The organism is Lampropedia aestuarii (genome assembly GCF_004803635.1).
In the GTDB taxonomy this organism is placed as follows: domain Bacteria; phylum Pseudomonadota; class Gammaproteobacteria; order Burkholderiales; family Burkholderiaceae_C; genus Lampropedia; species Lampropedia aestuarii.
In genome coordinates this window covers 115,343-171,629 of record NZ_SSWX01000004.1, presented here as the reverse complement: position 1 = coordinate 171,629, position 56,287 = coordinate 115,343, and the positions used below count along the sequence as shown (strand labels likewise).

The window sequence follows — 56,287 nt, the reverse complement described above, 5'->3', positions numbered from 1 at the left end:
CTCGCCAGCTTATTTCAAGCAGCATGGTGAGCCTGCACACCCCTCGGACTTGTCTGAACACCAAGTGATGCTGTATTCGCAAACGGGGGCGGCCGTGCCCTGGCGTTTTAGCCATGCGGACAAGGGCGAGGCCACGGTGTTTGTGCCAGGCATGATGCTGGTCAATAACGCCGAGGCCCTCAATCCCGCGTTGGAGGCGGGCCTGGGCGTGGCTTTGCAGCCTGAGTTCATGGTGTGGCAGGCCTTGCGCGATGGCCGCTTACGCACTGCGATGGACGATTGGCAAGTCAGCGCGATCGCGCTGCATCTGGTCACCCCGCCTAGCCGCAGCCGCCCCGCCCGCGTTACCGCCTTGATGGATTATCTGGCCCTGCGGCTCTCAGGCGCGCCTTGGTCTTACCAGGCTTAGCGTAGCTTTTGCAGCAGCTCGCGCAGCTGGGCTTTGTCGAGAATTTCGGTCATCACCACTGGCTCTTGTCCGGGCACATGCAAGGCATAGGTCGGCACGCCAGAGCGCCCCAGTGCGGTCAAGGCTTGCGTGATCTCGGGGTTTTGACGAGTCCAGTCGGCGCGCAGCAATTGCACATCGGCGGCTGCAAAATCGGCCAATACCTCGGCATCAGCCAAGGTGGTGGCTTTGTTGTATTGGCAGGTGATGCACCAGGACGCGGTGAAGTCCACAAACACGGGGCGTTTGGCGGCCAGACTTTGCGTTTGGGCCTGGGCACTCCAGGGCTGCCACAGGTCTTGCTGGCTGCTGGCTTGCTCCAGCGCCGCCGGTGGGTTGGTGATCGCCTCGACAAAAAAGCGCCCGCTCCAGAAGCCCACACTCAGCGGCAGAGCCAGTGCCAGCCACCAAACCGCATGCAAGGTCCAGGCACGCGTGCTGGCCGGGCGTTTGCCGAGCAGCCAGCAAATGAAGCTCAGCGCCCACAGCACCGCCAACCAGGCAAACACGCCATTGATGCCGACTTGGTGGGCCAACACCCATAGCAGCCAGACCACGGTGGCAAACATCGGGAAGGCCATGGCCAGGCGGAAGGTGTCCATCCAGGCACCAGGTCTGGGCAGGCGATTGATCAGCTGTGGGAACCACACCAAGGCCATCATCGGCAAGGCCATGCCCATACCCATGATGACAAAAATGCTGATGGCCGCGGCAAACGGAAAGCCCAAAGCTGCACCCAAGGCTGCGCCCATGAACGGACCGGTGCAGGGCGAGGCGACCAGTGCCGCCAGCACCCCGGAGCCAAAAGCTGCCGAGCTGCCCTCACCTTGGCCGCCATGGCGCAGGCGCTGGGGCAGCCACACGCCAAATTGCACCAGACCGGCCAGGGCCAAGCCCATCACGCTGAACAGCAAGGCCATGGCGGCGACAAACCATGGCGACTGCAGCTGAAACCCCCAGCCCAGCTGGGTACCCAGACCGCGCAGCACCAATACGGCTGCGCCCAGCGCTGCAAACGACAGCACGACGCCTGCGCCATAGGCCCAGGCACTGCGCTGGCGTTGCGCTGGCCGGTGGCTGTGCTGGGCGATCGACAAGGCTTTGATGGCCAAAATCGGGAACACGCAAGGCATCAGGTTCAGAATCAGTCCGCCCACAAAGGCAAACAGCAGCATCCAGCCCCATTCCCGCCAGCTCCAGTCGCTGGCCATGGGGGCGCTGGCTGCTCCCGCAGCGTCTGCGCTCTGAGCGGCATGGGCTTGGGCATTCTCAGTCAGCGCTTGCAGCAAAGCCGGGCTAGGCTGGGCTTGTGTTGCGCCAGTCCAGCCGGTGGTGATTGGCACCACCAGCTCCCAGCCGATGGCCTCGTCCACTGCGGGCACATTGTGCTCCGGCGTCAGGCCTGCGCTGCTGCGCTGGTGTGGCGCAGCAGGGTCCCAGGTGCCGCCTTCGCTTTGCGAGAGGCGTGTGACAAGCACATTCAAGCGCTGGTCGCTTGGACTGGCGCTGCGGTCGGCAGAGAGGGGCGCCTGGGCAATCCAGGCGCCATCTTCCCAGCGCTGCTGCCAATCCTGTTTGGCGCGTGCGCCGTGTTGCAGCACGGCTGGTGTGTCGACAAACAACTCCAGCTCTTGCCCGTGCAGTACATTGGGCAAGCCTTCAAGGCGCACAGTGAGCTGGTCGCCCTGGGCCGCGGCGTAGCTGCCTGTACCCGCTTGGGCAATCAGCACAGGGCGGTCCAACCAAGCATTTTGGAAGGCGGGTGTTTGCAAGGCCGTAGACAGTTCAACGGGCAGCGTCAGTAAAAAGTCGCCAAATTCTGGAATGCATTCGAGCTTGCAGACCAGCCAGTTGGCTTGCAATCCGATTGTCACTTCATTCGATTGTGCGAACGGATTGCCAGAAGGCGCAGGCGCCCAGTCGGCAGGAATCGTCACCGCCACTGGCAACAAGCGCAGGCCTTCGTAGCCATAATTGGCCAATTGGCCAATACGCAGCTTCAATGGGGTTGGCCATTGAATGTCACTGGCGAGCCAGCCGTCTGGCAGTTGCCATTGCAGCTCGGTGGGCAGGCCAGAGTCGCCCGGATTTTTCCAATAGGTATGCCAGCCATCGGCATGCTCTAGCAATAAGCCCAGATAGATGGTGTCACCGGCATGGATGCCATCAGGAGCCAGCGCCACCAATTCCGCACGCACTTGCGGCGTTTGCACGACGCTGCGCTCGCTATGGCCGATGCTGCTGGAGTTGCCGGCGTTGGAGAACAGGCCTTGTGCCCAAGCGGGCGAGGCTGCGATTGGCCCACACAGCACAACCAATAAGAGTAGCAGAGGGACCCAATGTGCGAAGATGGCTTGCCCGAGGCGCATGGCGCGCTGCGGCAGACTGGCGGTGTGTGGGCGATTCACTGCAGTGAACATAGTCAAACGGTCCAAAAAACAGTCACGTGCTTAGGCTGAACTTGAGCGTTTCGGACTGTGTCGCCTCTCGTGCTTGAGGGCGGTAGAAAAGGGGGAAGCAGGGCCTTGCTGCCGGCTTGCGTTGGGCACTGCGCATGCACAGGTCAATCGTGTGCAATCTGCGCATCTGCGCTCAAGCGGCGGCTGCCTGGGCAGCAGCGATTATGAGAGATTGATGTGCAATAGGTTCCTGCAACACTGCAGTGCCCTTGTGGCAGCGTGCGTTATTGCAAGTGATGGATTGATGGTTGTGCAGCACTGGCAGCAGGCCTGCATAATACAGGCATGACCGATCCCGTCTCTTCTATGACTGCTTGGCCCCATTGGCGTTGGGAGGCCTTGAGTACACGCGATTTTCAAGCGCGTGCTGGCTCAGATTTACTGCAACGTACAGTGGCGGTGTTGCCGCTGGGTGCCACCGAGCAGCACGGGCCGCATTTGCCGCTGTGCGTGGATACGGCGATCACCGACGGCATCATCGACGCCATGCATACGCAGTGGCAGGCACAAGCGGCTGCAGTGCGCCCGCCGCTATTGGTGCTGCCCACACAAAGCATTGGTTTTAGCCCTGAACATACCAGTTTTGCCGGCACCTTGAGTTTGTCGGCCAGCACCGTGCTGGCGCTGTGGAATGACATTGGTGCAGGCATTGCCGCCAGCGGCGTGCGCCGCGTATTGCTGTTCAACAGCCATGGCGGCAATGTCAGTGTGATGGACATGGTGGCGCGCCAATTGCGTCAGCAGCACGGCTTGTTGACCTATGGCAGCAGCTGGTTTAATTTGCCGCGCAGTGCCGAGATTGCGGCTTTGTCCAATGCCCACGAAGACCGGTTTGGCGTGCATGCAGGTGAAGATGAAACGGCCATCATGCGCTATCTGTCCCCTGAGTTGGTGGCCATGGAGTATGCGCAGGATTTTCGCTCGATGTCTGAGCAGCGCGCCGCCCAGTTTGCGCTGCTGGGCAACGGCAAGAGCGCCAAAATGGGCTGGATGATGCAGGACTATAACCCGCAAGGCGCAGCTGGCAATGCGAGGGCTGCAACGGCCGACAAAGGCCAGTTGCTGGTGGAGCATGCGGGCCAGCAATTGCTCCAACTCATTGACGAGATCAGCCAGCAGCCCTGGCCGCTGTGAGACGGCCGTCCCAAGCCCTGCTTATTGCGCAGCCAGCTTAGAAAAATCGGGCTTGCGCTTTTCCATAAAGGCCGCAAACGCTTCCTGGGCGGCTGGGCCTTGGAGCATCTCGCCAAAAATCAGGGCTTCTTCGCGGATGCGCGCAATCACCGCAGCCTGGCTGTCTTGCTTAAGCAAACGCTTGGTAGCGATCAGCGATGCCAAAGGTTTGGCAGCCAGCTTGGTGGCTTGGGCTTGCACATGGTCGTTGGCCTCAGTGGGGGGCACGATGCGGTTGACCAGGCCCATGTCCAGCGCGGCCTCGGCAAAAAACGGCTCGCCCAGCAGCAGTGCTTCGCTGGCGCGTTGGTGGCCCAGGAGTTTGGGCAGCAGCAGGGATGAGCCAGCTTCTGGGCACAGGCCCAGATTCACAAACGGCAGCGAGAATGCGGCGTTGTCGCCCGCATAGACCAGATCGCAGTGCAGCAACAAGGTTGTGCCAATACCTACAGCGGGGCCGCAGACGGCAGCCAGTACCGGTTTGGGGAAGCGGGCGATTTCCTCCATGAAGCGAAATACCGGCTTGTCCTGTGAGACCTTGCTGGGTGTTTGGAAGTCGGCAATGTCATTGCCTGCGCTGAACACGTTCGCATCGCCTTGAATCACGACCACACGCACAGCGCTATCCGTACTGGCTTGGGCCAGCGCATCGGCCATTGCGCCATACATGGTTTGGGTGAAGGCGTTTTTCTTTTCCACACGGTTCAAAGTGAGGGTCAGAATGCCTTTGTCTACATGGGCTAAAACGCCTTCCACTTCTGGGTAACTCGAGCGCATGGGGGTTCCTTGTTGAGCAAATAGGGGACGACTACTCTTTGAAGTAGGCCAGTTGGTGGGTGGTGGCCAAGACGCTGCCGTCCTGGCTCCAGATTTGGCCGCTTTGGTCGGCGTAGTTGTCGCGGAATTCCTGGCCTTTGGCCTGTGCCAGCAGGTAGCCTGTGCCTGTGCTGTCGAGCATGGCTTGATTGGCATGGAAGTAAATCGTCATGGACACCGTGCCCGCTGGCACTCGCAAGGCGCGTTTGAGCCAGATGCGTGGATAAAACACGTCACAGGCAGCGGTCAGGCTGCAGTAGTCCAATGCGCGCGGCGCCGCATGGCGCACCCACAGGCGAGAGGTGCTGTCACTGTGTTCCTGGCCATCCCATTGCGAAGGAATAGCGCCGGTGAGCGGAATCATGTCAAATTGCTCAAACCATGGCGGCACGCCGGCAAAGCGCAGCGGTGTGATGCCCGCGGCCGGCCCACCTGTTAGTGGGGCTGGAATGTCCGAGCCTGCCCAGGTGGCTTTGCGCGCCGTGGTCAGCACCGTGGCGGTGGTGGCAATGCACTCCTGGCCGTCTTCCAGCACCCATTGCTCGACGATCCAGTGTTGGCTGGAGCGGTTGGTGCGCACCGGCTTGGCGACGATGCGAAATGGCCCATCGGGCACAGCGCCGGCGTAGTTGACCGTCAGGGCCGTGGGCTCGCCCAAGCGCTCTGGGTGTTGCAGCACGGCATTGAGTAAGACGGCGGCAGTAATACCACCAAACGGCCCGATCATATTGCGGTAGGCGGGGGTGGTGCGGCCATGGAAGTTGCCGAGCTCGTCGCGGCTCAAGGCGATAGCGTCATCAAAAGAGTGCACGGAAGCAGTCATGCGTGTCGATTCCGATAAAAGGGTGGCGGGGGCAGCCAGTGGCGCAAAGCGGTGCTGGCCCAGTCAGCTGCGCAATAGCGGCGCGGTGCACCACCCAGCATAGGCCAGCACTGGGTGCTGGATTGGCACATCGGCGACTGCCGCTGGTGTTGCGTGCAGCCGCTTTAGCAAGGCTTAGGCCAGAGCGTGGCTGGTTTTCAGCACCGTATTGGCGTTGGCTTGCAGGCGTTTGAAGGCGGTTTCGACCTCGGGCATCAGGCGCGTGAAATAGAATTTCGCGGTCTCCAGTTTGGCCGGGTAGATCGGGTCGGTCTTGCCATCGGCGATTGCGGCAAGCGCCACTTGTGCAGCCTGCGCCCACAGCCAGCCAAACGTCAGGTGGCCAACGATGCGCAGGTAGTCGACGGCGGCAACGCCCACTTCGTCGGGGTTGCGCATGGCTTTGCCCCCCAGTGCCTGGGTCAGCTCGGTCAGGCGCTCGCCCAGGTTTTGCAGCGGCAGCAGGAACTCGATCAGCTTGGGCTCCTGGCTGTGCTCCTTGCCCCAGGCGCCAATTTGTTTGCCAAACGCGGTCAAGGCCTTGCCCTGGTCGCCCAGGACCTTGCGGCCCAGCAAATCCAGCGCTTGTACGGCGTTTGTGCCTTCGTAAATCAGGTTGATGCGGGCATCGCGCACCAGTTGCTCCATACCGGTTTCCTGGATATAGCCGTGGCCTCCAAAGACTTGTTGGCAGCCGATCGTGGCACTCAAGCCGTTATCGGTCAAAAAGGCTTTGACTACCGGGGTCAATAACGCCAGTTGTGACAGGGCTTGTTGGCGTTGTTCCGCATCGGCGCTGTGGTGCGCTTGGTCCAGCAGCAGACCGCAGTAGCTGCCCAGCATGCGACCGCCCTCGGCATAGGCTTTGGCGCTCATCAACTGGTGGCGCACATCGGGGTGGACAATGATCGGATCGGCTGGCAGCTCAGGCGCTTTGGGGCCTGACAGGCTGCGCATTTGCAGGCGCTCCTTGGCATAGGCCAAGGCGTTTTGGAAGGCTATCTCAGTCAAGCCCAGCGACTGGTTGCCAACGCCGAGGCGGGCCCCGTTCATCATCACAAACATGGCCATCAGGCCTTTGTGCGGCTCACCGACCAGGTGGCCGATTGCGCCGTCCAACGTCAGCTGGGCGGTGGCATTGCCGTGGATGCCCATTTTATGCTCCAGGCCGGTGCAGAATATCGGGTTGCGCTCGCCCAGCTCGCCATTCGCATCGAGCTTGAACTTGGAGACCACGAACAGGCTGATGCCTTTGCTGCCAGCTGGCGCATCGGGCAAGCGTGCCAGCACCAGATGGACGATGTTCTCAGCCATGTCGTGCTCGCCGGCGCTGATGAAAATTTTGTTGCCAGTGAGCGCGTAACTGCCATCGGCTTGCGGCTCGGCCTTGGTGCGCAGCAGGCCCAGGTCGGTGCCGCAATGCGGCTCGGTCAGGCACATCGTGCCAGTCCACTGGCCACTGGTGAGCTTGGGCAAGTACAAGGCTTTGAGGCTGTCGCTGCCATGGGCGTGCAAGGCCTCATACGCACCGTGCGACAGGCCGGGGTACATGGTCCAGGCCTGGTTGGCGCTGTTGAGCATCTCAAACACGCACTGGTTGATCACAAATGGCAGGCCTTGGCCGCCGTATTCCGGCTCGCAGGCCAGCGCAGGCCAGCCTGCTTCGACATACTGCGCATAGGCCTCCTTGAAGCCATCTGGAGTTGTGACACTGTGGTTGGTGCGGTCGAGTTGGCAGCCTTGCAGATCACCGACGCTATTGGTGGGCGCGAGCACCTCAGAGGCAAATTTGCCCGCCTCTTCGAGCACCGCATTGAAGGTGTCTTGGTCAAATTCGGCATAGCGTGGCAACTGCTGCAAGTGCTTGGTCACTCCCAGCCATTCGTGCAAAACAAACTGCATATCACGAATGGGCGGGCTGTATGTCAATGGCATGTGCGTCTCCTAGGTGGTTATATGGCTGCCAAGGCAGTTTGTTGGTCAGTTAGCGGTCAAAGGCGAAATTGGCTATCCCAGCGCCTAGGGCGCTTTGGTGGTGTAGGCGTCCAATAAGCGTTGCAATGCGGCTTCTGCGTACGCATGTGCTTTGGGACTTTGTAGAAAGCGTTTGTCGTAATGCAAGACCAGAATCAGGCCGTGGATTTCAAATACCATTTGTTGGGCCTCAATATCACGGCGCAACTGCCCTTCCGCTTGGCTTTGTGAGACTGCGCGTTGCACTGCGCTCATCCAGGTGCGCACGGATTGTTTGAGTGCATCGCGCACTGGGCCTGGGCGGTCGTCAAAGTCGACGGCGCCGCTGATGAAAATGCCCGAGTCGGCGGTTGAGGCGATGCGCTGCATCCACAGCCGCACCATGCGCTCCAGGCGTGGCAAGCCGCGTGGCTCTTTCAATGCAGGCCAAAACACTTCGTCTTGAAAGTTTTGGTGGTAGTGCGCCACTACCGCAATTTGCAATTCCTCGCGTGAACCAAAGTGCGCAAAAACGCCCGATTTGCTCATGCCGGCCTCGTCTGCCAAGCCACCAATTGAGAGGCCTTCCAAGCCTACTTGGGCAACCAAACGCATCGCGGCATTGAGGATGGCATGGCGGGTTTGCTGCCTTTTATTGGGCAGGCTGACTTTGTCTGGCACGACAGCAGATGACTCGGGGGCGTGGTCAAGCATGGGTTGTTTTAAATAGAACGATCGTGCTATTTTATGTCCTGGCATGGGTTTGGCAAGCCTTTCCGAAGCGGTTTTACATGGGGTTCGCCCTAGTGAGCTTGTGCAAAACGTTGGTTGCTAGGATGCGCGCGGTAATGGGATGGGCTAACCAGGCATTTTTTGAATGCCATAGACTGCTCTCAATGGGCGGAAAATGGCAGCGAAGCAGCCTGCCCAAGGCAATGCAGTGTGCTCAAACGAGCACAAATGGTTTGGACAGCGCCTACAAAGAAATGCATGGGCAATCAAGCGTTTGAGCAGATCCAGTCTGGATGAGCAGTTGCGCTAGATTGGCAAAGCCTTGTCTAGATCCACCGACTCAAGCCTGCAAAGAGCCCTTGTATTGACGCACTGAAGTAAGACCCTACACTTGTGTGATTTGCCGCCCATTACAGGAATTTGTATGCTATTTCCCAATGCCCATGTTCAAGCACCGCATCACCTCGCCCCTGCAGAATCCATTGCAACCATGCAACAGCAGCTCAGCCAACTTCGGCAGGGTCAGCTCAGTGCCAGCCATTTGAGTGAATGGGCGCGGGCGCAAACGGCGCTGCTTCAGAGTTTACCGCCACAGTTTGACCAGGTCTTGCAGGATTTGCTCAACCGTTTGGAGGCAGGCGCGCTGTTTACTGAGGAGAGCTGTTCTTTCAGTCAGCGCGACATTATCAATAGTTTGCAATTGTGGCTGGATAAAGCGAGCGATCGCCTAGAGAATTCGTGACAATTACGCTTGTGATTGGGGTGAACTTTTCAGGCAAAGGCCTCTCGGAACCATGGAATGCGCAATGCTCGCTCTTTTCTGCGCAGGTCGCTTGCATCTTGCCGATTGAGCGGGGCTGTTGAAAGGCTTCGTTTGACTGTTTTGATTCTGAGATCAACTCAAGTTGTTTTGATATTTGTCTATTTATTTGAGACCGTAAATTCTGGTTGTCGATCAACGATACCAACCACCACCACCAACTTAGGCACCGGATTATTGTGTGGTGGATGATGCTATATCGCGGTGCCATTAAAAGGTAATACTATGAAATCGTTTAATAAAATTTTGGCCGTGGTGGCAGTTTCTATGAGCACATTGGCCGGTGTCTCGGCCCAAGCAGCACAGCCTTGGACCGGTGATCAGCCAAGGTTTGGTGATTTTTCTGATGCCAACACTGGTGCAGTCAACCGCGCTGACGTCCAAGCCCAGGCGCGCCAAGCGATTGCCAACAATACGTTCAGCGACGCAAAAGATAACCGTGTGGTGGTCAATCCACAAGCCAGTGAGGCATCTCGTGCACAAGTGCATGCACAAGCGGTTGAGGCAATGCAAAACAACAGCATCGCCGTGGGTGAATGAGCCTTAACGACTGCATGCAAGGTGGCTTTGAGCGTCTCATTGGTTGAGCGCGCTTGAGCCCGCTTGTGGTGTGCATGTTGATTGTAAAAGTGCATTGAGTTATCGATTCTCGATAGCCAATAGCACCAACCCAGGCGCCGGCTTGGTGGATGGCGAGACATCACGGTGCCAATGAAAGGTAATACTATGAAATCATTTAATAAAGTTTTGGCAGTGGTGGCAGTTTCTATGACTGCACTGGTGGGCGTTTCTGCCCAGACTGCACAACCTTGGTCTGGTGAGCAGCCGAGGTTTGAAGATTTTTCTTACGCCAATACCGGCTCAGTGAACCGTGCTGATGTCCAAGCCCAGGCACGTCAAGCCATTGCGAACAATTCATTCAGCGACGCAAAAGACAACCGGGTGGTGATCAATCCTCAAGCGACTCAGACTACCCGCACGCAAGTGCATGCTGAGGCTGTTGATGCAATGCAAAACAACCGTATCAAAGTCGGAGATTAACCCCGAACTATTTGGTATGCGTTCTCTTTGATTGTTTCTATTTTCGAGACTATTTGGATTAATTTTAGGTATTTATCTATTGTTTTTGGAATAGTACATTGTAGTCATCGATCAAACGATACCAACCACCACCAGCTCAGGCACCGGAAATGTGTGTGGTGGACGATGCAACATTACGGTGCCATTGAAAGGTAATACTATGAAATCGTTTAATAAAGTTTTGGCAGTGGTCGCAGTTTCTATGACTGCATTGGTAGGTGTCTCGGCTCAAGCGGCACAACCATGGTCTGGAGAACAGCCAACGTTCGCTAATTTTTCTGATGCCAATACTGGTACAGTGAACCGTGCTGATGTGCAAGCCCAGGCACGTGAAGCCATTGCCAACAATACGTTCAGCGACGCTAAAAATAACCGTGTTGTGATCAATCCTCAAGCCAGTCAAACCACTCGTGCAGAAGTGCATGCCCAAGCGGTTGAAGCCATGCAAAACAACACTATTGCAGTGGGTGAGTGAGCCTTGGGCGATGGCGTGTAGCGGTGAGTTCGCTAGGGCTAAGCTATAGCTAGCGGTGGTGTTCACCGAATCAAGTGTCCTGTAGGTGCGTTTGAGGCAGTTGGCCTCAGTGCATGCTACAGGACACTTTTTTATGGTCTATGGCAGTGCGCATATCGGCAAAGGCCACGCTTGGCAAGCCGATCTGAACCAGTACGACGCGCTGCCCTCGGAGCCTGTCCATAAGCTCCGCGCAGTGAGAAATATGCAGCCTTGTAACAGCTGGTGCAGGCGTCTCGATCAAGATGGCCGTTAAGCTTGATCAACAGGTCCAAATAAATCAGCCAGCGCCAAGCCTGGCTCAGGCGCACGCATGAATGTTTCACCAACCAAAAATGCATGTACACCAGCATCACGCATCGTTTGCACATCCTGCTGCGTACCAATGCCTGATTCGGTGATCAGCAGGCGATCGGCTGGAATATTCTTTTTCAAGCTCAACGTGGTGTTCAGCGAAGTTTCAAACGTTCTCAGGTTGCGGTTGTTGATACCTAGCAGAGGGGATTTGAGGTGGCGCAGCGCACGGTCCAGTTCTGCCTGGTCGTGCACTTCAATCAAGACCGCCATGTCCAAAGATGTGGCAATGGCTTCCATCTCGGCCATCAAGCCATCGTCCAGTGCTGCAACAATCAGTAAAACGGCATCGGCGCCCATCGCGCGCGATTCATAGATATGGTAGGGCGCGACCATAAAGTCTTTGCGCAATACCGGCAGGTCGACACTGGCGCGAGCCTGCTTGAGATAATCGATACTGCCTTGGAAGAATTGCTTGTCAGTCAAAACGGACAGGCATGCTGCCGATGTCTTGCCATCACCTTCGGCATAGCTTTGGGCGATATCGGAGGGGAAAAATTCTTGGCGCAGTAAACCTTTGCTGGGGCTGGCTTTCTTGACTTCGGCAATCACCGCGGCCTGGCCTTTGGCGATTTTGTTGCGCAGCGCGCCAGCGAAATCGCGCGTCAGAATGCGGCTTTCTGCATCGGCGCGAATGGCAGTAAGCGGTATTTTTCTTTGCGCTGCGGCAATTTCCTCATGCTTGACGGCAATGATTTTTTCCAAAATATCGGACACGGCTGACCCTAACAACAGACAATTCAAAGGTAAGGATGGGAGTGCTTGCGCACGAAGTGGTTGAGTGCAAACGCTCCAAAGGCCCATGTGCATGCGTGCACACAGCGCCATCATAGGCCTGATTATCCTTGACGTCTGCTCGGTTGAATCCATCCTGGCACCGGAACGTGTTTACGATTGGCTTGTAAAGCCACACAATAGGGTGGGCGAGCGGTGTGCATGGTGGCAGCCAACACCGCGCCATTGTTAAAAATTATTTCTAGGCGGATCGCAGGCCTGCACTTTTGGCTGCACATAGTAATCTGATGGATCTGATCACCTGACCGGCCTACATTGAACAGGCCTACCAGAGGCACTCTCCGGTGATGTGCGTGTGAGCACCACCCAGTTGAACATGAATCAAGTAATAATGACGAAAGGAATGCTATGCGTTATGGATGGAAGACGATACTGACCGTGGCTTGTTGCAGTGCTTTGGCGGCCTGCGCCAGCAACAATGGCAATACGCCTGCCGACGGTCGGCAAGACCAATCGGTCAGCAACACAAGTACATCAGCAATCGCTATGAATGATGCAAGCACTTTGCAGGCCTACCACTGGCAGCTTGAAGCCGTCAGCGGCGCTGACCAAGCCTGGTATGACAGTGGCAAAGCGGCACTGAAGGCGCCTGTGCAATGGACGTTTCATGGCAAAGAGCAGACAGTGTCTGTGCGCGGCCTGTGCAATGCCGTGAACGCCGCCTACAGCACCACTGGCCAAAACATCAGCTTCAAGTCGGGCTTTCGCACGATGATGGCGTGTGAGGATAGCCGTTTGATGGGTTTGGAAGACCGTATGGCCTCCGAGCTGGAAAGCGTCAAGACCTGGCAGCTCAGTGGCAACGCGGCTGCGCCACGCTTGGTATTGACCTTTGCCAATGGCAGCCAATGGTCGTTCAAAGGCGTGCCAACCAATGAGACACGTTTTGGCAGCGCCGCCGAGCAGATTTTTCTGGAAGTGGCACCTAATACCCGCAGCTGCAATGACGGTGTGCGCACGCGCCAGTGTTTGGAGGTGCGGCGCGTCTCGTTCGATGAAAACGGTCTGCGCCAGGGTGCAGGCCCATGGGAATTGTTCTATGACGAGATAGAGGGCTTTAAACACGACCCTTCGCTGCGCACGGTCTTGCGCGTCAACCGTTATGAGCGCAAGAACCCGCCAGCAGATGCATCAGGCTATGTCTATGTGCTGGATATGCAGGTTAGCGCTGAGATTGCCCGTTAAAATAGCAACTTAGCTGGCCCGGTGGGTCAGATGCACTGCTTGCCAGAGGTTGATCCTCTGGCATATTTTTGTACGCATTGCGCGTTATGCGTTATGAATTGATCTTTGTGCCGCACCCCTGCATACATAGGCGATATCTGCACACAAAAAGCAGTTTGCGAACCTTCTTTTACCATTCGTTTTTTGTTTTATCTGCAAGGAGGCAGCACCATGTCCACGTCCGAACAACACCAACGCATTGCCAGCGGCCAAGGTTTTATTGCCGCTTTGGACCAAAGCGGTGGCAGCACCCCTAAAGCGTTGAAGCTGTATGGCATTGAAGAAAATGAGTACAGCGGCGATGCGCAAATGTTTGACCTGGTGCACCAGATGCGCACGCGCATCGTCAGCAGCCCTGCGTTTGATGGCAAGCGCGTGTTGGGTGCGATCCTGTTTGAGATGACTTTGGAGCGTGAATTCAACGGCAAAAGTGCAGCCCAGTATCTGTGGGACGACAAAGGCGTTGTGCCTTTCCTGAAAATCGACAAAGGCCTGCACGACGAGGCCAATGGCGTGCAGTTGATGAAGCCTATCCCAGGCCTGGCCGATTTGCTGGCCCGTGCCAAAGCCAAAGGTGTGTTTGGCACCAAAGAGCGCTCTGTCATCAAAGCCAATAATGCAGCCGGCATTGCTGCAGTGCTGGACCAGCAGTTTGAACTCGGTCAGCAGGTACTGGACGCCGGTCTGGTGCCTATCATTGAGCCAGAAGTGGACATCAAGGCCGCTGACAAAGAAGCCATCGAAGTTGAATTGAAAAAAGGTTTGCTGGCGCGCCTGGACAAAGTCAATCCAGCCACCCCCGTAATTCTGAAGTTGACTCTGCCAGAGGTCGATGGCTATTTTGACGAACTGGTCGCTCACCCCAGCGTGTTAAAAGTTGTGGCCTTGTCGGGTGGCTATAGCCGCGAGCAAGCCAACATCAAACTGGCCAAAAACAAAGGCGTGATCGCCAGTTTCAGCCGTGCTTTGACCGAAGGTTTATCGGCCAAGCAAAGCGATGCAGAGTTCAACCAAGCGCTGGACGCATCGATTGAGTCGATCTACCAAGCATCGATTGCCTAATACAGCCGCTGCGCGCTGACACAAACAAGCTGCCCTCTGGTTACAGTGGGCGGCTTTTTTTATGGGACAGGGCAACTTCAGGGTATTTACTGGGAACGCGGCATTCAGTTTGTACTCAAGCCATAGTTGGGATTCATAGAGTGGCGGCCTGCTCGATAAGGTGCTCGCAGCTATGAGTCCAAGCAACCAATCAATTGAATTGAGGAGAACAGCAATGACCCAGATCACCCGACGCGCAGCATTGCTGCTCAGCGCAGCCTGCATGGCTTTGAGCAGCACCGTGCTGATGGCACAAACCTACCCGTCTAAACCCATTGAATGGGTTGTGCCGTATCCCGCTGGCGGTGGCACGGACGTGGTTGCACGTACTTTGGCCGAAGCCATGAGCCAGAGTTTGGCGCAACCCATTATCGTGAGCAACAAACCCGGCGCAGCTACCAATATTGGCGCAGATTACACTGCCAGAGCCAAGCCGGATGGCTACACGCTGTTGTCGGCCGATACGGCGACCTTGGCCGCCAATCCTTTTCTCTACACCAAGCTGTCTTACGACGCCCAAAAGGATCTGGCTCCAGTCGGATTGAGCGCGCGTTTTCCTTTGATTCTGGTGGTCAATCCCAAGGTGCCGGCTGGTAACTGGGAGGAGTTTTTGGCTTGGGCCAAAACCCAGGATGGGGCCAACTTCGCCTCACCAGGCGCGGGCAGTCCGCACCATTTGGCCACGGAATTGCTGCGTTTGCAGGCGGGCCTGACATTGACCCATGTGCCTTACCGCGGCGCGGCGCCTGCAGTGCAAGACGTGGTGGGCGGTCAAGTGCCGTTCATGTTTGTGGACACAGCCATTGGCCAGCAGTTCATCAATACCGGCCGGCTCAAACCGATTGGCGTGGCCAGCGCGCAGCGCGTGAAGAATTTTGAGAGCATTGCTACTTTGCAAGAGCAAGGCCTGGATGGTTTTGAGGCGTATGCTTGGCAAGGCGTGGCTGTGCCAGCCAAAACACCGCAAGCGATTGTGGATCAACTCAACACCGCGCTGGTGGATACGCTCAACAGCCCAGAGGTTCAGGAAAAATTGATTTCAATGGGCTTGGAGCTCACCCCTAGTACCGCTGCGCAAATGCTCGAATACAGCCAAGCTGAGCGGGCCAAATGGGGCGAGGTCATCCAACGCGTGGGCATCAAGCTTGATTGAGTCAGTGGCCTGCTGTGCCAGGTGTGTCGCGCAGCGATAGTGCTATTGATGCGCGATGCCAGCCAAGTCCCAGTTCAACCATGATTAGCAGGCCATCGTCGCGCCATGCTGCCCAGCAAATTGCTCGTTGAGCGCATGTGTCAGTAGGCTGGGCACTTTGCCCGTGGAGGCTTGCGCTTCATCGAAGCGACAAGCCCATCAAAAATTTCTCGTTCTAGGCCCAGTGGCAAGGCCATTTTGTAACTATATGTGCTATCTTTGGGTGGGCGGATGCTTTTTTGATTTCGCCCAAACTCTTGCCGTGATGCGATAGTTACTGAATGGCTCGTGCGGTTGGCTACCGTTTATACGGTTCAATACTGCTGCGCATTACCTTTTAAGATTGGTGTTTTTTGCGCAATCTGATAAATCCGAATAACCCTACCCCTAGCGTTAATGAGATAACAGACCATTCTCCAAGTGTTGGAACAGGAGTTGTTGTTGGAGGTAAGGGCGGGGTGTTTTTTACATTGAATGCGACTAAGGACTGGTGCGGTTGATCAGTTGTCTTCAAGAAACTAATATCATATTTTTTCGAGCGATAGCTTGTAGGTAAACCAACAAGCGACTGATGCATAGCTGCATGAATTTCTTTAGTCGTATCGTGAAAAAGTTGGCCATAATAGGTGATTTCATCAGTGCCGCTAGCTTTTACATTTCCATTGTTTGCATCGATACTATTAATATCCCCATTGTAATCATTTCCCAGCTCCCAAACAGCGTATTGAAAAGCCCGCCTTTTTAGATAGTGGACATTTAAGTCATTGTAATTTTCATAATAATTATCGAAAAGCCAATGCATAGCGGCAATGCCAGCTTCTCCTGGGTTTGGTGACCCTAAAAAAACGTTAATGTCTGCTTTCCCCTCAAAGCTAAATGTGCCACCATTCCCGTAACCTGGCGATGTTTTGTCCATGCATACTAAATACTGAGGATTTTGACTGTATGAGGTTCCATCTGCATATTTTAGGTCATCGGATTTCCATGTAAGAATCTCTTTGTCATAAACAGTGAGTGTTCCCGTGACTGTGTCCGCCCAAGCTCCTGCAGTAATACACAAGGAGAGCGGCAGTAAGCATAAATATTTGTACATTTGCATCCAATAATTAGTGATTTATATTTCATTTAATCACGAATTTTACATTTGTGTCAACGATTTGCTGCATCCGCATAGCAATGGTGAATTCCCCAGCTTCAGATTCAGTGATCCCACTGCTGGCCGTATTCGGGCAGAAGGGATGTTCATTAAGGGCCGCTAACGCGGTCTGGATACGCCGTTGTAGAGCTTGGTTGTAGCAGCGTTGCATGGCTTCTTTGGCATGCAACCGCAAGCTGCGATTGCCGTGCCGCATAGCTTGCCAGGCCGTACCTGGGGCAAAGGCTGTGGTTCGTTCAAGTTGCTATGGCGCTCGTTGTCTATCCACCACCGTCGGTGCCTTGCGCGGCCTGCATAAATAGAGGAGTCGGCCCTTAAAGGCCTTGCAGCAACCAAGGGCCATGCGGGGGCAATTGTGCGCTGCTGGCATGGTGCATTGGCAGGTGGTAGCGAGCTGCGACGCGCTCGCCTGTGGTGGTGTTCGTGGCTCTAAGCGGCCGCTTGCAGCGCCGCTTGGACAATGGGCAGCAGAGCCAGATTCATCAGTCCTGCGAGGATCATCACCAAACCGGCGACCGTGCCTTCTTCCTGACCCAGCTCTTGGGCTCGGGCTACGCCAGCACCGTGTGCACCCATGCCAAATGAGGCACCTTTGGCAATGCCTGAGTTCAGGCGCAAATAGCGCAGCAAGCCATTGCCCAAGGCTGCGCCGCACAGACCGGTGATGATGACAAAAGCCGAGGTCAGATCAGGCAGGCCGCCGAGCTTGTCCGAGACGGTCACAGCAAACGGTGTTGTGACCGAGCGGGGCATCAGGCTCAGCTGCAAGGAGGGCGGCAAGTCCAGTTCGCGGGCCAGCAGCCATGCTGTCAGCAGCGAAACCACGCTGCCGACAAACGCGCCTAGGACCATCACGGCCCAGTATTTGCGCAGCAAGGCGCGGTGTTCGTAAATCGGCACGGCAAAAGCGACGGTGACCGGCCCCAGCATCAGCAGCAGCCAGTGCGTGGCTTGCAGGTAGTCGCGGTAGCTGACATGCAGACTCAGCATGATCACCATCAAGACCAGTGGCGACACCAGCAGTGGCGAGCAATACCAGCGCTTGGTTTTCAAATAGTAGTGGCGTGCGATGGCATAGACGGCCAGCGTCAGGCCCGACCACAAGAGGATGTGACTCAGCATATTCAGGCCTCTGTGCTGCTATGGCGCAATTGGCGGTGGCGCAGGCGTTGCATGGCTTTGCGATGGCGCACCAGGCGCAAATACCATTCAATGCTCAGGGCGGTGCAGGCCATCACGGTCAAAGTGCCCAACACAATGATGGCAAACAGCTTCACGCCAACCCAGCCTAGCAACTCCTGGTGGTCGAGCACGACCAGCACAGCGGGAATAAAAAACAGCAACATGTGCTTGATCAGCCAGTGAGCACCCGCTTGCACGCGTTTGAGATGAATGCGGTTGTTGACCAGCAGCAGCCACAGGCCGGCCATGCCGAACACATTGCCCAGCTGCGGCACACCTAAGCCAGCGGCCAATTGCGCGGCCAGCCACCAAATGCCAATCAACAGGCCGATTTGAAACCAGGTTGAGCGGCCAATGGCTTGCGCCATCTCGCAGGGGCGAAGCTGGCAAAATTCTTTGGCGTTGGAGATCCAGTGCTGCACGGTTTGGCGACTGGAGGCTAGGGAAATTTGTTGCATTGCACAACGATACGCCTTTGCTTGTAATTCTCAAAAGGAATATTATTCATAATATCTATTCAATTTTGGAATTCAAAAAAATCATGCGTACCCGTTTACTCGAGATGCTGGTGCAAGTCGTGCGCACTGGCAGCTTTACCGCAGCGGCCCAGCTCACGCATGCGACCCAGTCAACGGTCAGCAAGGCGGTCCAGCAACTCGAACAAGAGCTGGGCGTGGTGTTGTTAGAACGCCAAGTCACGCCGATCAAGCCAACGGCCGCGGGTGAGATTGTGCTGGCCCATGCGCACAGTGTGCTCGATGATTTGCAACGCATGCAAAACGAGTTGGACCAGTTACAGGGTTTGCAGCGTGGTGTGCTGCGGCTGGGTTTGCCGCCAATTGGCAGTGCCAATTTGTTTGCGCCGCTGTTTGTGACTTACCGCAAGCGTTTTCCGAACATTGAGATCCACCTGGAAGAGCATGGCAGCCGCCATTTGGAGCAATTGCTGCTTGCTGGCGAGATTGAGCTGGCCGCTACCCTGCTGCCGGTGTCTGAGGCTTTGCAGACGCAGTTCGTGTTCCAAAGCCGCTTGATGGCAGTCGTGGCCTTGGACCATCCGCTGGCCCATCGCAGCGAAATTGCATTGGCCGAATTGGCCGATACGCCGTTTATCTTTTTTGAAGCAGGTTTTGCCTTGAATGCGCAATTGCAGCATGCGTGCCGTTTGCAGGGCTTTGAGCCGCAAGAAGCCACCCACAGCGGCCAGATTGACTTTGTCGTGGCCTTGGTGGCAGCCGGTTATGGCGTGGCGTTTTTGCCTGAGGTCATGGTGCCCAACCGCCAGCAGGCCCAAATCCGCTTTGTGCCTTTGGTGCCGGCCGAAGGCACGGTGTGGCAGTTGACGCTGGCTTGGCCGCGCAACCGCCAGTTATCGCCAGCGGCGCAGCAATGGCTGCAGCTGGCGCAAGAGCAGCTGGCTTAATGCGCTGCTGGGCTACGGCTCTTCTTGGCTGGCTTTTTATGGCTTGGCGGCAGTGGCGCAGCCAAAGTCGCCATGGGTGCAGCATGTTCAATGATGCCGCCGCCCAAGCACACATCGCCGTCGTACAGCACAGCCGACTGACCGGGCGTGACGGCCCATTGTGGCTGCTCAAACGACAAGTCAAAACGTGCACTATCGCCCGCAGACGCTGTCAGCGTGCAGGCCGAATCGCTTTGGCGGTAGCGGGTTTTGGCACCGTATTGGCCAGCGGCTGGGGCGTGACCGGCAATCCAGCTCGCTTGGCCAGCATTGAGCGTGGGTGACAGCAAGGCAGGGTGGTCATGGCCTTGCACGACTTGCAAGGTGTTGCGCGGCAAGTCTTTAACCGCAACAAACCAGGGCTGGTGTTCGCCACCGCCGCGTGGCTCCCCCTTGGTTTTGACGCCGCCAATGCCCAGGCCTTGGCGTTGGCCCAAGGTATAGAACGACAGCCCAACGTGGTTGCCAATCTTTCGGCCTTGTTCGTCGACAATGGCGCCGGGTTGGTGGGCGATATAGCGATTGAGGAAATCTCTGAATGGCCGCTCGCCAATAAAGCAAATGCCCGTGGAGTCTTTTTTCTTGGCATTGGGCAGACCGATTTCTTCAGCAATGCGGCGCACTTCGGTTTTGTGGATCTCACCGACCGGGAACAGCGTTTTTGACAGCTGCGCCTGCGACAGGCGGTGCAGAAAATAGCTTTGGTCTTTGCTCGGGTCCAGGCCTTTGAGCAATTCATGCAGGCCGGTTGCTGTATTCAGGCGCGCGCGCGCATAGTGGCCAGTGGCGATGCGCTCGGCGCCCAAGCGCATTGCATGGTCCAAAAAGGCTTTGAACTTGATCTCGGCATTGCACAGCACATCGGGGTTGGGCGTGCGGCCAGCCTGGTATTCGCGCAGAAACTCGGCGAACACGCGGTCTTTGTATTCAGCGGCGAAATTGACGTGCTCAATCTCAATGCCGATCACATCGGCCACGGCTGCTGCATCCAGAAAGTCCTGGCGGCTGGAGCAAAACTCGCTGTCGTCGTCATCTTCCCAGTTCTTCATGAAGATGCCCACGACCTCGTGCCCGGCCTGTTTCAAAAGCCAAGCACTGACGGCGGAGTCGACGCCGCCACTCAAACCTACTACGATGCGCTGTTTCTGTGTCATAGGGCGAAATTATGCGCCTTGGCGCTGTTTTTTGCAGCCAAAGCGCGCAATTGTCCACCTGTCTGCACGCTTTGCATCGGTTCTTAAGACTCCGCTATTGCGTTCTCTAAGGCTACGTGCAGCATGCCCGGCATCAGGTCATGGGCCCAGGGCCAGGCTTTGATCCAGCTGAAATACCAGGCGGGCAAAGCGCGGTAATACGGGTAGGGCAGCCAGCGCACCTGCGTGGCTTGGCCTAGCCATTGTTTGAGCAAAAACGGCGCATGGTTGCCGCTGACGCCCCAGTGCATCGCTGGGATGCGGTAATGCCCGGTTTTCCAGAGGCCGGTCGGGCTTTGTGTGGCCGCCACCGTCCAGGCCGGCACCGTGTCAAACATGATGTGCGCTTGTGGGAAGCGGGCGGCAATGGTTTGCAGCAAGGCCCTCACCTCGGCTTCTGTGAAATACATCAGCATGCCTTGGGCGCTGACAAACAGCGGGGCGTTGAACGGAATTTCATCGAGCCAGGCGGTATCACGCGCATCGCCCCGCCAATGGCGCAGGCGCTCGGTCGGCTGGATGTATTGCTCGCGAAAGTCCATGGCTTGGGGCAGGTCGACACAGAGCCAGTTGACGCAACCATTGTCCAGGCGCAGGCATTGTGTCTCCAGCCCGCAGGCCAGCTCGACAACCCAAGCGTTCGGATGCTGGGCCAGCCATGCAGACATCACCTGGTCAAATACCAGCGCCCTGGCCGCATGCGAGGAGTCAGGTGGGCCAAAATGCCGCTGAAACGGGTAGTCAATCGCTTGGTAAATGCGCTCTGCATGCGGGTCATGGAAAAATGCATCCTCGCGTACCGATTCACAGGCACGGTTGTGCAGTGTCCACAACATGGTTTCAGAGACCGTGTTCAAGGGAATGCGTGCCATAGTGCCTCCGGCGCAGAAACGGGGCTCAGAACCTGTGGGCTACAGGCATCAGCGGGCTGAGCGGTGGTGCAGACTGATTATAGGGACAGCATTGGAGTGTCTTTTTTTACCGTTGTCTGATCGCTGGTGCGATCAACCGGTCCCATGAGGCACCAAGAGAGCGTGGCTCCGATGCTTGCTGGCGCACTCCTCAGTGCTGTATGCGGTTGGCATCAATGGGGTTTGTTCAAGAGTATGGATCTTTGAGATCACTCTATCGAGGCCAGCGCCCAGCGCAGAATTGGCTGTTGACCCCAGTGCGTGGAATGGATTCTGTTCTGGAAACGTGCTTGTGTTGGGGCTTGTGCGCAGGGAACGGCTGCGATCTAGAGCGAACGCGCGCGCTGGCTTGGCGTGGATGCCAGAAGGTTGGCTCAAACCAACGCCCACCAAGGCGGCCTCTGCGTGTACGTTGGACAATAAAACACCCTGCCAGCAAAGCATGCGGGCAGGGTGTTTGCGCATCGAGACGGGGGTGTTATTGGGGGTGTTATTGCGTGGCAGTGTGGTCCACGATCATGTTTGTTTGCCAGCAATCGGCATTGTCAGCAGGCGCACCGCATAAGCGATAGCCGGTGGCATACCAGGCTTTGCCCCCATTGCGGTAGCGGTTGTCGGATTCGCGTGCGTCGTCTTGCCAGACTTCTTCTTGAAGCAAGGTGTCCCAGTTGTTTTGCGTCATGGCGCTGGTGTTCTGGCCAAACTGGGTGCCGGTCAGGCCTGGAGCAATCTCTGCGCCTGGTGTGAGTTGGCGCATCAACAAGGCGGCATCGCGCACGGCGGCGACGTAGCTGGTGGTGCTGCCGGTGTCGGCGATTTCATGGTTTGGGCTGACCACCACCACGCCTGCTGGCGTGAGGTCGCGCAAGTCGTAGTCGTTCACGTCCAGGCCTTGACCGCGCAGCCACATGCCCCAGTAAAACTCGGCAAACTCGGGCACGCCGGAGTTTTTATAGCCCATGTCACGGGTTAAGTAGACCAAGGAGCGGTACGGGTCATCGGCCAGAGTAGCCAAGCCCAGGCTGGTGGGCAATTGCGCAGGCGTGATGGTTGCGCCATTTGCATCGCGCAACCACACGTAGTTATTGGCCTGCATTTGGCTCCAGAAGCTGCTGAGGTCGGGGTTGTCACTGAAGTTGGCTGCGACGCGCACAAACACAGGCAGATCTGGTCCGCCATCTTTGAGCTCCCACAGGGTGGTGAAGGTGTGGTGGCCATCGGTCAGGTAAAGCTGGCCGTTCGGGCCGACCACCACGGTTTTCAGTTTGCTGGCGTCGACATTGGCTTCGCTCACGGTGCAGGAAAACCCAGTGCCATTGATCAAAGACACTGAGCGAGCGACATAGTCGGTTGCACTGTTGCGGCCAGTGTCTTCGCAGTAGTCTTGCGCGCGCTTGAGTTCTGTGCGCTCTATCTGACGCGTGTAGTTGGTTGTGCCCTCTGCGAAACGGTTCAGGTCTGGCTGTTTGCGGGCCAAGTGGTAGTAAATCTGGTCGTAGCCGACTGCAGGCTGCGTTGGGTGCAGGTCACGCAGTTTGACTTGGAGGAAGCTGCCGGCCTGCAGTACAAAATTCTCTGACACCACCACTTCAATTGCACAGGCTTGATTGGCTGTCAAGACCAGTCCGCTTTTGCAGGCCACTGCCTCATTGGTGTCGTTGGGGGTGAACAAGCGCATGGTGTCTGTGCCGTCTTTCAGGCCCAGGCTGGTGATGCGCAGCGCCTGGCCGGTCGTGTTGCGCACGAGTAAACGTTCACTGATCTGGGTATTCAATGCGAGGCTGGCTGGGCTGGCTTGCAAGTCCAGTGTGCGCTGCACCATTTCTGCTTGTGTGCTGTCAGGTTGGCTTAAGCCGAGACCGACCACAGCCGCCAGTACGGGCAGGCTCAGCCAATGGCTGGGACCTTTGCGTTTGCCCAGCAACACGGCCAAGCCAATGGCCAGCACACTTAAAAGCAAGGCCAGCGGACCCAGTGGCACGGGCGCAGCAGATACCGGACTCATGATGGACACGAAATCCACCACCAGCGAGGGCGTTGTTTGGGCATAGGCTGCAGGCGTGGCTGCAGCTGAAAACGCCAGAACGGCGGCTGGCATCAAATGGCGGGACATAGGTGTTGGGCTGTAGAGAATGTAACAGGCCGTCACACTATGGAGTTATTTTGACAACATCATGACACGAGCGCGAAAATGCCAAATCTTTGCAATGTTTGGCTGGCGACGTCTCGCAGCCCAGCTCGATACCGCCCCATTCCAGCAGCAAGGGTTTTGCAGGGCGTGTGTTCAAGGGCTGGCATGGGTGTTTGCTTGGCCGCCTTGTGGGCCCGCAATTGACAAACAATGCAAATGTTGCCTGCGCTAGGCCAGCTTTCTGTGATGGCCGGGGCACAATGGATCGCTCGGCTCCACCGGATGGCTATGACTAACCCGGAACTTCACTTGCATATTTCACATCGAAGTGGGATTCTCAGACACAATGTCCAACAACACAATCAGGCGGGCATTACTGCCAGTCCATCTGTGGACTGTGCGTGCGCCCGTTCATTAGCAGCCTATATTTATGCGAGACCCTGACGATACATTGTTGCCATCCCTGCCCCCCACGTTTGAGTTGGGCGAAACGGTGCCGGAGTTGGCTGCACGCATCGAACAAACTGTGCGCCCAAATATGGTGCAGTCGATCAGGGCATTCAGTCCAGCCGACTTGCAGGCGGTAGCGCAGTTGTGGGGGCAGCATTTTCTGTATGCAGAGCTGGAAGAAGCGACAACCAAACAACGCATTCTTGAGGAAATATCCAACCAGTTCTTGCTGTCGACCTATTTTGGCCGCAACCTGGATGCGCTCTACGACTGCTTGACCAGCACCATTTTGAAAGCGGGTCAGCAGCCGGGCTTTTTGCTGGTGCTGGAACACATTCCGATCAGCGTCAAGTTTGACAAGGAAATGCGTGAGCAGCTGCTGGATATCTTCCGCGATGCAGCAGATTTTTGGGCCGAGCGCAAAGTCCCGTTTCGCTGTTTTTATTCTTTCTTTTAAATTCCGGGGCGGACCGCGCCGCGGGCTACTGGTGTGCGTTTGGGCCGCTGCCATCGAGTGTCTATGAGTGAGCGAATACTGATCGTTGAGGACGAGCCTGCAATTGCGCAAACCCTTGCCTATGCACTCAAGGCCGAGGGCTTTGAGACGCAGTGGGAGTCGCTAGGTCAAGCGGCCCTGGCTGCTTTGCAGCAAGACCTGCAGGCCAGTGCTGCTGCTCCTGTGTTTGCGCTGGTGGTGCTTGATGTCGGTCTGCCCGATATCAGTGGCTTTGATTTATGCCGCACGATTCGCAGGCAATCCGATGTGCCGGTGCTGTTCTTGACCGCCCGCAGCGATGAGGTTGACCGCATTGTTGGGCTGGAAATTGGCGCAGATGACTATGTCTCCAAACCATTCAGCCCGCGCGAGGTGGCATCGCGCGTGCGTGCGATTTTGCGGCGCACCAACAAACGCAGTGCCAAAGAGCAGCCAACGCTGCAGCCCGCCAGCGAGGCCTTGTTCAGCACCACCGCGAAGGCTGTGCAGCAAGCGCCGTTCACGCACGATAAAGAGGGCTTGCGCATTGCGTTCCATGGCCAATGGCTGAGCCTGACTCGCTATGAATACCGGCTCTTGGCCACTTTACTGGCACGGCCTGGGCGCGTTTTCAGCCGCAGCCAGTTGATGGAGCAGGTTTGGACTGACGCTGAGGAGAGCTTGGAGCGCACGGTGGATGCCCATATCAAAACGCTGCGCGGCAAGCTGCGCAGCGTCGAGGCTGCAGCGGCAGTGGCGCTCGATCCGATTGAAACCCATCGCGGCATGGGCTACAGCATCCGTCTATGAGCTTTGCAATTCGGCTGTTCGTCGGGTATTTTTTAATCGTCGGCTTGGCTGCATGGTTTATTTTGAGTTTTTTCTCGCGCGAGGTAGAGCCCGGTGTGCGCCAAGGCGCGGAAGACGCATTGGTCGACAGTGCGAATTTGCTCGCAGAGATCATTGCGCCGCAATTGGCTTATGGCTCGCTGGCACAAGGTGATTTGCTGCGTGCGGTCAGCAGCGCCAAAGTGAGGCCCTTGGCGGCCAGTATCCACGGCAACCTCAAAGACAGTGTCGATTTGCGGCTCTACATCACCGATGCCAAAGGCATTGTTGTGTTCGACTCCGAGTTCCAGGACGTTGGCAAGGACTACAGCCGCTGGCGCGATGTGTATCTGGCGCTGCGCGGTGAATACGGCGCGCGCAGCACCCGCGATATTGCCGACGATGAAAACAGCTCGGTGATGTTTGTCGCCGCACCCATTCTCTATTCTGGCCAGGTGATTGGTGTGCTGTCGCTGGGCAAGCCGACCCGCACAGTGCTGCGCTATGCCAATAATGCCCGCCAGCGGGTGCGCGAGTTGGGCCTGATTTTGTTGCTGGCCTCGGGTGCGATTGGTTTGCTGTTTACCGTGTGGCTGAGCCACTCGGTCAACCAGTTGCGCAATTACGCCCGCAAGGTGGCAGATGGCGAGCCCGCGCAATTGCCCACCTCGGGTGGCAGGCAACTGACGGAGCTGGCCTGGGCGCTGGAGAATATGCGCGAAAAACTCGAAGGCAAGCAGTATGTTGAGCAGTATGTGCAAAGCCTTACACACGAGATGAAAAGCCCGTTGACGGCCATTCGTGCCAGTGCAGAGTTGCTGCCAGGCGCGCCCGAGGCTGTGCAACTGGAATTTGTTGACACCATTTTGGAGCAGACCCAGCGCTTGCAATTGGTGATTGATCGACTTTTGGTGCTGGCGCGCGTCGAGCAATTGCAGCAACCGGCCTCGGCCAGTGTGTTGGGCACACAAGCCTGGGTGGAGTCGGTTGTGGCATCACGCGCCAGCCGTGCCCAAGGCCGGTCGATTGCTGTGCGTGTACTAGTGCAGCCCCAAGCCCAGCATGCGGCTGTGCAGGGCGACCCGTTCTTGCTGCAGCAAGCGCTGGGCAACTTGCTGGATAACGCGCTGGACTTCTCGCCCACCAGCAGCACGGTGCAGATTGAGATTGCGCTGGAGCAGTCGCCCGCTGCGGGCATGCGCCAAATCATCCGTATCCGCGATGAAGGCGCAGGCGTGCCAGACTATGCGCTGGGTCATTTGTTTGAGCGTTTTTATTCTTTGCCCAGACCAGAGACCGGACAAAAAAGCACGGGCTTGGGTCTGGCCTTTGTGCGTGAGGTGATGCGCATCCATCAGGGTGAAGTCAGCCTGGCCAACCGCACAGACGGCCCGGGCGCGCAAGCGCAGTTGGTGCTGCCCGTGGTGTTTGTCCAGCAGGCCAAAGAGGGGGCGGTGCAATCGGCTGAAAACAAGCCCTAGTTCAGGGCTTGAGCCAGCGTGTGAAACTCCAGATTTGTGCGCGCAGCAAAAAGTAATAGGCCAGCAGCTCAAAGCCTTCTTCAACCACTTGGGCGTTGCTCCAGTCATGGCCAAAACTGCCAAGCTTGCCTTCGGCCGCCGTGCCTATTGCCGCGCTGATCAGCATGCACAGGCCATAGGCCCAAGGCAGCAAGGCAATGCGCTGCCAAGCGCAGCGCAGCAAGCCCAATGGCTTGGCCAGTGCGATCAACAGCAATGCGATGGCCAGGATGCCAAAGCCGATGGCGGCAATCGCTGGGCGGTATGGCAGCAACTGCGAGCTGAAGTACGGCCCACTGATGGGGCCAAAGCCCGCAGGCGTTAAAAAGACCGCACCCCAGGACAGCTCACGCCCCAGCATCAATAGCCACACCAAGCTGATGCCCAGCCAGAAATTGCGCTGCACATGCTGGCGCCTGAGAACCGCCATTAGCAGCGAAGCCAGCATGCCCACGCCAAGCACCACATTTTGAAGCACTTCAAAGAACCCGTTTTCCCAGCCCACATGCACTGGCAGTCGACGGCAAAGCAAAAACAAGATGGGGATGAAAATCAAACCCGTGACCAGCTGCGTGGTTTGCAGAATGCGGCTGATACGCAGCGTTTTGCTGTCGGGCGCCTGGGGTATCCAAGGCATAGCCTGGGCTGAAGCGTCTTTCGAATGCACTTTGTCTCTCTTCACTGAATCGCCCCAGCGCCGCTGTGTGGTGGACACTGTAGGAGCGTTAAATCGACAATTGTATGTCTGCGATGCGCTATAGCGAGGCCTGTGCGTAACGCAATGCGTATGGCCCTTGTGCCAGGCAGTGCCAGGCTTGTTTCCAGTTTGAAGGCGTTGATGATGTGTTTTGCACTATGTGCCGCCCTCGGTTTCAAACGATTGTGGCTGGTTTTTTGCGTTGGAAGATTTTGATCAGGCTCTTAGAGCCGCGCGACTTAGCGCTGTGTCAACCCTGAAAAAAACAATGGGTATTTGTATTTTGAAACAATAGCGGCATCTGTTGTCAACCCCCTGATGACACAGCACTGTTTATGCGCCAGATGCGCCTTGTTTTTAAGACTCTAAGGAGAGAGACAATGACACTAACGATGAAAAAGCTAGGCTCGTTCTTTGCGGCCTTGTTTCTTGTGAGCTTGATGTTTGTTCACATTGATGCGGAAGCTCGCCGCATGGGCGGTGGCGGCTCAGTAGGTCGCCAGTCCAGCAACGTAACACAACAGCGTCAAGCCACGCCACCAGCTGCGGCCAATAATCCTGCAGCCAATGCCCAAGCGCGTCCACGCAGCCCGATGATGGGCATGTTGGGTGGTCTGGCTGCTGGTTTGGGTCTGGCCTGGTTGGCCAGCTCCCTGGGTCTGGGTGAAGAGTTTGGCAATATTTTGATGCTGCTCTTGCTGGGCCTGGTGGCGATGACGGTGATTGGCTTCATCATGCGCTCACGTAACCGCAATGCGACCCAAGGGGCATTTGCTGGTGGCAAAGCTGGCAATGCCAACCCATTCAGTGCGATGGGCGGCAACAACAATGCGACCAACCGCTCGGCCCAAGGCTATAGCCCGATGAATGTCGGCAACGACTCATCAGCGCGCCCATTCGACCAGGCCGGCGGCTCGATGATCGGCTCTGCGCTGAGCGGCACGCAAAGCTGGGGTGTGCCACAAGGCTTTGATACCGAAGGTTTCTTGACGGCAGCCAAACGCAATTTTGTGAGTTTGCAAAAAGCCTGGGACGATAGCGACCTGACCTCGCTGCGCGCAATGATGACCGATGAGATGCTGGTGGAAATTCGCCAGCAACTTGCCGAGCGCGATGCTGCCAATAGCGGACGTCCAAACCACACGGCCGTGATCACTTTGGATGCCAAGCTGCTGGGCATTGAAGAGCTCAACGATGTGTATATGGCCAGTGTCGAGTTCTCGGGCATGATCAGCGAAGATGCGATGGCTGGTCCCGCACCATTCCGTGAAGTCTGGAACATGACCAAGCCACGCAACGGTGGCTCGGGCTGGTTGGTTGCCGGTTTGCAAGCCTTGCAATAAGCACTTGGGTGGCATTGCGCCAGCCTGGCGTGGTGCCTCTACCACTTATCAAGCCCATTCATCTTGGGCAGGATTGAAATTCAGAGACAATGGGGACTATGGCAACACAGTCCCCATTCTCATTTTTTAGCAACCTCGCCTCCAGTCTTGGCAAAAGCATGGCTTTGCCCCCTTGGTTGGTTGAGGAAATTCAACGCCGTATGGTGCTTTTGGCCAACCATGTTTTGCAGCAAGAGCCCCAGGCGCAAGCGCGCTTGAAAACGCAGCAAGGCAAGAGCGTGTACATCAGCTGGCGCCAGTTCAATGCCCAGGTGCGCATTACGCCGGCTGGCTTGCTTGATCTGGACAGCGCCCACAGCAGCAGTGACTTGCTGCTCGAAGTCTCTGAGCCGTCGGTGTCGCAGTTGCTCAAAGGTGCGGTCAACGGCACCAAACCGCCGATTCGCATCGCCGGTGATGTGGCGCTGGCCGGTGAGCTCAACTGGGTCATTGACAATGTGCGCTGGGATTTGGAAGACGATTTGGCCCGCATTATTGGCGATGTACCAGCCCATAAACTCTGCCAAGTGGGCAGCAAGCTGGCCCAAGAGCTGCGCCGTTTTGCCCAAGGTGCGGTCGCCAAAGTCGATGGCTTGAGTGCCGCACGGGCAACTGACGCGCCTGCAGGCACAAGCGCTTATGCTGACAGCGCAGCAGACGATGCCGCAGCAGCTCCGAGGACCGACACGCCTGGCCGCAGCGCTTCATAAGTTAAGGAGCGGGGCCGATGTCAAAGTTTTTGCGTGGTTGGGTGATTCTCTGGACAGTATTTCGCTACGGTTTGGATGAAATGGTCTTGACCAACTTCCGCCATCCCAGTGTGGCGTTTGTTGTGCGTGTTTTGACTTTTGGGCGTAACCTGAGCGCGCCGCGTGGCGTGCGTTTGCGTGAAGCTCTGGAGCATTTGGGCCCGATTTTCATCAAATTTGGCCAGGTGCTCTCTACCCGCAGAGATTTGCTGCCGCCTGATATTGCGCACGAGCTGGCGTTTTTGCAAGACCGTGTGCCGCCGTTTGACAGCCAGATGGCTGTTGACATCATTGAGAAAGAGTTTGGCAAACCGCTTGCGCAAATTTTCACCACGTTTGAGCGCACGCCAGTAGCCAGTGCTTCGATCGCCCAGGTGCACTTTGCCACCTTGACCGACAAGCATGGCCAGCACCATGAGGTGGCGGTAAAGGTGCTGCGCCCAGGCATGCTCAAGGTCATTGAAAAAGACCTGGCGCTGATGCACATGATGGCCAATTGGCTGGAGAAGTTGTCATCGGACGGCAAGCGGCTCAAACCTCGCGAAGTGGTTGGCGAGTTTGACATGTACTTGCACGATGAGCTGGACCTGATGCGCGAGGCCGCCAATGCCGCTCAGCTGCGCCGCAATATGGAAGGCCTCGACTTGGTGCTGATTCCCGAGATCTTCTGGGATTTTTGCCACACCAGGGTGATGGTGATGCAGCGCATGAAGGGGGTGCCCATCAGCCAGGTCGAGTTGTTGCGTGAGCAAGGCGTGGATTTGCCGCGCCTGGCCCGTGATGGCGTGACGATCTTTTTCACGCAGGTGTTCCGCGATGGCTTTTTCCATGGCGATATGCACCCAGGCAATATCCTGGTGAGTACCGATCCACGCAGTTTTGGGCGTTATATCTCGCTGGATTTTGGCATCGTTGGCTCCTTGACGGACTTCGACAAAGAGTATTTGGCGCAGAATTTCATGGCGTTTTTCCGCCGTGATTACAAGCGCATTGCCGAGTTGCATGTGGAAAGCGGCTGGGTGCCAGCGAACACGCGGGTTGCTGAGTTGGAAGCGGCGATCCGCACGGTCTGCGAACCGTATTTTGACCGGCCCTTGAAAGAGATTTCGCTGGGTTTTGTGCTGATGCGCTTGTTCCAGACATCACGCCGTTTTCAGGTGGAAATTCAACCCCAGTTGGTGCTGCTCCAAAAAACCTTGCTCAATATCGAGGGCTTGGGTCGCCAGTTGGATCCCGAGTTGGATTTGTGGAGCACCGCCAAGCCCTTTCTTGAGAAGTGGATGGTCGATCAAGTTGGCCCCAAACGTTTATGGGCGGAGCTGCGCAACGAAGCGCCGCGCTATGCGCAGATCTTTCCTGCTTTGCCACGCTTGGTGAAAGACTTTTTAGAGCAGGGCAGCCGTGACAAGGACCTGGATCTCAAACGTTTGATTGCAGAGCAAAAGCGCACCAACAAGCTTTTGCAGACTTTGATTTACGGTGCGATCGGGGTCATCGTCGGTGTTTTAGTGCTGCAGCTGTATCTGCGGTTTGCGTTTTTTGCTTAAAACGGTCAAAAATTTACTGATAATGCGCGGTCTGCGTTCTAATAACGGGTTGCGAGCTGCAAACTAGTGCTTTGCGCAGAGTGATTAAAGGTGGTCGGAATACAAGGCTGTGCAAGCTTTTGCGTGCACCAAGCGGTATCCGGCCTTTTTCTTGCTTCAGGGTTGTGCTGTCAACCGCTTGGGGAATTGCTCCATATGCTGATCACCTTCATCATTATTTATCTTTTAGTGTCTGTCGCGATTGGTTTATGGGCTGGGCGCCGGGTGCACAATGCCACTGACTACGCTTTGGCGGGGCGGAACTTGCCGGTCTCCATGGTGGCGATTGTCACGTTTGCCACCTGGTTTGGTTCGGAGTTGGTGCTTGGGGTCTCGGCAGAGTTCATCGAGGGCGGTCTGGCCGCTGTAGTCAAAGATCCGTTTGGTGCTGGCTTGTGTCTAGTCTTGGTGGGCATGTTCTTTGCCCGCAAGCTCTACCAGAAGACTCTGCTGACGCTGGCGGACTATTACCGCCAGCGTTTTGGCAAAACAATTGAAGTGGTTTGCTCGCTGATTATTATCTTCAGCTATCTGGGTTGGGTGGCAGCGCAGATTACTGCGCTGGGGCTGGTTTTCAACATGCTTTCACAAGGCGCGATTGATTTTCGCAGCGGCATGTATATCGGCACCGCTGTGGTATTGGTCTACACCATGTATGGCGGCATGTGGTCGGTGGCTCTGACCGACACGATCCAGATGATTGTGATCGTTGTGGGCTTGCTGGCCGTTGCTTGGTTTGCTGCTGACCTGGCCGGCGGTGCAGGGCGCGTGATTGAATATGCGGCGGTTGAGGGTAAATTCAAAATGTTCCCGGCCTTTGATGATGGCAAGGCCTGGATGTTTTTTATTGCCTCGTTGATCACCATGATGCTGGGCTCGATTCCGCAGCAGGACGTGTTCCAGCGTGTGATGGCAGCCAATAATGCAGATGCTGCAGCGCGCGGTCCGATCATTGGCGGCACTTTCTACATCTTGTTTGGTTTTGTGCCGATGTTCATCGTGACAGCGGCCGTGCTGATCATGCCAGAGCAGGCGTTGCGCATTCTGGCTGAAGACTCGCAGTATTTGTTGCCTACGCTGGTGCTGCAGCACATGCCGTTCATTTTGCAAGTGGCATTTTTTGGTGCCTTGTTGTCGGCGATTACCTCGACCACGTCGGCAACCCTGCTGGCACCATCGACCACCTTTGTGGAGAACATTCTGCGCAACATCTACCCGCAGATGAGCGATGCTCAAACGCTGCGGGCGATGCGGATTTCAGTGCCTGTCTTTACTTTGATGGTGCTGGTCTATGCGGTCACAATGGAAGGCAAAACCATTTATGAATTGGTGGCCGAGGCCTACCAAGTGCCTTTGGTTGGCGCTTTTGTGCCCTTGGTGTTTGGTTTGTATTGGAAAAAAGCCACGACCCAAGGCGCCGTTGCTTCGGTGGTATTTGGTATTGCCGTGTGGGCATTCTTCTCGCTGTGGGGCGATTTTTCCGAGCACTTCCCGCCGCAGCTGGTCGGTGTCTTTGCCGCAGCGATAGCGATGGTAGTGGGTTCATTAATCCCTCAGTTCATCGCAGACGCCAAGGTTGCGCCGCATGAGCTCGAGCCTGCCAGCACCACCCAAGCTGCTTAAACGGCCATAAGTCCACCCGTTCACAAGCCCTTGCTGACAAAATAGCAAGGGCTTTTTGAATGTCAATTACCGTATTTGTGTTGTCAAATCACATCTGGCTGGGGCCGGATGGCATCTGCACATCACCTGGCTTTATGCAATGCTGCGCCGTTTGCGTGCGTCGCGGCTGCGTCTGGCCAGCGTGCTGGCTGCAATTTGGATCGTCTTCAAAGCCAACTCAGAGTCTCGCGTGAGCATCTCACGGAACTTCAAAACTGTCAGCACCCAGGCTTTGCCTGGTGCCATGCTTTGCGCCGTGGCCTGCCGCAGCATATTGCCTAAGAAGCTCGCCTCACCAAACACAGCTCCTGGCCCAACCAGGCCCATGCGCAATTGGCCTTGCGCATTTTCATAGTGGATTGCGATTTTTCCGCTTTCTAAAAAGTACAAACTCGATTCCTCACGACCGCGTTGGAACACGATTTGACTCTCGCCCAATGAGACAGGGCTGAGGAAGTTGGCCAAGCTGGCCCATTGGCCGGCAGACAAATTGGGTACCTGTAGTTGCGGGTCTGCGGGGACGGCAAACGCTTCAATCAAGCCATTCATAGTAGTCATGGTATGCAGTGTAGATGAGGTCAGCGGAGACCGAGCAATGAAGGATTATCACTGGATGGCCAACGCAGTCAATGCGCCGCACTGGGGGATGGCGTCTGCATGCTGACTCATAAACTAAATCAGATTTAACGCAAGTGCGCTAGCCTTTTCGGATAAATCGCATGGCCTTTCATCAGGAACTCCAATGGCTGTGCGTTACGATGCACTCCTTTTGACGACTTGAGCGCAGCGGCAGGCTTGCTTGGCCATTTGGAATGGGCTTGCCTGTGGCTGCGAAGAGAGGTATGCACAATTCGCTTTTCAACGAACAACGCTGGATGACTCAGGCCATGGGCACCTGCCTAAAAGCCCAACTCGCCAAACAGGGACAGACGCTGCGCCGGGTTGCAGCAATCGCCTTTCTGGCAGCCATGGGCTCGGGCTGGGCGCAAACGCCGTCGACCTTCAATCCCACTGATGCCGAGACGGTGGCATTCACGGAAATAGCGTTTGGTTTGCAGCATCCCTGGGCCGTGGCATTCTTGCCCAATGGCGAGTACTTGGTGGCGCAGCAAGAGGGCGTGATGCGCGTTGTCGATGCCAATGGCCGTGTTGGGGCGCCAATTCTCGGCATTCCTGAGGTGGCTTTCAGTGGGCAAGGCGGCCTGCTGGATGTGGTGCTAGACCGTGATTTTGACGCCAATCGGCAATTGTATTTTTGCTTTGCCAAGGCCGATGCCAGCAGCGGCGGCAACCGCACAACAACCGCTTTGGCGTCTGCCAAACTGAACGAGCGGCAAGACCGGTTGGAGCAGGTGCAAACCCTGTTCCAGCAATCGCCTAGCGTGCGCAGCGACCAGCACTTTGGTTGTCGTATTGCCCAAGCACACGACAACTCTTTGTTTCTGACCTTGGGTGAGCGTTTTATTGCACGTGATCAGGCGCAACGCACGACCAACCATTTGGGCTCGATAGTGCGTTTGCAAACCGATGGCAGTGCGTATCGCGACAATCCGTTTTTTGATAAACGCGGCGGTTTGCCCGAGACATGGAGTTGGGGCCATCGCAATCCTTTGGGTGCGGTGATCACGCCCGATGGCGAGCTGTGGACGCACGAAGCCGGCCCGCAGGGCGGCGATGAAATCAACCATATCCGTGGCGGTGGCAATTACGGTTGGCCAATCATGACCTATGGCCACCACGTTGGCGCGCGCAAATCCTCTGGCCAAGGCATGGAGGCCCCAGTCCATTATTGGCGTGATGAAATTGCACCATCGGGACTAACCTATCTCAGCAGCGACCGCTATGGTCCAGATTGGCAAAATAGCTTTTTTCTTGGCTCCATGGCGCATGGTGCATTGATTCGTCTGAAAATTGACAATGACAAAGTCATTGAAGAAGACTGGTTGACGGTCGCTCCTGGCCATGGCGTGCGTGATGTGCGCCAAGGCCCGGATGGCTTCTTGTATGTGCTTATTGATGGCGAAGATGGCCGTTTGCTGCGTATTGAGCCGCCAGAATTGCCTCAAGCACAAGCGCCGGTGCAAGCCAGTGGTGATGCCGATGCCAAGACCGATGCCTCAACACCGGCTGTTGGCGATGCCGGGATCCAACCCGAACCTGCAGAGCCTGCACCTGCAGTCATCAGCCCAGACACACCCGGTGCCGCTCCAGTGATGGACGAGCCAGCAGCCGAACCCAGCGCAGCGCCAGCCGTGCTGGAGCCGTCCCCCTCAGAGTCCACTGCTGAGCAGGCAGCAGCGGCCGAGTCTGGCCCTGAGGCCAGCGCTCAATAAAACATGCGTGCACCGCAGAGCTGATCCTTTGTGGCAGCTCTGGTCTGCGTGTAGTGCGTGTGAAAGCGTTACAAATGTGGCAGTTGGCATGTAAAGGTCCCGAGCTGGCTGCACACACAGGCGCTTGCTAGTACACTCTTTTGAATAAGCAGCACAACGCGCTGGGGCCAATCGCATGGCGTGTTGCTGCATGACAGAACCTGAGAGATCGATCGCCGCTGTGAACGCCCAAACCGAACACCTGACCCTTGAGGGCGCTGCAGGCGCCATCGAAGCACTGAAAGACCCTGCTGGCTTGGACGGCCAGCCTCCGCTTGGGGCAGCCATCATTGCCCATCCCCATCCCTTGTTTGCTGGAACGATGAATAACAAAGTCGTGCAAACCTTGGCGCGTGCTGCGGTGGCTACCGGTTGGGATGCCTACCGCTTTAACTTCAGAGGCGTGGGCCAGTCTGCTGGCGAGCATGACCACGGCATTGGTGAGTCAGAAGATTTGCTCAAAGTGATTGAGCAAGTGGCGCCGCAAGGGCCTTTGATCTTGGCTGGCTTTTCATTTGGTACCTATGTCACCAGCCGCGTGCTGGCGCAGCTGCATGCCCAGCGTGATATTCGTGCGGTGGTGTTTGTTGGCACGGCAGCCAGCCGCTTCAAGGTAGAGCCGATCCCGCAGGAATTGCATAGCCGCAGCTTGGCGGTACATGGCGAGCTCGATGACACCGTGCCTTTGGCGCCCGTGATGGATTGGGCCAGGGAACAATCTTTGCCCTTGACTGTCATTCCCGGTGGCGAGCACTTTTTCCATGGCCGACAGGTCCAGCTCAAAGAGTTGGTGGTGCGCCATATCGCTGGTGTTCAGGCTGCAGCTGCCCTAGCTTGAAGCAAGGCAGATTGTGTGCTGCGCCAAATCCCATTTTTGTTTATTTTGTTTGCTATTAAAAAGTTGAAAACCATGAAGTTATTGCGAATGGCTTGGATCCGTGCGGCCGCGCTGGTGGCCGCATCTGTGGTGGCTGTGGCCGCCCATGCTCAATGGCCTTCGCCGCCCGAGATCGCGGCAAGAAACTACCTACTGCTCGATGTGACGGCCAATCAGGTGCTGGCTGCCAAAGACATTGACGCTCCGGTTGAGCAAGCCTCTTTGACCAAATTGATGACGGCCTACATCGTTTTTGACGCGCTGCGTGCGCGCAAAATCACGTTGGAGCAAACTCTGCCGGTCAGTGAGAGAGCGTGGAAAATGCCAGGCTCGCGCATGTTCATCGACCCGAAGATGCAGGTGCCAGTGGACGACTTGTTGCGTGGCGTGATTGTGCAATCGGGCAACGATGCGACGGTTGCACTGGCCGAAGGCGTTGGAGGCTCTGTAGAGCACTTTGTTCAACTGATGAACAACCAAGCCAAAGCTTTGGGCATGAACAATACCCAGTATATGAATCCCGAGGGTTTGACCACCCCAGGGCATTTGACGACTGCGCGCGATCTGGCCACATTGGCCACCAGTCTGATGCGCGAGTTTCCTGAGTACATGCACTACTACTCGACCAAGGAGTACCGCTATCCCGGCACCCCTGCTGCCAACAGCAGCAACCGCAATTTGCTGCTGTTCCGCGATCCGACAGTGGATGGCCTGAAAACCGGCTACACCGAAGCGGCAGGTTATTGCCTGGTCTCGACTGCCCAACGTGAAGTCCCTAATATGGGCAATCGCCGCCTGCTGTCGATTGTGCTGGGCGCCGCCAGTGAGAATGCCCGCGCGAACGAAAGCCAAAAACTGCTCAACTGGGGCTATACCGCGTTTGATTCAGTTAAATTGTTTGATGCAGGCCAGCCTATGGAAACACCACAGTTGTGGAAAGGTGCACAAGACACGGCCAAGATTGGCAGCCACAGCGCGGTCTACCTGACTTTGCCTGCAGGAATGGCCGGTCAGGTGCGCACTGTGATTGAGCGTGCCGATCCATTGATGGCGCCGCTGCAGCTCGACCAGTCGGTGGGCATGCTGAAGGTCTCGGTCGGTGACCAACTGCTCAAAGAAGTGCCTGTGGTTGCATTGGAGACAGTGGAAGAGGCTGGCTTCTTTGGTCGCATGTGGGATTCGATGCGTCTGTGGATTAAGTAAGCCGACATGAGCAGCGCCTTGTAGCGCACATTAAAAAACGCGCCTTAGGGCGCGTTTTTTAATGTGCTGCATATTCTCAATCGGGGGCACTAAACGTACCAGTGCGCCTACGCGGCTTAGTTGAGTTGGGTGCTGCCGCTGCTGCGTGATGATGCGCCCGAGCGTGTCAGTGCTTGTTGCAAGGCAGCGGCAGCTTGCCCGGTAGAGACGTTCACGCTGCTGGATGTGGCGGGTGAGAGCTGCACGCGCGATGCAGCGTTGGGGCTGGCCGCTGAGACGGCGCTGGAGAGAACCAAGGCGGAAAAGAGTACGACGCTATGGGCATCAAAAGTAAAACGGTTGACTTTACGCTGCATACCTGCCTCCATGATTAAAGAATAGTGAGTAAGAAACGTTCCAGCTGAATAAGTGCCTACGATTTCCGACTGTTACAGCAGAGAACAATAGCAATAAGATCAGTGCGCTGGTTGAATGATCTGTGAAAATGCGTGTGAAATTAAAGCATGTCACTGCGACATATTCGTGACAAAGGCCAGTGTATTGCGGTATGCGTTCCTTCCCAATACGGGTTTAATCCTAGCCGTATGTGCTTTAAGAACGTGTTTATGATCTTTTTACAGACCGCGTTGGAGCCCAAAAGGATGCAATGCGCGGCAAAAACCGCAGTCGGGCTCTCTGCCCGGCGAGGATTTTTAACAAAGCAGCGTGCCTTTTGGGTTTCAACCCGAAGGGCAAGGCACAAAAAAGCGCATTGCGGCGTTGCCCGTTTTGCTCATACAGACGTATGAGCGGCAACAGGCGCCTTGCACTGCCTCTTTTTTGTGCCTTGCGCGACTGCAAAAAGATCATAAACACGTTCTAAGAGCCTGTTCATACCGCTGATTCCTTGGGTTTGTGCCGTTCATCAACGAAACAAACTCCACACCAGCCAACCAGCCAAGCCCCACATCATCAAGGCAATCGCAGCATCAAGCCACACCCACAGTTTGCTGCTGTGCATGCGTGCACCTAACCAATAGGCACAGCTTCCAAGCAGTAAAAACCAGGCTATGGAGCCTGCCATAGCGCCCCAACCAAACCAATGGCTGGCGCTGCCGTAGGCTAGGGAGGCCGTGCCGACCAGCACCGTGGTATCGAGCCAGGCGTGGGGGTTGAGCCAGGAGAATGCCAATGCAGTGCCAATGGCCTGCTTGCGCGTGATAGCCGACTGGCTGACGGCAGCCGCATGGCCAGGCTGCGAGGCCATTGGTGTATGGCGCCAGCCATGCAGGGCCCTTGTGGCGGCTTGGCTGCCATACAGGCCCAGAAACAATGCTCCTGCGCCAATAAAAGCGCCGTACACCTTGTCAGGCAAGCCACCAACGGCAGCAAAACCATAAACACCAGCGGCAATCAGTACGATGTCGGTGGCAATACACAGCACGACGGTTAAAACGAGGTGCTGGCGTGTCAGGCCCATGCGCAGCACGTGGGCATTTTGCGGCCCAATCGCCATGATCAAGGACATGCTCAACGCCATGCCGGAAAAGAAAACAGGAAGTGATTGCATGGTTTACGGTGAATTGGAAATGTGCTGAAGGCAGGCACCTGTAGCTGCTACGGCTGGCTGTATGGGGGGCGACGCTGTTGGCGCGCATTGTGGCCAAGTGGCCTAAAATGAAAAGATAATTTAATAAATATCAACTTGGTTAAAAAATACTGTGATTGATCAGCGGCAAGCCGACGCTTTTTTAGCCATTGCGCAACACCGCAGTTTTGCCGGTGCGGCAGAGCAACTGTGCATATCTCTGGCCGCCGTGTCCTTGCGAATTCGTGCGATGGAGGCGGCTTTGGGCCAGCGCCTGGTGGTGCGCGGCAAGCACGCCCACATGACGCCGGCGGGTCAAGTCGTGTTGGCGCATCTCAAGCAGGTGCAATTGATGCAGGCCGATGTACTGGCGCAGTTGGCCGCTGGCAGTGGTGGCGCCTCGCAGTGGCGCAGTCTGGCCGTGGCAGTCAATGCCGATTCGCTGGCGACTTGGTTTTTGCCTGGCGTACAAGCGGCGATGCAGCGCCATCAGTTGGTGCTGGACATTGCGATGGATGACCAGGATTTCACCCATGCGGCGTTGAAATCGGGCGATGTCTCTGGCTGCGTCTCGACGCTGGCTGAGCCTTTGCGTGGCTGTGTGGCCCAGCCACTTGGCATGATGCGCTACCATGCGGTGGCCAATGCGCAGGTGGTGCAGGCATTGCGCCGCGGCCCTTCGGGCCGGCTGACACGCCAATCGGTGCGCCAAGTGCCAGCCATTATTTTCAATCGCAAAGACGGTTTGCTCGAGGCTTTTTTACGCCAGCAACTGGGCCCGGGCGTGGGCAACGACTACCCCAAGCATTTCATTCCCTCGACCGAAGCCTATGACGCGGCGATTGAGCAGGGCTGGGGTTGGGGCATGGTCAGCAGTTTGCAATTGGCCAAGCGCAGTGCTGAGCGCCCCGTCTTGCTGGACCTCGTCGAGCATGCGGTGCTGGATGTGCCATTGTATTGGCACCATTGGGAACGCGAAGCGCCTGCTGCTAAGCGTTTGAGCACTGCAGTGGTCGAGGCTGCAAGGCAGGTTTTATTGCCGATGCCGCTTGGCGAGAAGTAGCAGACAGGCTGCTTAAGTGGGCGACAAAATGCCTGCGGCCAAGAGCCCAAACACCATTAAGCCCAGTGCGATGCGGTAAGCCACGAACACCAAATAGCTGTGGTGTGAGATCCACTTCAGAAACACCACAATCACTGCATAGCCGCTGATGAATGCAATGGCCGTAGCCAGCAAAGTAGGGCCTGCGGCCACGGCTGAGTCTCCCCAACTTTTAAACAACTGGTAAAAACCGGAGGCAATGACGGCGGGGATTGCCAGCAAAAAAGAATAGCGCGCTGCCGCTTCGCGGCTGTAGCCTAGTAGCAAACCGCCTGTGATGGTGCCGCCTGAGCGCGAAACGCCCGGAATCAGAGCCATCGCCTGGGCTAGCCCAAAGACGACCGCATGGCGCCAGGTCAGTTGGTCAATGGAGCGTGTTTTGGACCCTTTGAAGTCCGCAAAAGCCAGCACCAACGCAAACACAATCAGCATCGTCGCGGTGATGTAGAGGTTGCGCAACACGGACTCGATGGCACTGTGAAACAGCAAGCCCAGTACAACAATTGGGATGGTGCCCAGAATAATGAACCAGCCCATGCGGGCATCGGTATTTTGCTTGGCAAGGGGTTGACCTAGGCCGCTCAGCCATGCCGAGCAGATGCGCCAGAGGTCTTTGCGGAAGTAAATCAATACAGCCGCTTCCGTGCCTAACTGGGTGATCGCGGTGAAGGCCGCACCGGGATCACCGCCGGATGGCAGTAGGGGGCCGAGGATACGCAAATGCGCACTGGAAGATACTGGTAAAAACTCGGTAAGACCTTGAACCAGACCCAAAATAATCGCTTCAAACCAACTCATGATGACGGTGCAGACAAAAAGCTAAAGTTGACGCAGCGACTATCATGCGTCATTGAGAATGAATGCAGCCTGAACACGCGCAAGGCCGTGGCCGCTTTGGTGCAGGGATTGTCGCACGCGTATGGTGCTGATCCAGCCCGCGTTGTGAGCGATCTGTGGTGCAGATGTATGCTGGCGTTACAAGCCATTGGGTAGCGCCAAAAAGCATAGCAGCCCTGTAGGGTTTCTTGGGTTTTCTCAAAATTGTTCACAAATGTGCGCTGATACCCAAGCGTTGTCCTGGTGTTTGAACAAGCCACAGTGGGGCATTGGGCTTTGTCAGCACACCCTTGATTAGCAGCGACAATGCAGGCCATGAGCTTTCCAATTCTTCAGAACGATACATTTCTACGTGCTTGCCGCAGGCAGGCGACCGAATACACGCCGATGTGGATGATGCGCCAAGCGGGGCGCTACTTGCCTGAGTACAAGGCCACGCGTGCACAAGCGGGCAGCTTTATGGGCTTGGCCACGAATGTGGACTTTGCCACCGAAGTGACGCTGCAGCCTTTGGCCCGTTATCCCCTGGATGCGGCGATCTTGTTCTCCGATATTCTGACTGTGCCCGATGCGATGGGTTTGGGGCTGCATTTTGTCGAAGGTGAGGGCCCGCGCTTTGAGCGCACCGCTGATGATGAAGCCAGCATTGGGCAATTGCACGTGCCTGATATGGACAAGCTGCGCTATGTATTTGATGCCGTCACCTCGATTCGCCATGCCCTGCAAGGCCGCGTGCCTCTGATTGGCTTTTCTGGCAGTCCTTGGACGCTGGCCTGCTATATGGTCGAAGGCGGCGGCAGCAGCGATTACCGCAAGGTGAAATCCTTGATGTACGCACGCCCAGACCTGATGCACCAGATGCTGGCGATCAATGCCGATACGGTGGCGGTCTACCTGAATGCGCAAATCGATGCAGGCGCGCAAGCCGTGATGGTGTTTGACAGCTGGGGGGGTGTGCTGGCTGATAGCCACTTTCGTGCATTCAGCCTGCAGTACACCGCGCGTGTCCTGGCCCAGCTCAAACGCACTGGTCCAGATGGTCAGGATGTGCCGCGCATTGTCTTCACCAAGGGCGGTGCGCTGTGGTTGCAAGACATGGGCCAGCTCGACTGTGAAGTGCTGGGTTTGGATTGGACAGCCAATTTGCAAGCTGCCAGAAGTTTGGTGGGCGGCGCACCTGGCACGCCGGGCAAGGCCTTGCAGGGCAATCTGGACCCGAACGTGCTGTTTGCGTCTGAGGCGGTGATTGAGCAAGAGGTGCAGCGTGTGCTTGACGATTTTGGCCAACCGCACACCGATGCCAGCTGTGTCGGCCCCACTCATATTTTCAATCTGGGCCATGGCATCAGCCAATTCACGCCGCCCGAGCATGTGGCAGGTTTTGTCGATGCGGTACACCGCTTGTCCCGGCAAATGCGTGGCAAGTCGATGTAATGCAAGTTGGTTGCGGCCTTGCATGGATTGAGAGCCATGTGGGCCGCAAGTTATGCACACCGATCCGCACAAGCAAGGCCAGGCAAGGCCTAGACAGCGATAGTCGCTTGCAAACACCGTATTGGAAGATGATTCGTGTAAGTTATTGATTTGTATGGGTTTGACCGTCTTTTGTAAAATGTTGCTTGCGCGCTAAGTGCTTGAGAAATCAGGCTTCTGCCCACAATACCCCATGCTTTTCCACAAACTTATCCACATGGAACGGGCAGAATGGCTGAAATCTTTAATAAATCATATGCTTGTTTGCCTGTTGAGGCTTGTATGTCCTGTGTTTTGGTGCCTTCGTGCATGTGGTATGCGGTAGGCGCTGTCTGATATACACAGTCGGTTTTTTTTGCATTGGGCTTGTCTGCTTGAACTTGTTTTTACTGGAATTTATTTATAAGTGTTTGATATAAATAAGTTTTATAGTTTTTATTGATGCGCTGCAATATGGAAAAGGTCTATAAAAAACAAGATGTTCAATCGATATTCACAAAGTTATCCACAGGGTTGGCAGGCCTGTCTATTGGCTGGCTCTGCAACGCTAGTCAGGATGCAGTGTGAGCGGCAAGCGCTGGAGATTGGGCAGATGACCAGCAAGCGAGGCTGGTGCAGCGGGTCGGTCAGGCCTGACGGTTCATTCGGGAGCCGCGCATGCCGATAGTCGCCGTGGCCGTTGACGCGCCTTTTCATAGCGGCATTGGCCATTTGCTCAGCTACCACAGCGAATGTGCGATTGCGCCTGGCAGCTTGGTGCGCGTGCCATTGGGCAAGCGCGACGTGTTGGGGGTGGTGTGGTCGTCAGAGGCGGATGACCCGGCGCACAGCCCCGAGCGAGCGCTCAAAGACGTGTTGCAAGTGCTCGATGCGTCCACGCCCTTGTCAGCGGATTGGCGGGGGCTGATGGAATTCACCGCGCGCTACTACCAACGCAGTTTGGGCGAAGTCGCGCTGATGGCCTTGCCTTCGGCCCTGCAAGATCACACCGCGACACAATGGCAGCAGCGGCTAGACAAATTGGCCAACGGCCCTAAAAAATCCCGCACACGCAAGAAAGCCGCCAGCGCGGCAGACACCAACGCTGCGCCCATAGCGGTTGACGCGGCAGCGCCAGTGGTGAGTCTGGACTCCAAGCCACTTGGCAAACCGGCTTTGACGGCGCAGCAGCAGCAGGCGTTAGAAGCCATTGGCAGCCAAGCCGGTGGTGTGCATTTGCTGCATGGGGCCACCGGCAGCGGCAAGACCGAGGTGTATTTGCAGCTGGCAGAGCGCATCCTGGCGGCTGACCCACAGGCGCAAGTCTTGTTCATGGTGCCGGAGATCAATTTGGCGCCGCAGTGGCAAGCCTTGATACAGGCGCGTTTTGCACCGTGGTTTGGAGCCGAGTGCGTAGCCATCATGCACAGCGGCTTGACGCCGGTGCAGCGTTTGCATGAATGGGTGGCCGTGCACCAGGGCCGCAAACGACTGGTTCTGGGCACGCGCTTGGCCGTACTCGGCAGTTTTGCCAAGCTGGCGATGGTCGTGATCGATGAGGAGCATGACCCCAGCTACAAGCAGCAAGAAGGTGCGCGCTACAACGCCCGCGATCTGGCGGTCTGGCGCGGCAAGCAACTGGGTATCCCAGTGGTGTTGGGCTCGGCCACGCCTTCCCTGGAGAGCTGGTACAACAGCCGCAGCGCGACAGCGCAAAGCCCGGCGGGCAATTACCAGCGCGTCAGCATGCCAGAGCGCATTGGCGGTGGTGCTTTGGCCAGCCTGCGCTTAGTGGACATGAGCGCGTATCCGCGTGAGACGGTATTGGCGCCCAGCCTGCTCAAAGCGATGCAAGAGCGCATCACCGCCGGTGAGCAATGCATGGTCTTGCTCAACCGGCGTGGTTATGCACCAGTGCTCGGCTGTGGCTCGTGCGGCTGGAAAAGTGATTGCCCGCATTGCTCGGCCCACCAGGTTGTACACAAGTCCGATCGCAGTTTGCGCTGCCACCATTGCGGCTGGAGCACCCGTGTGCCCCACCATTGCCCGCGCTGCGGCAGTGTGGATTTGGCCCCGATTGGACGCGGCACCGAACAACTGCAGGAATTGCTGCAAGAGCAGCTGGGCAGTCTGGTGCTCGATGATGGCCGCATTCCCCAGGTGCTGCGCATTGATGCCGACTCCACGCGCCTCAAAGGCGCGCTGCAAGAAAGTCTCGCGCAGGTGCACCGCGGTGATGTGGACATCGTCGTGGGCACGCAGATGATTGCCAAAGGCCATGATTTCCGCCGCATTGGCCTGGTTGCCGTGGTGCAACCCGACGGGGCTTTGTATTCCAGCGATTTCCGCGCGCCTGAGCGGCTCTTTGCGCTGCTGATGCAGGCCTCTGGCCGGGCTGGGCGCGATGCCGAGTACATGCAAGGCAGTGCTTCGACACCCGAGTTGTGGCTGCAAACCCGCGAGCCCCAGCATGTGCTGTATGCGGCCTTGGCCAAGCAGGACTACCCAGGCTTTGCGGCCGTGCAATTGCGCGAGCGTGAACAAGCGGGCATGCCGCCGTTTTGTTACCAGGCGCTGCTGCGCGCCGATGCCAAAACCCAAGAAGATGCGCAAGCCTTTTTGCGCCAAGTCGCGCAACTGGCCAGAGCCGCCAGCTTGCCTGGGCAGGATTGGGTCACGGTCTACCCGCCCGTGCCCTTGACGATCCAGCGGGTCGCGAATGCCGAGCGGGCCCAGGTGTTGCTGGAGTCGACTTCGCGCAAAGCCTTGCAAGCGTATTTGACGGCCTTGCAACCACTGCTGCATCAGGCCCGTGCACAAGCGCCCAAGGGCTTGCTGCGCTGGTTGGTCGATGTGGACCCGATGGCGATTTAAATGGGGAAATAGCACTGCTGCGCTGGCAGCAAAGGGCTGGCACTTTTACAATGGGCACATGAATTTATCTTTTGCCAATGCCCCCAGCTCTTTTGCGATGCGCAATGCCGCTTCGCCAGCACTTCGTGCAACCCAGCCCGCCGCAGGCTTTGCCCTTGCACCACTGGCAAATGTAGGCGCCACTGAGGATAGACTGGCAATCGCGCAGCAGATTTTATTGGCGCCGTTTGGTTTGGACGAACGCCACCTGCACCAGGCACTGGCCCACATCCGCAAACGCCAGGTCGACGATGCCGATCTGTATTTCCAGTACACCCGCCATGAAGGCTGGAGCCTGGAAGAAGGCATTGTCAAAACCGGCTCGTTCAGCATTGACCAGGGTGTTGGCGTACGGGCGGTGACCGGTGAGAAAACCGCATTTGCCTATTCGGACGATATTTCTGAGGCCTCACTGATGGATGCAGCCAGCGCCGTGCGTGCCATTGGTGCTGGCACAGCCACTGGCCGCAAAGCCAAAGTGGGCGCCCGCACTGTGGCGCCTAGCCGCGCGCTCTACCCGAGCCTGGACCCTATTGACACTTTGTCGAGTCAGGAAAAAGTCGATTTGCTGGGCAAAGTGGAGCAATTGGCACGCGCCAAAGACCCACGCGTGGCCCAGGTGATGGCGGGCCTGGCCAGTGAATGGGATGTGGTGTTGGTCGCGCGTGCCGACGGCACGCTGGCTGCCGATGTACGCCCCTTGGTGCGTTTGTCTGTGACCGTGATTGTTCAGCAAAACGGCCGCCGTGAAGTGGGCTCGTCAGGCGGCGGCGGGCGCTTCGGCTTGGCTTATTTTGACGATGCCTTGGTCGAAGAGTATGTACAAGACGCTGTCAGCGCGGCGCTGACCAACCTCGATTCGCGCCCAGCGCCTGCTGGCGAGATGACCGTGGTGTTGGGGCCAGGCTGGCCAGGTGTGTTGCTGCACGAAGCAGTCGGGCATGGCCTGGAGGGTGACTTCAACCGCAAAGGCGCCAGCGCCTTCAGCGGTCGGATTGGCCAGCGTGTTGCCGCCAAAGGTGTGACAGTGCTGGATGACGGCACCTTGGCCGACCGCCGTGGTTCCTTGAATATCGACGATGAAGGCCATCCTTCACAGCGCAATGTCTTGATTGAAGACGGTATTTTGGTGGGTTACATCCAGGATGCAATGAATGCGCGCTTGATGAACACTGCGCCGACCGGCAATGGCCGGCGTGAGAGCTATGCACACCTTCCGATGCCGCGTATGACCAACACCTATATGTTGGGCGGCCAGTACGAACCGGCAGAAGTGGTGGCCAGCATCGAGCGCGGTATTTATGCGACCAATTTTGGCGGCGGCCAGGTCGACATCACTTCTGGCAAGTTTGTCTTCAGTGCCAGCCAAGCGTGGTGGGTCGAAAAAGGCAAACTGCTGTATCCAGTCAAAGGCGCGACGATTGTCGGCAACGGCCCTGAGGCGCTCAAGCAGGTCAGCATGATTGGCAATGACCTGCAACTCGACAGCGGCGTCGGTGTTTGTGGCAAAGAAGGCCAAAGCGTGCCAGTAGGCGTGGGCCAGCCGACCTTCCGTATCGAAGGCCTGACTGTTGGAGGCACGGCTTAAGAACCTGTTTACGATCTTTTCGCAGACCGCGTTGGAGTCCAAAAGGATACGGTGCGCGGCAAGAATCGCCGTCGGGCTATCTGCAAGGCGAGGACTGCGAACAAAGCAGCGTGCCTTTTGGACGCCAGCCCGAAGGACAAAAAACGCATTGCGGCATTGCCTCTTTGTGTGCCTTGCGCGACTGCGAAAAGATCGTAAACAGGCTCTACGCTGCCAATCAGATCACACGTGTGGGCCGCACAGGCCCGCCACCATTCAAATGAATTTTTCAGACAGTGAGCGCGACTCCTTGCTGCGCTTGATGCGTTGGCGGCGTGATGTCCGGCATTTTCAAACCCAGCCGGTTGCGCCCGATTTGCAGGCCCGCTTGTATGACGCGATGGAGCTGGCACCCTCGGTTGGCAATGCGCGACCTTGGCGGGTATTGCAGGTCGATAGTGCCAGCAAGCGCCAAGCGGTGCACGGCATTTTCCTGCAAGCCAACGCCCTGGCCTTGGCCAGTCAAGCGCCTGAGCGCCAGCGCCAATACCTGCAGCTCAAACTCGAAGGCATTCAAACGGCCCCCTTGCAGTTGGCGGTGTTCACCGACACGCAGCCGACTCAAGGCCATGGTTTGGGTCGCCACTCTCTGCCACAGAGCTTGGAACACAGCACGGCGATGGCGGTACACAACCTCAATTTGATGGCCAGAGCCTGTGGTTTGGGCGTGGGCATGGTGACTATTTTGGACCCCCAAGCCATGCAGCAGTTGTTTGAGGTGCCGGCGCAATGGCGTTTTTGCCTGTATCTGTGCATCGGTTGGCCGCAAGCACATGATGATCTGCCACTGCTGCACCGCCAAGCTTGGCAAGAGAATACACACCGACCCTGGCAGCGTTGTTGAGGCCAAGCGCCGGTTCACCATCTCGACGCAGCCGCGTTCAAGCCCAAAGGATACGGTGCGCTGCAACAGGTGCTTTGCGCAGCCTTTTTAGTGCACCTTGCGCGACTGTGAAAAGATCGAAACACGCGCCAAGGCACAGGTGCATGTTCTGTGTTGGCGGGGCGTGTTACAGCGCATAATGGCCCGATGTCTGAGAAAAATGCCTCTATCCTGGTTGTGGATGACGAGCCGGATCTGCGCCTGCTGTACGAACTCACCTTAGCGCGTGAGGGCTACCGCATTGAGACGGCCGAGACAGTGGCGCAAGCCATGCACAAATTGCAGCAGCGTTTTGACGTGGTGCTGACCGATATGCGCCTGCCTGATGGTCTGGGCATGGAGTTGCTGCTGGCGTTGCAGGCGCAAGGCCGGCCCGAACGCTGCATTGTCGCCACCGCGTACGGTTCGGCCGAGAATGCCGTTGAGGCCTTGCGTGCGGGCGCTTTTGATTACCTCAGTAAACCGGTGGAATTGAAACAATTGCGCAGCGTGATTGCCTCTGCCATTCAAGACCTGCCAGCAACTGCTGCGGTGGCCCCAGTCGCGGCTGCGCAGCACCAGCCAATGCCCGTCAATGCCGAGCAGAACACTGCACCGCTGCGTAAAAACGCGCTTGCCACGGCTGGTGCGGCTGGACGTGACAAAGGCGTTAAAGCGTTAAATGATCTGGTCGGGCAGTCGGCAGTCATGCAAGCAGTCAAAGAGCGCATCAGCAAAGTGGCCCGCAGCATGGCCCCCGTGCACATCCATGGTGAGTCGGGCACCGGCAAGGAGTTAGTGGCCAGGGCTTTGCATGCCAATAGCCAACGCGCCGATGGGCCGATGGTGGCGGTCAATTGCGGCGCCATTCCTGAGAATTTACTGGAGGCCGAATTTTTTGGCGCTAAAAAAGGCGCGTATACGGGTGCCAGCCAAGACCGTCAGGGCTTTTTCCAGGCCGCCAAAGGCGGCACCTTGTTTCTCGATGAGATTGGTGACTTGCCGCTGGCCATGCAAACCAAGTTGCTCAGGGCGATTCAGGAGCGCAGCGTCAGGCCTCTGGGCGCGACGCAAGAGGAGGTGGTCGATGTCCGCCTTGTCAGTGCGACCCACCGCGATCTGGCTGCTGAAGTTGAGCAAGGGCGCTTTCGCCAGGACCTGTACTACCGCTTGAATGTGATTGAGCTGCGCATCCCTGCGTTGCGTGAGCGGCGGGAGGATTTGCCGGCCTTGCTGCAAGCGCTGCTGGCGCGGTTAAGCAAGGAGTCGGGCTTTGAGGGCTTGCACATCGATCCAGCTTTCATGTATGCGATGATGCAGCGCAATTTTCCCGGTAATGTGCGTGAGTTAGAGAATTTGCTGCACCGTGCCGTCGCCCTGAGCGAGGACGGGGTGTTGCGCCTGGACTATATTGCCGATTGCATGGACGGCCCTATCGATGCGACGGCGACCGCGCCCCACCAGCCGGCGTTGGCAGCGACACGGCCCGCTCCAACGGCTGCACCTGCGCCTCGCCCGCAGCATGCAGGTGCACCGGTTTTTGGTTTGCCTGGGGCCAGCTCGGCCACGGCCTACCCATCGCGCTATACCGTGGCGGTGCCGCTGCCAAGCGCAACCCCAGCGCCGCTGTTTGCCAGTACAGGCAGTGAGCGCCGCACCGCGGATGGACTGGACTTGCGCCCGGCATCGGCTACAGCCGCGTCAGATGAGAGCCGGGATTTGCCGCAGGACTTGCAAGCATGGCTCGACGAGCAAGAGCGCGGCGTGTTGATTCGCGCCCTCAAGGCGGCCAATTACAACCGCACGGCGGCAGCCGCTATGCTGGGCCTGAATTTGCGGCAAATACGCTACCGCATTGAGCGCTTGAATATTCCGACTGAGCCGGAGACGCGCTGATGAACCCACAAGACAGCTTATTGGCCGGCGCCGCTGGCATGGCTGCAACGCCAGGCGCGCTGAGCCAAGGCCGCTATCTGTCTGCCCGTTGGTGTGCTTCACCCAATTGCAACCAGCGGCCTGCCCAGGCCGTGGTGGATTTGATCGTTGTGCATTCGATCAGTTTGCCGCCTGGGGTGTTTGAGGGAGATGCGATAGAGCGCTTGTTTACCAACCGCCTCGATTGGGACACGCACCCTTACTTTGACACCATACGGGGGCTGGAGGTTTCGGCCCATTTTCTGATCCGCCGAGATGGCCAGGTGGTGCAATTTGTCAATACCGATGCACGTGCCTGGCATGCTGGCGTGTCCTATTACGCAGGACGCAGTGCCAGAAATGATGACTCGATTGGCATCGAACTCGAAGGGCTCGAAGGTGGCCTATTCACGCCTGCGCAATACGCTGCGTTAAGCACTTTGTGCAGCGCACTGCGCCAGCACTACCCGATTGCCGATATCGCTGGCCATGAAGATATTGCCCCGGGCCGCAAACACGATCCGGGGGCTGGTTTTGATTGGCGGCAATTGCGCCAGCGCTTGCAGTGGCCTGCAGCCATGTTTCCGCTGAGGGTACGCTAATCAGCCCCAACCATGGTGGCGTTGCCCATTGCGCTCATACGGAGGTATGACCTGCAACAGGCTCTTAGTGCATGGGGCCGTTGGCCTGGCTGAGGGGCATTACAACTCGCGCACCAGGCGAAAGCCCCACATATTGGATTTCAACTCCAGCGAATAGTAAGCGCTGCGGTAAGCGATCCGCTCGTTTTGAGGCATATAGTTCCAGCCCCCACCGCGCAAGACGGGGAACTGGGCGACGCCTGCGGTGCGGGGATTTTGGTTGACAGGGCCTGTGGCGTAAGAGTCTTCCCAGGCGTCGGAGACCCACTCGCGGGCATTGCCAGTCATATCGTACAAGCCCCATGGGTTGGGCAGGAAGCTGCCTACCGATGCGGTGTAGGGGGTGCCATCATTGCACTGTGCGGTGACAAAGCCAAAGCCAGTGGCGGCATCGGTCGAGAGGTCGTAGATGGCCGCATAGCGACAACCTTCCTCGATGGAGTCGCCCCAGAAATACGGCGTTTCCGTGCCTGCACGCGCTGCATATTCCCATTCTGCTTCGCTAGGCAGACGGTAGGTGGCGCCAGTCTTGGCCGACAGCCACTGCGCATAAGCCATCGCATCGCCGCGGGTGACGCACAACACGGGCTCATTCTTGTCTTGCGCAAAGCCAGGGTAGCGCCAGCTCCATGTTGGGACGTCCATGGTGTAGTTGGGATCGTCCATGGCCGGAAAGCCTGGAAAGCCCAGGCAGCCGCGGCTCACCTGGTAGCCGCTGTCGTTCAAGAATGTCTCAAAATCAGCGACTGTGACCTCGGTACTGGCCATGGCAAACGCTTGCTCGATCATGACTGGGCGGCGCGGGATCTCCCAGGCGGCCCGATAAGCATCGACATTGAGAGCGGCATGTTCTTGCTCTGTTCCGCCGATCCAAAACTGTCCTGCAGGCAGCACCACAAGCTGGCTCGACAAGAGCTCAGGCGCATCTTGAAAGTGGGTCAGTGGCCTGAAATTGCGTGCGTCTACAGGATTGACAACGGCTGTGATGGGCGGCAACACTTGGCTGCCGCCTTCTGCGAGCAGTTGCAGCTTCCAAAGCCAGGCCGTCATGTCTGCGCGCAGATACCGGGTTTGTAATTGGCCATCGGTTAAGGCGCCGCTTTCGGCCAATTCGCAAGGGCTTTCCTGCATCGCAGCAGCTTGTAGTGCGAGTTGTTCAGCGTTGTCGGCCAGCTCTTGTTGTTGCGTCACAAGTGCTGCCTGACGCAGCAAGCCTGCTTGCTGCTGGATCGAGCCATAGGTGCTGGCGCAGTAACCGTCTGGCCATTGCACGGTTTGAGCCGCCGCATTCAGGGTGGCGCGCAATTGGTGGAATTCAGCAAGATCGGTAGGCGTTTCTTCGTGGCTTGAATGGCATGCGGTTAAAGCTCCCCCAACGCCGGCGATAGCCAGTGCAGCCAATATCTTGTGACTTTTTTGATGTGGCATGAATAGCAATCCTTGGTGAAATAAAAATGATGAATGAACAGATAAAAATTTTTAGGGAAGCGCTGCAAACCAGATCGTTCAAGGCCGCGTTCAAGCCTCTACAGGGCGTTTTGTAAAGCGTCCCTGGCAGGCAGCCGCCGCGCGCGTTCAACACCTTGCGATTGCAAGCGCAGCAGCGCCAGCACTTGTAATCTCTTCATCATCTCTACGCAGCGGCGTTCAAAAGCCCCACAAGGATGCAAGGCGCGGCAAAAACCGCAGTCGGGCTATCTGCCCGGTGAGGATTTTTAACAAAGCAGCGTGCCTTTTGGGCTCCAACCTTGTGCCTTGCGCGACTGCATGGAGATGGTGAACAGGCCTCTTAGATGCCCTGTTGTCGGAATGTTCCGTTGGGGCAGAACCGTTTGCAGTGCGCCAAGCCAGTACCATTGGTGGTACGCATTGAAGGCAATCGTCAACAATAATTGATGGTTATTGCGGACGCTTGGTCTGCTGATGTTTTGTAGGATGGTGGATTTGATGATTGGAGCAAGCTCAATGAAAAAAACTTTTAAATTCGGCTCGGTGGTGTTGGCCTTGGCGGCCATGTCTTTTACCTCCGCACAAGCGCAGCAAAATGCGAATGCTTCGCATGGCTCGCACAGCAGTGCCAGCACCGCAACCGCTGCTGCACAGGCACCCAACAATGCGCGCGAGGCGTTGGACCAGTCGATGGGCCGAATGCATGACGACATGATGCGAGGCATTGCCCATGATGACGCCGATGTCGCGTTTGCCGCTGGCATGCTGGCCCACCATGATGGCGCGGTAGAAATGGCGCGCATCCAATTGCAATATGGCAAAGACCCGGCGATGCGCCAATTGGCCGAGGACATCATCCGTGCCCAGGAAGGCGAGATGATTGTGCTCAAAGACTGGTTGGCCAAGCGCGGTTTGGGGGCCGATGGCCATCCAGTCAAGCAGGCCAATGCGCACGCAGGCCATTGAGCACTGATGCTGGAGGCGCCCCAACTGCGCTGGCGAGCCATGGCTGCAGCCGATCTCAGCCGGGTTATGCGCCTTGAGCAGCTCAGCCACAGCCATCCTTGGAGCGAGGGCAATTTTCGCGACAGCTTGAACACGCCTGGCTTTTACATGCCCATGCTGTTGCAAGATGCGCGTTTGCTCGGCTATCTGGTGGCTATGGCAGGCTTTGAAGAAGTGCATTTGCTCAATGTCACGGTGGAGCCAGCAGCGCGAGGCCAAGGCCTGGGCCGTTTGCTGATGCAGGCTCTGCAAGTGTGGGCGCAGCAGCAAGCGGCTCAGCACATCTGGCTGGAAGTGCGGCAAAGCAATGCGGCCGCAGAGGCCTTGTACCGCAGCTGCGGCTATGAGTTTGTAAGCCTGCGCAAGAACTACTACCCGTTGAATGCCGAGCAGCGCGAACATGCGATCGTGATGCATAAAGCACTGCCTAGTGCAGAGCGCCTCGCTGGCGCTGATTGAGCGTGGAAAAGCCTGCTGCCGCACCCGCTTGCCTGCGCTGTGGCGCATTGGTGCTTCTACAATGGTGCTTTCGCTCATCTTGGATTCCATGCAGACGCTGACCCAGTCCCTTGACCCCAGACGCCTTTCCATGCTCAAAGCCATGGGGGTGGAGTTATGGTGGATCAAAGCCGCCAAGTCTGTTGATGTTGCCGCTCCAGCGCTCGCGCCTGCGGTGCAGGAGGCGGTCAAAGCGGCCCCAGCTAAAGCGGCCCCAGCTGCAGCGTTTGAGCCTGGTGCCAGCCAGCCGCCTATTGCCCAGCGGGCAGAACCTGTGCCGCTTGTGGCTCCCCCTGAGACCCCTGGCGCCGAGGCTGCGCCCGTGGCGTCGCGAGCTGCGGCACCGGCTAGGGCGCGTGTGGGTGGGCTTGCCGCGCTAGCGCCTGCGACCTCTGCAAGTGCGCCGCCCGTGCTATGGACCATGCCTGTGCCCTGGAAGGTCCAGCAGGAAAACGAGGATGCGTCGCCTCCAGCATTGGCGGCGACTGCGTCTGGCTTGCTGTTGCTAGTCGATGATTTGCAGGCTTTGGGCGATGCACAGCCGGCTGCCATGCAGTTGCTGGAGAATATGGTGCGCGCGATGGGTTTGTTGCACAGCCCTGCGCTGCGGCTGAGTTGGGCCAAACGGCAGCAGCACAGTGGTGCTGAAGCGGCGACACCCCAGCAAGATGTGCCCAGCGCCAGCGTGCAGCAGCTGCTTGCTAATGCCAGCCCGCGTGCCGTGTTGGTGATGGGGCGCGATGCAGCGCAGCATTGGCTGGGCCGTACTGAGCCCTTGGGCGTATTGCGCCAATCGGACCACCAGGTCCACGGTGTGCCGGTGGTGGTGAGCTTCAGCCCCGCTTATTTGCTGCGCGCCACCCATGCCAAGCGCCAGGCTTGGGCTGATTTGCAGCGCGTGATGGCTTTGCTGGCACCAACAGCAAGTTCTTAGAGCCTGTGCAAAGTCTCCACGCAGACCGCGTTGGAGCCCAAAAGGCCACTTGCTTTGTTAAATATTCTCGCCGAGCAGATAGCCCGACTGCGGTCGCTGCCGTACACCGTATCCTCTTGGGCTCCAACGCGGTCTGCGAATAGATCGTAAACACGTTCTTAGAGTGCTGAAGGTGGTTGTTGATGCGCGTGCTGGGCATGCAGACGGTCGTGGCTGTTTTTTAATGCTGGAAATATGTGCAACAAGTCCTTGTCTTAGCACATAGAACGGTGCAAATGCCCTCTCTGGGTGCGATAATCCGCCACTGTTAACCGAAGTTGTCAGGCGTGAGCCGCAGCGAATTTAAACACATCAGCTGTGCACCGCACTAGCGAACAGCCATTGTTTGTGAAAGAAATGACCGATGGAAGCACCTCCGAGTTGGTAGCTTTCAGGCCCAGGCGGACGTTCTGTGAGAGCGCAGGTCTGAGGGCTGAAAGCGCCCCCACCTAATAGCCTCAATCACACAGAATCCATTTTTAGGGAGTATGTTGCATGCTGAATGTATTCATCCTCGTCAACGGCCGCCTCGTACAAAAAGACATTGAAACACTGCACGATCTCGCCCAGGTCCAGCCTGTTTGGGTGGACATGGTCTCTCCGACAGAAGAGGAAAAGTTTTGGGTCAAGCAGCATTTCTCGCTGCTGATTCCTGATGATGTTGTCGATGATGACATTGAAGAATCCGCCCGCTTCTACGAAGAAGACAACGGCGAGCTGCATATTCGCAGCGATTTCTTGATTGATGACGACAAGCCGCGGTATGTGCGCGTGGCCTACATCATGAACTTGCAAAATCCGACCTTGCGCAGCCACAACATCCTGTTCTCGATTCGCGAGGACGATGTGCCAGTATTTCGCTTGTTCCGTTTGCGCGCGCGCCGCATTCCCGGCCTGATTGGTGACTGCAAAGAGGTGTTGCTCAATCTCTTTGATACCGATGCGGAGTATGCGGCTGACTCGCTGGAGTGGATTTATGACGAGCTTGACTCGGCCAGCCAAGCGATTCTCTCTGGCGCCTTGAGCGACGAGCAAGCCAGTGAAGTCCTGGGCAGCATTGCGCGTTATGAAGATTTGAACGGCAAGATCCGCCGCAATATGATGGACACGCGCCGCGCTGTCAGCTTTTTGATGCGCAGCAAAATCCTCAATGCCGAGCAGTTTGAAGATGCGCGCCAGATTCTGCGCGACATCGAATCGCTGGACAGCCACACCGCTTTCCTGTTCGACAAGATCAACTTCTTGCTGGATGCAACGGTGGGTTTCATCAACATCAACCAGAGTAAGATCATCAAGTTGTTCTCGGTGGCCAGCGTCGCTTTGCTGCCGCCTACCTTGATTGCCAGCGTTTACGGCATGAACTTCGAGGTCATGCCTGAATTGACCTGGAAATACGGCTACCCGTATGCGATTGTGTTGATGATTGCCAGCGCCGCCATTCCCATGATTTACTTCCGCCACAAAGGTTGGCTCAAGTAAGGCGGGTGGAGTCGGCAACGTTTGGCATCTCTGGCGTGCGGCCTGAGCCTGGTGGGTTGGCTGCGCGCGTAGCCGCTATCATGGCTGGTTCCTTTTCATATTGATTCACACTCTGCCCTATGTCTGCTGGCCTTAATCTTGCCCAAACCCAAGCCGTCCACCATATCCATGGGCCCTCCTTGGTGTTGGCCGGCGCCGGCTCTGGCAAAACCCGTGTGATCACGCAAAAAATTGCGCATTTGATCGACAAAGGCTTGGCGCCCAGCCGTATCGCTGCGATTACCTTCACGAACAAGGCCGCAGCCGAGATGCGAGAGCGCGCCAAAGGGCTGATAGGTGGCAAGGCGGTCAAAGAGGTGATTATTTGCACCTTTCACTCGCTGGGTGTGCGCATGGTGCGTGAGGACGGCGAAGTGCTGGGCCTCAAAGCCAAGTTCAGTATTCTGGACAGCGACGATGTGCTGTCCATCATCAAAGAATGCGGTGGCACGACCGACTCAGCGTTGGCCAAGCAATGGCAGTGGACGATTAGCCGCTGGAAAAATGAAGGCCTCAATGCTGACGAGGCGTTGAAAGTGGCCCAAAGCGATGTGGAAAAAGTTGCTGCTT

At 57.0% G+C, this 56,287-nt stretch carries 52 protein-coding genes (2 of these 52 cut by a window edge); 32 read left to right on the top strand and 20 right to left on the bottom strand.

Going from position 1 to position 56,287, the window contains the following annotated elements:
* Window positions 1–409: the end of a LysR family transcriptional regulator gene (locus tag E8K88_RS04655; protein WP_136405481.1), read on the top strand. It extends 509 nt beyond the left edge of the window; 409 of the gene's 918 nt are visible here — the last part of the coding sequence; its start codon lies off the left edge, out of view; the stop codon is at window positions 407–409.
* Here E8K88_RS04655 and E8K88_RS04650 read toward each other — a convergent pair.
* Window positions 406–2,868, bottom strand: a complete 2,463-nt coding sequence (locus E8K88_RS04650) for a protein-disulfide reductase DsbD family protein (protein ID WP_240754321.1) — start codon at window positions 2,866–2,868, stop codon at window positions 406–408. The genes E8K88_RS04655 and E8K88_RS04650 overlap by 4 nt on opposite strands.
* 324 nt (window positions 2,869–3,192) lie before the next feature.
* Here E8K88_RS04650 and E8K88_RS04645 point away from each other — a divergent pair, with 324 nt between their 5' ends.
* Entirely contained in the window at window positions 3,193–4,041 is an 849-nt protein-coding gene (locus tag E8K88_RS04645) for a creatininase family protein (protein WP_240754320.1), read from the top strand.
* A 21-nt stretch (window positions 4,042–4,062) separates the two neighbouring features.
* Here the strand turns inward: E8K88_RS04645 and E8K88_RS04640 are convergent, their stop codons facing one another.
* The 4 genes from E8K88_RS04640 to E8K88_RS04625 form a co-directional block, all read right to left on the bottom strand.
* Entirely contained in the window at window positions 4,063–4,857 is a 795-nt protein-coding gene (locus tag E8K88_RS04640) for an enoyl-CoA hydratase (RefSeq protein ID WP_136405480.1), read from the bottom strand.
* A 31-nt stretch (window positions 4,858–4,888) separates the two neighbouring features.
* Entirely contained in the window at window positions 4,889–5,719 is an 831-nt protein-coding gene (locus E8K88_RS04635) for an acyl-CoA thioesterase (protein WP_136405479.1), read from the bottom strand.
* Window positions 5,720–5,893: 174 nt separating this feature from the next.
* Window positions 5,894–7,693 (bottom strand): acyl-CoA dehydrogenase C-terminal domain-containing protein, encoded by a 1,800-nt coding sequence (locus E8K88_RS04630; RefSeq protein ID WP_136405478.1) that lies wholly within the window; start codon window positions 7,691–7,693, stop codon window positions 5,894–5,896.
* Between the two features lie 84 nt (window positions 7,694–7,777).
* The gene (locus E8K88_RS04625; protein ID WP_205880022.1) at window positions 7,778–8,425 is read right to left on the bottom strand and encodes a TetR/AcrR family transcriptional regulator; all 648 of its coding nucleotides are present in this window, start codon (window positions 8,423–8,425) and stop codon (window positions 7,778–7,780) included.
* A 409-nt stretch (window positions 8,426–8,834) separates the two neighbouring features.
* On the opposite strand from E8K88_RS04625, the gene E8K88_RS04620 reads away from it, so the two are divergent.
* The 4 genes from E8K88_RS04620 (at window position 8,835) to E8K88_RS04605 (ending at window position 10,818) form a co-directional block, all read left to right on the top strand.
* Window positions 8,835–9,185, top strand: coding sequence for a hypothetical protein (locus E8K88_RS04620; RefSeq protein WP_338092865.1), 351 nt, complete (start codon window positions 8,835–8,837; stop codon window positions 9,183–9,185).
* 303 nt (window positions 9,186–9,488) lie between these two features.
* Window positions 9,489–9,803, top strand: coding sequence for a hypothetical protein (locus E8K88_RS04615; RefSeq protein ID WP_136405476.1), 315 nt, complete (start codon window positions 9,489–9,491; stop codon window positions 9,801–9,803).
* Between the two features lie 171 nt (window positions 9,804–9,974).
* On the top strand, window positions 9,975–10,304 hold the full coding sequence (locus E8K88_RS04610) for a hypothetical protein (RefSeq protein ID WP_136405475.1): 330 nt from the start codon (window positions 9,975–9,977) through the stop codon (window positions 10,302–10,304).
* Between the two features lie 178 nt (window positions 10,305–10,482).
* Entirely contained in the window at window positions 10,483–10,818 is a 336-nt protein-coding gene (locus E8K88_RS04605) for a hypothetical protein (protein WP_136405474.1), read from the top strand.
* Window positions 10,819–11,109: 291 nt separating this feature from the next.
* Here E8K88_RS04605 and trpC read toward each other — a convergent pair whose 3' ends face one another.
* Window positions 11,110–11,928 (bottom strand): indole-3-glycerol phosphate synthase TrpC, encoded by an 819-nt coding sequence (gene trpC / locus E8K88_RS04600; RefSeq protein WP_136405473.1) that lies wholly within the window; start codon window positions 11,926–11,928, stop codon window positions 11,110–11,112.
* Between the two features lie 564 nt (window positions 11,929–12,492).
* On the opposite strand from trpC, the gene E8K88_RS04595 reads away from it, so the two are divergent.
* The 3 genes from E8K88_RS04595 to E8K88_RS04585 all read left to right on the top strand — a co-directional run bounded on the left by E8K88_RS04595 (window position 12,493) and on the right by E8K88_RS04585 (window position 15,484).
* The gene (locus E8K88_RS04595) at window positions 12,493–13,191 is read left to right on the top strand and encodes an META and DUF4377 domain-containing protein (RefSeq protein WP_168797246.1); all 699 of its coding nucleotides are present in this window, start codon (window positions 12,493–12,495) and stop codon (window positions 13,189–13,191) included.
* A 210-nt stretch (window positions 13,192–13,401) separates the two neighbouring features.
* Window positions 13,402–14,292: a fructose bisphosphate aldolase gene (locus tag E8K88_RS04590; protein WP_136405471.1), complete on the top strand. Its 891-nt coding sequence runs from the start codon at window positions 13,402–13,404 to the stop codon at window positions 14,290–14,292.
* A 214-nt stretch (window positions 14,293–14,506) separates the two neighbouring features.
* The gene (locus tag E8K88_RS04585; RefSeq protein ID WP_136405470.1) at window positions 14,507–15,484 is read left to right on the top strand and encodes a Bug family tripartite tricarboxylate transporter substrate binding protein; all 978 of its coding nucleotides are present in this window, start codon (window positions 14,507–14,509) and stop codon (window positions 15,482–15,484) included.
* Window positions 15,485–15,860: 376 nt separating this feature from the next.
* Here the strand turns inward: E8K88_RS04585 and E8K88_RS04580 are convergent, their stop codons facing one another.
* From E8K88_RS04580 to E8K88_RS04565, 4 genes are all read right to left on the bottom strand, one after another.
* Entirely contained in the window at window positions 15,861–16,616 is a 756-nt protein-coding gene (locus E8K88_RS04580; RefSeq protein ID WP_168797245.1) for an IPTL-CTERM sorting domain-containing protein, read from the bottom strand.
* Between the two features lie 28 nt (window positions 16,617–16,644).
* Window positions 16,645–16,875: a hypothetical protein gene (locus E8K88_RS04575; RefSeq protein ID WP_136405468.1), complete on the bottom strand. Its 231-nt coding sequence runs from the start codon at window positions 16,873–16,875 to the stop codon at window positions 16,645–16,647.
* Between the two features lie 233 nt (window positions 16,876–17,108).
* On the bottom strand, window positions 17,109–17,801 hold the full coding sequence (locus E8K88_RS04570) for an LrgB family protein (RefSeq protein ID WP_136405467.1): 693 nt from the start codon (window positions 17,799–17,801) through the stop codon (window positions 17,109–17,111).
* A gap of 2 nt (window positions 17,802–17,803) precedes the next feature.
* Window positions 17,804–18,319: a CidA/LrgA family protein gene (locus E8K88_RS04565; protein ID WP_136405466.1), complete on the bottom strand. Its 516-nt coding sequence runs from the start codon at window positions 18,317–18,319 to the stop codon at window positions 17,804–17,806.
* 83 nt (window positions 18,320–18,402) lie between these two features.
* Between E8K88_RS04565 and E8K88_RS04560 the strand changes: the two genes are divergently transcribed.
* Window positions 18,403–19,284 carry a LysR family transcriptional regulator gene (locus tag E8K88_RS04560; RefSeq protein ID WP_136405465.1) on the top strand — a complete coding sequence of 294 codons (882 nt, stop codon included), beginning with the start codon at window positions 18,403–18,405 and terminating at the stop codon, window positions 19,282–19,284.
* Here E8K88_RS04560 and mnmA read toward each other — a convergent pair.
* The 3 genes from mnmA to E8K88_RS04545 form a co-directional block, all read right to left on the bottom strand.
* Entirely contained in the window at window positions 19,281–20,477 is a 1,197-nt protein-coding gene (gene mnmA, locus E8K88_RS04555; RefSeq protein ID WP_136405464.1) for a tRNA 2-thiouridine(34) synthase MnmA, read from the bottom strand. The two genes, E8K88_RS04560 and mnmA, sit on opposite strands and share 4 nt — an antisense overlap.
* 83 nt (window positions 20,478–20,560) lie before the next feature.
* Window positions 20,561–21,388, bottom strand: coding sequence for a class I SAM-dependent methyltransferase (locus E8K88_RS04550; protein WP_136405463.1), 828 nt, complete (start codon window positions 21,386–21,388; stop codon window positions 20,561–20,563).
* 529 nt (window positions 21,389–21,917) lie between these two features.
* The gene (locus tag E8K88_RS04545; protein ID WP_136405462.1) at window positions 21,918–23,540 is read right to left on the bottom strand and encodes a midcut-by-XrtH protein; all 1,623 of its coding nucleotides are present in this window, start codon (window positions 23,538–23,540) and stop codon (window positions 21,918–21,920) included.
* Between the two features lie 556 nt (window positions 23,541–24,096).
* On the opposite strand from E8K88_RS04545, the gene E8K88_RS04540 reads away from it, so the two are divergent.
* The 3 genes from E8K88_RS04540 to creC all read left to right on the top strand — a co-directional run bounded on the left by E8K88_RS04540 (window position 24,097) and on the right by creC (window position 26,792).
* On the top strand, window positions 24,097–24,465 hold the full coding sequence (locus tag E8K88_RS04540; protein ID WP_240754327.1) for a barstar family protein: 369 nt from the start codon (window positions 24,097–24,099) through the stop codon (window positions 24,463–24,465).
* Window positions 24,466–24,528: 63 nt separating this feature from the next.
* A complete protein-coding gene (creB, locus tag E8K88_RS04535) occupies window positions 24,529–25,293 on the top strand; it encodes a two-component system response regulator CreB (protein WP_136405460.1) in 765 nt (254 codons plus the stop codon).
* On the top strand, window positions 25,290–26,792 hold the full coding sequence (gene creC / locus E8K88_RS04530) for a two-component system sensor histidine kinase CreC (RefSeq protein WP_136405459.1): 1,503 nt from the start codon (window positions 25,290–25,292) through the stop codon (window positions 26,790–26,792). Before creB ends, creC begins: the two co-directional genes overlap by 4 nt.
* A 1-nt stretch (window position 26,793) precedes the next feature.
* Here the strand turns inward: creC and E8K88_RS04525 are convergent, their stop codons facing one another.
* On the bottom strand, window positions 26,794–27,468 hold the full coding sequence (locus E8K88_RS04525; protein ID WP_136405458.1) for a hypothetical protein: 675 nt from the start codon (window positions 27,466–27,468) through the stop codon (window positions 26,794–26,796).
* 452 nt (window positions 27,469–27,920) lie between these two features.
* Between E8K88_RS04525 and E8K88_RS04520 the strand changes: the two genes are divergently transcribed.
* From E8K88_RS04520 to E8K88_RS04505, 4 genes are all read left to right on the top strand, one after another.
* Entirely contained in the window at window positions 27,921–28,871 is a 951-nt protein-coding gene (locus tag E8K88_RS04520) for a Tim44 domain-containing protein (protein ID WP_136405536.1), read from the top strand.
* Between the two features lie 158 nt (window positions 28,872–29,029).
* Window positions 29,030–29,620, top strand: a complete 591-nt coding sequence (locus tag E8K88_RS04515) for a hypothetical protein (RefSeq protein ID WP_205880021.1) — start codon at window positions 29,030–29,032, stop codon at window positions 29,618–29,620.
* A 17-nt stretch (window positions 29,621–29,637) separates the two neighbouring features.
* Window positions 29,638–31,206: a ubiquinone biosynthesis regulatory protein kinase UbiB gene (gene ubiB / locus E8K88_RS04510; RefSeq protein ID WP_136405457.1), complete on the top strand. Its 1,569-nt coding sequence runs from the start codon at window positions 29,638–29,640 to the stop codon at window positions 31,204–31,206.
* Between the two features lie 195 nt (window positions 31,207–31,401).
* Window positions 31,402–32,868 (top strand): high affinity choline transporter 1, encoded by a 1,467-nt coding sequence (locus E8K88_RS04505; protein ID WP_136405456.1) that lies wholly within the window; start codon window positions 31,402–31,404, stop codon window positions 32,866–32,868.
* Between the two features lie 132 nt (window positions 32,869–33,000).
* Here the strand turns inward: E8K88_RS04505 and E8K88_RS04500 are convergent, their stop codons facing one another.
* Window positions 33,001–33,465, bottom strand: a complete 465-nt coding sequence (locus E8K88_RS04500) for a Crp/Fnr family transcriptional regulator (RefSeq protein ID WP_136405455.1) — start codon at window positions 33,463–33,465, stop codon at window positions 33,001–33,003.
* A 284-nt stretch (window positions 33,466–33,749) separates the two neighbouring features.
* Here E8K88_RS04500 and E8K88_RS04495 point away from each other — a divergent pair, with 284 nt between their 5' ends.
* The 3 genes from E8K88_RS04495 to E8K88_RS04485 all read left to right on the top strand — a co-directional run bounded on the left by E8K88_RS04495 (window position 33,750) and on the right by E8K88_RS04485 (window position 37,359).
* Window positions 33,750–35,240: a PQQ-dependent sugar dehydrogenase gene (locus E8K88_RS04495; protein WP_240754319.1), complete on the top strand. Its 1,491-nt coding sequence runs from the start codon at window positions 33,750–33,752 to the stop codon at window positions 35,238–35,240.
* A gap of 220 nt (window positions 35,241–35,460) precedes the next feature.
* Entirely contained in the window at window positions 35,461–36,117 is a 657-nt protein-coding gene (locus tag E8K88_RS04490; protein ID WP_136405534.1) for an alpha/beta hydrolase, read from the top strand.
* Window positions 36,118–36,204: 87 nt separating this feature from the next.
* Entirely contained in the window at window positions 36,205–37,359 is a 1,155-nt protein-coding gene (locus tag E8K88_RS04485) for a D-alanyl-D-alanine carboxypeptidase family protein (RefSeq protein ID WP_420813559.1), read from the top strand.
* A gap of 116 nt (window positions 37,360–37,475) precedes the next feature.
* On the opposite strand, the gene E8K88_RS04480 is transcribed toward E8K88_RS04485, so the two are convergent.
* Complete coding sequence (locus tag E8K88_RS04480; RefSeq protein WP_136405453.1) at window positions 37,476–37,715, bottom strand: hypothetical protein; 240 nt, start codon at window positions 37,713–37,715, stop codon at window positions 37,476–37,478.
* A 548-nt stretch (window positions 37,716–38,263) separates the two neighbouring features.
* The gene (locus E8K88_RS04475) at window positions 38,264–38,866 is read right to left on the bottom strand and encodes a LysE/ArgO family amino acid transporter (protein WP_240754318.1); all 603 of its coding nucleotides are present in this window, start codon (window positions 38,864–38,866) and stop codon (window positions 38,264–38,266) included.
* Window positions 38,867–39,059: 193 nt separating this feature from the next.
* On the opposite strand from E8K88_RS04475, the gene argP reads away from it, so the two are divergent.
* On the top strand, window positions 39,060–39,989 hold the full coding sequence (gene argP, locus E8K88_RS04470) for an HTH-type transcriptional regulator ArgP (protein ID WP_136405451.1): 930 nt from the start codon (window positions 39,060–39,062) through the stop codon (window positions 39,987–39,989).
* 12 nt (window positions 39,990–40,001) lie between these two features.
* On the opposite strand, the gene E8K88_RS04465 is transcribed toward argP, so the two are convergent.
* On the bottom strand, window positions 40,002–40,826 hold the full coding sequence (locus tag E8K88_RS04465) for an undecaprenyl-diphosphate phosphatase (RefSeq protein ID WP_136405450.1): 825 nt from the start codon (window positions 40,824–40,826) through the stop codon (window positions 40,002–40,004).
* A 354-nt stretch (window positions 40,827–41,180) separates the two neighbouring features.
* On the opposite strand from E8K88_RS04465, the gene hemE reads away from it, so the two are divergent.
* The 6 genes from hemE to ampD all read left to right on the top strand — a co-directional run bounded on the left by hemE (window position 41,181) and on the right by ampD (window position 50,235).
* On the top strand, window positions 41,181–42,299 hold the full coding sequence (gene hemE, locus E8K88_RS04460) for a uroporphyrinogen decarboxylase (protein WP_136405449.1): 1,119 nt from the start codon (window positions 41,181–41,183) through the stop codon (window positions 42,297–42,299).
* Window positions 42,300–42,995: 696 nt separating this feature from the next.
* Entirely contained in the window at window positions 42,996–45,191 is a 2,196-nt protein-coding gene (gene priA / locus E8K88_RS04455; protein WP_136405448.1) for a replication restart helicase PriA, read from the top strand.
* A gap of 58 nt (window positions 45,192–45,249) precedes the next feature.
* Window positions 45,250–46,818, top strand: coding sequence for a metalloprotease TldD (gene tldD / locus E8K88_RS04450; protein WP_240754317.1), 1,569 nt, complete (start codon window positions 45,250–45,252; stop codon window positions 46,816–46,818).
* Between the two features lie 259 nt (window positions 46,819–47,077).
* Window positions 47,078–47,701: a 5,6-dimethylbenzimidazole synthase gene (bluB, locus tag E8K88_RS04445; RefSeq protein WP_136405447.1), complete on the top strand. Its 624-nt coding sequence runs from the start codon at window positions 47,078–47,080 to the stop codon at window positions 47,699–47,701.
* Between the two features lie 186 nt (window positions 47,702–47,887).
* Window positions 47,888–49,615 carry a sigma 54-interacting transcriptional regulator gene (locus tag E8K88_RS04440; RefSeq protein ID WP_240754316.1) on the top strand — a complete coding sequence of 576 codons (1,728 nt, stop codon included), beginning with the start codon at window positions 47,888–47,890 and terminating at the stop codon, window positions 49,613–49,615.
* Window positions 49,615–50,235, top strand: a complete 621-nt coding sequence (ampD, locus tag E8K88_RS04435; RefSeq protein ID WP_420813558.1) for a 1,6-anhydro-N-acetylmuramyl-L-alanine amidase AmpD — start codon at window positions 49,615–49,617, stop codon at window positions 50,233–50,235. Before E8K88_RS04440 ends, ampD begins: the two co-directional genes overlap by 1 nt.
* A 99-nt stretch (window positions 50,236–50,334) precedes the next feature.
* On the opposite strand, the gene E8K88_RS04430 is transcribed toward ampD, so the two are convergent.
* On the bottom strand, window positions 50,335–51,702 hold the full coding sequence (locus E8K88_RS04430) for a formylglycine-generating enzyme family protein (protein ID WP_136405446.1): 1,368 nt from the start codon (window positions 51,700–51,702) through the stop codon (window positions 50,335–50,337).
* Window positions 51,703–51,989: 287 nt separating this feature from the next.
* Window positions 51,990–52,289, bottom strand: coding sequence for a hypothetical protein (locus E8K88_RS04425; protein ID WP_136405445.1), 300 nt, complete (start codon window positions 52,287–52,289; stop codon window positions 51,990–51,992).
* Here E8K88_RS04425 and copM point away from each other — a divergent pair.
* The 5 genes from copM to E8K88_RS04400 form a co-directional block, all read left to right on the top strand.
* Window positions 52,288–52,689 (top strand): CopM family metallochaperone, encoded by a 402-nt coding sequence (gene copM, locus E8K88_RS04420; protein WP_136405444.1) that lies wholly within the window; start codon window positions 52,288–52,290, stop codon window positions 52,687–52,689. The two genes, E8K88_RS04425 and copM, sit on opposite strands and share 2 nt — an antisense overlap.
* Before the next feature lie 39 nt (window positions 52,690–52,728).
* Window positions 52,729–53,187 carry a ribosomal protein S18-alanine N-acetyltransferase gene (rimI, locus tag E8K88_RS04415; RefSeq protein WP_168797244.1) on the top strand — a complete coding sequence of 153 codons (459 nt, stop codon included), beginning with the start codon at window positions 52,729–52,731 and terminating at the stop codon, window positions 53,185–53,187.
* 88 nt (window positions 53,188–53,275) lie between these two features.
* Window positions 53,276–54,160 (top strand): uracil-DNA glycosylase family protein, encoded by an 885-nt coding sequence (locus tag E8K88_RS04410; RefSeq protein WP_136405442.1) that lies wholly within the window; start codon window positions 53,276–53,278, stop codon window positions 54,158–54,160.
* A 534-nt stretch (window positions 54,161–54,694) separates the two neighbouring features.
* Complete coding sequence (gene corA / locus E8K88_RS04405) at window positions 54,695–55,678, top strand: magnesium/cobalt transporter CorA (protein WP_136405441.1); 984 nt, start codon at window positions 54,695–54,697, stop codon at window positions 55,676–55,678.
* Window positions 55,679–55,797: 119 nt separating this feature from the next.
* Window positions 55,798–56,287, top strand: the start of a protein-coding gene (locus E8K88_RS04400) for an ATP-dependent helicase (protein ID WP_136405440.1). It continues 1,559 nt past the right edge of the window; the window shows 490 of its 2,049 coding nt (coding positions 1–490); the start codon lies at window positions 55,798–55,800; the stop codon falls past the right edge of the window.

Excerpts from the sequence above, each read along its gene's own strand:
- E8K88_RS04650 (WP_240754321.1), bottom strand. The coding sequence starts at position 2,868 with ATGTTCACTGCAGTGAATCGCCCACACACCGCCAGTCTGCCGCAGCGC.
- E8K88_RS04465 (WP_136405450.1), bottom strand. The coding sequence starts at position 40,826 with ATGAGTTGGTTTGAAGCGATTATTTTGGGTCTGGTTCAAGGTCTTACC.
- E8K88_RS04595 (WP_168797246.1), top strand. The coding sequence starts at position 12,493 with ATGAATGATGCAAGCACTTTGCAGGCCTACCACTGGCAGCTTGAAGCC.
- E8K88_RS04410 (WP_136405442.1), top strand. The coding sequence starts at position 53,276 with ATGCAGACGCTGACCCAGTCCCTTGACCCCAGACGCCTTTCCATGCTC.
- priA (WP_136405448.1), top strand. The coding sequence starts at position 42,996 with ATGCCGATAGTCGCCGTGGCCGTTGACGCGCCTTTTCATAGCGGCATT.
- tldD (WP_240754317.1), top strand. The coding sequence starts at position 45,250 with ATGAATTTATCTTTTGCCAATGCCCCCAGCTCTTTTGCGATGCGCAAT.
- E8K88_RS04495 (WP_240754319.1), top strand. The coding sequence starts at position 33,750 with ATGCACAATTCGCTTTTCAACGAACAACGCTGGATGACTCAGGCCATG.
- E8K88_RS04485 (WP_420813559.1), top strand. The coding sequence starts at position 36,205 with ATGGCTTGGATCCGTGCGGCCGCGCTGGTGGCCGCATCTGTGGTGGCT.
- creB (WP_136405460.1), top strand. The coding sequence starts at position 24,529 with ATGAGTGAGCGAATACTGATCGTTGAGGACGAGCCTGCAATTGCGCAA.
- copM (WP_136405444.1), top strand. The coding sequence starts at position 52,288 with ATGTCTTTTACCTCCGCACAAGCGCAGCAAAATGCGAATGCTTCGCAT.
- bluB (WP_136405447.1), top strand. The coding sequence starts at position 47,078 with ATGAATTTTTCAGACAGTGAGCGCGACTCCTTGCTGCGCTTGATGCGT.
- E8K88_RS04610 (WP_136405475.1), top strand. The coding sequence starts at position 9,975 with ATGAAAGGTAATACTATGAAATCATTTAATAAAGTTTTGGCAGTGGTG.
- corA (WP_136405441.1), top strand. The coding sequence starts at position 54,695 with ATGCTGAATGTATTCATCCTCGTCAACGGCCGCCTCGTACAAAAAGAC.
- E8K88_RS04545 (WP_136405462.1), bottom strand. The coding sequence starts at position 23,540 with ATGTCCCGCCATTTGATGCCAGCCGCCGTTCTGGCGTTTTCAGCTGCA.
- E8K88_RS04515 (WP_205880021.1), top strand. The coding sequence starts at position 29,030 with ATGGCTTTGCCCCCTTGGTTGGTTGAGGAAATTCAACGCCGTATGGTG.
- E8K88_RS04480 (WP_136405453.1), bottom strand. The coding sequence starts at position 37,715 with ATGCAGCGTAAAGTCAACCGTTTTACTTTTGATGCCCATAGCGTCGTA.
- ubiB (WP_136405457.1), top strand. The coding sequence starts at position 29,638 with ATGTCAAAGTTTTTGCGTGGTTGGGTGATTCTCTGGACAGTATTTCGC.
- E8K88_RS04635 (WP_136405479.1), bottom strand. The coding sequence starts at position 5,719 with ATGACTGCTTCCGTGCACTCTTTTGATGACGCTATCGCCTTGAGCCGC.
- E8K88_RS04565 (WP_136405466.1), bottom strand. The coding sequence starts at position 18,319 with ATGCAACAAATTTCCCTAGCCTCCAGTCGCCAAACCGTGCAGCACTGG.
- mnmA (WP_136405464.1), bottom strand. The coding sequence starts at position 20,477 with ATGACACAGAAACAGCGCATCGTAGTAGGTTTGAGTGGCGGCGTCGAC.
- E8K88_RS04615 (WP_136405476.1), top strand. The coding sequence starts at position 9,489 with ATGAAATCGTTTAATAAAATTTTGGCCGTGGTGGCAGTTTCTATGAGC.
- E8K88_RS04625 (WP_205880022.1), bottom strand. The coding sequence starts at position 8,425 with ATGCTTGACCACGCCCCCGAGTCATCTGCTGTCGTGCCAGACAAAGTC.
- E8K88_RS04505 (WP_136405456.1), top strand. The coding sequence starts at position 31,402 with ATGCTGATCACCTTCATCATTATTTATCTTTTAGTGTCTGTCGCGATT.
- E8K88_RS04580 (WP_168797245.1), bottom strand. The coding sequence starts at position 16,616 with ATGTACAAATATTTATGCTTACTGCCGCTCTCCTTGTGTATTACTGCA.
- E8K88_RS04560 (WP_136405465.1), top strand. The coding sequence starts at position 18,403 with ATGCGTACCCGTTTACTCGAGATGCTGGTGCAAGTCGTGCGCACTGGC.
- E8K88_RS04575 (WP_136405468.1), bottom strand. The coding sequence starts at position 16,875 with ATGCGGCACGGCAATCGCAGCTTGCGGTTGCATGCCAAAGAAGCCATG.
- E8K88_RS04430 (WP_136405446.1), bottom strand. The coding sequence starts at position 51,702 with ATGCCACATCAAAAAAGTCACAAGATATTGGCTGCACTGGCTATCGCC.
- E8K88_RS04520 (WP_136405536.1), top strand. The coding sequence starts at position 27,921 with ATGAAAAAGCTAGGCTCGTTCTTTGCGGCCTTGTTTCTTGTGAGCTTG.
- E8K88_RS04645 (WP_240754320.1), top strand. The coding sequence starts at position 3,193 with ATGACCGATCCCGTCTCTTCTATGACTGCTTGGCCCCATTGGCGTTGG.
- ampD (WP_420813558.1), top strand. The coding sequence starts at position 49,615 with ATGAACCCACAAGACAGCTTATTGGCCGGCGCCGCTGGCATGGCTGCA.
- rimI (WP_168797244.1), top strand. The coding sequence starts at position 52,729 with ATGGCTGCAGCCGATCTCAGCCGGGTTATGCGCCTTGAGCAGCTCAGC.
- creC (WP_136405459.1), top strand. The coding sequence starts at position 25,290 with ATGAGCTTTGCAATTCGGCTGTTCGTCGGGTATTTTTTAATCGTCGGC.
- E8K88_RS04585 (WP_136405470.1), top strand. The coding sequence starts at position 14,507 with ATGACCCAGATCACCCGACGCGCAGCATTGCTGCTCAGCGCAGCCTGC.
- E8K88_RS04475 (WP_240754318.1), bottom strand. The coding sequence starts at position 38,866 with ATGTCCTTGATCATGGCGATTGGGCCGCAAAATGCCCACGTGCTGCGC.
- E8K88_RS04440 (WP_240754316.1), top strand. The coding sequence starts at position 47,888 with ATGTCTGAGAAAAATGCCTCTATCCTGGTTGTGGATGACGAGCCGGAT.
- E8K88_RS04540 (WP_240754327.1), top strand. The coding sequence starts at position 24,097 with ATGGTGCAGTCGATCAGGGCATTCAGTCCAGCCGACTTGCAGGCGGTA.
- E8K88_RS04570 (WP_136405467.1), bottom strand. The coding sequence starts at position 17,801 with ATGCTGAGTCACATCCTCTTGTGGTCGGGCCTGACGCTGGCCGTCTAT.
- E8K88_RS04640 (WP_136405480.1), bottom strand. The coding sequence starts at position 4,857 with ATGCGCTCGAGTTACCCAGAAGTGGAAGGCGTTTTAGCCCATGTAGAC.
- E8K88_RS04500 (WP_136405455.1), bottom strand. The coding sequence starts at position 33,465 with ATGACTACTATGAATGGCTTGATTGAAGCGTTTGCCGTCCCCGCAGAC.
- E8K88_RS04590 (WP_136405471.1), top strand. The coding sequence starts at position 13,402 with ATGTCCACGTCCGAACAACACCAACGCATTGCCAGCGGCCAAGGTTTT.
- E8K88_RS04630 (WP_136405478.1), bottom strand. The coding sequence starts at position 7,693 with ATGCCATTGACATACAGCCCGCCCATTCGTGATATGCAGTTTGTTTTG.
- E8K88_RS04525 (WP_136405458.1), bottom strand. The coding sequence starts at position 27,468 with ATGCCTTGGATACCCCAGGCGCCCGACAGCAAAACGCTGCGTATCAGC.
- E8K88_RS04550 (WP_136405463.1), bottom strand. The coding sequence starts at position 21,388 with ATGGCACGCATTCCCTTGAACACGGTCTCTGAAACCATGTTGTGGACA.
- hemE (WP_136405449.1), top strand. The coding sequence starts at position 41,181 with ATGAGCTTTCCAATTCTTCAGAACGATACATTTCTACGTGCTTGCCGC.
- E8K88_RS04425 (WP_136405445.1), bottom strand. The coding sequence starts at position 52,289 with ATGGCCGCCAAGGCCAACACCACCGAGCCGAATTTAAAAGTTTTTTTC.